At 41.5% G+C, this 57,671-nt stretch carries 47 protein-coding genes and 1 tRNA gene (1 of these 48 running past the window's edge); 28 read left to right on the forward strand and 20 right to left on the reverse strand.

What is annotated here, in order from left to right; all coding sequences use genetic code 11:
• Window positions 1-69: 69 nt before the first annotated feature.
• Window positions 70-372 (reverse strand): chorismate mutase, encoded by a 303-nt coding sequence (locus ACEN9X_RS18655; protein WP_413666552.1) that lies wholly within the window; start codon window positions 370-372, stop codon window positions 70-72.
• A 245-nt stretch (window positions 373-617) separates the two neighbouring features.
• On the opposite strand from ACEN9X_RS18655, the gene ACEN9X_RS18660 reads away from it, so the two are divergent.
• On the forward strand, window positions 618-1,661 hold the full coding sequence (locus ACEN9X_RS18660) for a quinone-dependent dihydroorotate dehydrogenase (protein WP_413666553.1): 1,044 nt from the start codon (window positions 618-620) through the stop codon (window positions 1,659-1,661).
• Window positions 1,662-2,017: 356 nt separating this feature from the next.
• Here ACEN9X_RS18660 and ACEN9X_RS18665 read toward each other — a convergent pair whose 3' ends face one another.
• The 4 genes from ACEN9X_RS18665 to ACEN9X_RS18680 all read right to left on the reverse strand — a co-directional run bounded on the left by ACEN9X_RS18665 (window position 2,018) and on the right by ACEN9X_RS18680 (window position 3,459).
• Entirely contained in the window at window positions 2,018-2,224 is a 207-nt protein-coding gene (locus ACEN9X_RS18665) for a hypothetical protein (RefSeq protein ID WP_413666554.1), read from the reverse strand.
• A gap of 163 nt (window positions 2,225-2,387) precedes the next feature.
• On the reverse strand, window positions 2,388-2,561 hold the full coding sequence (locus ACEN9X_RS18670) for a spore protein (protein ID WP_090527770.1): 174 nt from the start codon (window positions 2,559-2,561) through the stop codon (window positions 2,388-2,390).
• A 31-nt stretch (window positions 2,562-2,592) separates the two neighbouring features.
• Window positions 2,593-2,663: transfer RNA gene (locus ACEN9X_RS18675), tRNA-Cys, on the reverse strand.
• 46 nt (window positions 2,664-2,709) lie between these two features.
• Window positions 2,710-3,459, reverse strand: coding sequence for a TrmH family RNA methyltransferase (locus tag ACEN9X_RS18680; protein WP_413666555.1), 750 nt, complete (start codon window positions 3,457-3,459; stop codon window positions 2,710-2,712).
• Between ACEN9X_RS18680 and ACEN9X_RS18685 the strand changes: the two genes are divergently transcribed.
• Window positions 3,450-5,810, forward strand: coding sequence for a BamA/TamA family outer membrane protein (locus tag ACEN9X_RS18685; protein ID WP_413666556.1), 2,361 nt, complete (start codon window positions 3,450-3,452; stop codon window positions 5,808-5,810). The genes ACEN9X_RS18680 and ACEN9X_RS18685 overlap by 10 nt on opposite strands.
• Before the next feature lie 160 nt (window positions 5,811-5,970).
• On the opposite strand, the gene ACEN9X_RS18690 is transcribed toward ACEN9X_RS18685, so the two are convergent.
• A complete protein-coding gene (locus tag ACEN9X_RS18690; protein WP_413666557.1) occupies window positions 5,971-6,504 on the reverse strand; it encodes a hypothetical protein in 534 nt (177 codons plus the stop codon).
• A 66-nt stretch (window positions 6,505-6,570) separates the two neighbouring features.
• The gene (locus ACEN9X_RS18695) at window positions 6,571-7,068 is read right to left on the reverse strand and encodes a TspO/MBR family protein (protein ID WP_413666558.1); all 498 of its coding nucleotides are present in this window, start codon (window positions 7,066-7,068) and stop codon (window positions 6,571-6,573) included.
• 158 nt (window positions 7,069-7,226) lie between these two features.
• Between ACEN9X_RS18695 and ACEN9X_RS18700 the strand changes: the two genes are divergently transcribed.
• From ACEN9X_RS18700 to ACEN9X_RS18730, 7 genes are all read left to right on the forward strand, one after another.
• On the forward strand, window positions 7,227-7,586 hold the full coding sequence (locus ACEN9X_RS18700) for a hypothetical protein (protein WP_413666559.1): 360 nt from the start codon (window positions 7,227-7,229) through the stop codon (window positions 7,584-7,586).
• 123 nt (window positions 7,587-7,709) lie between these two features.
• A complete protein-coding gene (locus tag ACEN9X_RS18705) occupies window positions 7,710-8,480 on the forward strand; it encodes an SGNH/GDSL hydrolase family protein (RefSeq protein WP_413666560.1) in 771 nt (256 codons plus the stop codon).
• Window positions 8,481-8,674: 194 nt separating this feature from the next.
• Entirely contained in the window at window positions 8,675-10,597 is a 1,923-nt protein-coding gene (abc-f, locus tag ACEN9X_RS18710) for a ribosomal protection-like ABC-F family protein (RefSeq protein WP_413666561.1), read from the forward strand.
• 115 nt (window positions 10,598-10,712) lie between these two features.
• The gene (locus ACEN9X_RS18715) at window positions 10,713-11,153 is read left to right on the forward strand and encodes a hypothetical protein (RefSeq protein WP_413666562.1); all 441 of its coding nucleotides are present in this window, start codon (window positions 10,713-10,715) and stop codon (window positions 11,151-11,153) included.
• Entirely contained in the window at window positions 11,150-12,412 is a 1,263-nt protein-coding gene (locus tag ACEN9X_RS18720; protein WP_413666563.1) for a DUF5103 domain-containing protein, read from the forward strand. Before ACEN9X_RS18715 ends, ACEN9X_RS18720 begins: the two co-directional genes overlap by 4 nt.
• Window positions 12,413-12,527: 115 nt before the next feature.
• Window positions 12,528-13,079, forward strand: a complete 552-nt coding sequence (locus ACEN9X_RS18725) for an acyl-CoA thioesterase (RefSeq protein ID WP_413666564.1) — start codon at window positions 12,528-12,530, stop codon at window positions 13,077-13,079.
• A 55-nt stretch (window positions 13,080-13,134) separates the two neighbouring features.
• On the forward strand, window positions 13,135-13,335 hold the full coding sequence (locus tag ACEN9X_RS18730; protein ID WP_091211992.1) for a YqaE/Pmp3 family membrane protein: 201 nt from the start codon (window positions 13,135-13,137) through the stop codon (window positions 13,333-13,335).
• A 137-nt stretch (window positions 13,336-13,472) separates the two neighbouring features.
• On the opposite strand, the gene ACEN9X_RS18735 is transcribed toward ACEN9X_RS18730, so the two are convergent.
• The gene (locus ACEN9X_RS18735) at window positions 13,473-14,039 is read right to left on the reverse strand and encodes an RNA polymerase sigma factor (RefSeq protein ID WP_413666565.1); all 567 of its coding nucleotides are present in this window, start codon (window positions 14,037-14,039) and stop codon (window positions 13,473-13,475) included.
• Between the two features lie 634 nt (window positions 14,040-14,673).
• On the opposite strand from ACEN9X_RS18735, the gene ACEN9X_RS18740 reads away from it, so the two are divergent.
• The 10 genes from ACEN9X_RS18740 (at window position 14,674) to ACEN9X_RS18785 (ending at window position 36,715) form a co-directional block, all read left to right on the forward strand.
• On the forward strand, window positions 14,674-15,798 hold the full coding sequence (locus ACEN9X_RS18740; RefSeq protein ID WP_413666566.1) for a FecR family protein: 1,125 nt from the start codon (window positions 14,674-14,676) through the stop codon (window positions 15,796-15,798).
• 306 nt (window positions 15,799-16,104) lie between these two features.
• Window positions 16,105-19,509 carry a SusC/RagA family TonB-linked outer membrane protein gene (locus ACEN9X_RS18745; protein ID WP_413666567.1) on the forward strand — a complete coding sequence of 1,135 codons (3,405 nt, stop codon included), beginning with the start codon at window positions 16,105-16,107 and terminating at the stop codon, window positions 19,507-19,509.
• A gap of 19 nt (window positions 19,510-19,528) precedes the next feature.
• Window positions 19,529-21,364, forward strand: coding sequence for a RagB/SusD family nutrient uptake outer membrane protein (locus ACEN9X_RS18750; protein ID WP_413666568.1), 1,836 nt, complete (start codon window positions 19,529-19,531; stop codon window positions 21,362-21,364).
• 175 nt (window positions 21,365-21,539) lie between these two features.
• Window positions 21,540-24,098, forward strand: coding sequence for a hypothetical protein (locus ACEN9X_RS18755; RefSeq protein ID WP_413666569.1), 2,559 nt, complete (start codon window positions 21,540-21,542; stop codon window positions 24,096-24,098).
• 9 nt (window positions 24,099-24,107) lie between these two features.
• On the forward strand, window positions 24,108-26,444 hold the full coding sequence (locus tag ACEN9X_RS18760) for a hypothetical protein (RefSeq protein WP_413666570.1): 2,337 nt from the start codon (window positions 24,108-24,110) through the stop codon (window positions 26,442-26,444).
• 4 nt (window positions 26,445-26,448) lie between these two features.
• Window positions 26,449-27,375 carry a metallophosphoesterase family protein gene (locus tag ACEN9X_RS18765; RefSeq protein ID WP_413666571.1) on the forward strand — a complete coding sequence of 309 codons (927 nt, stop codon included), beginning with the start codon at window positions 26,449-26,451 and terminating at the stop codon, window positions 27,373-27,375.
• A 60-nt stretch (window positions 27,376-27,435) separates the two neighbouring features.
• Complete coding sequence (locus ACEN9X_RS18770; RefSeq protein WP_413666572.1) at window positions 27,436-29,637, forward strand: alpha-galactosidase; 2,202 nt, start codon at window positions 27,436-27,438, stop codon at window positions 29,635-29,637.
• Window positions 29,638-29,671: 34 nt separating this feature from the next.
• Window positions 29,672-32,239 carry a beta-galactosidase GalB gene (gene galB, locus ACEN9X_RS18775; protein WP_413666573.1) on the forward strand — a complete coding sequence of 856 codons (2,568 nt, stop codon included), beginning with the start codon at window positions 29,672-29,674 and terminating at the stop codon, window positions 32,237-32,239.
• 58 nt (window positions 32,240-32,297) lie between these two features.
• The gene (locus ACEN9X_RS18780) at window positions 32,298-34,436 is read left to right on the forward strand and encodes a family 20 glycosylhydrolase (protein WP_413666574.1); all 2,139 of its coding nucleotides are present in this window, start codon (window positions 32,298-32,300) and stop codon (window positions 34,434-34,436) included.
• Between the two features lie 545 nt (window positions 34,437-34,981).
• Complete coding sequence (locus ACEN9X_RS18785; protein ID WP_413666575.1) at window positions 34,982-36,715, forward strand: phospholipase D-like domain-containing protein; 1,734 nt, start codon at window positions 34,982-34,984, stop codon at window positions 36,713-36,715.
• 183 nt (window positions 36,716-36,898) lie between these two features.
• Here the strand turns inward: ACEN9X_RS18785 and ACEN9X_RS18790 are convergent, their stop codons facing one another.
• A complete protein-coding gene (locus ACEN9X_RS18790; protein WP_413666576.1) occupies window positions 36,899-38,380 on the reverse strand; it encodes a hypothetical protein in 1,482 nt (493 codons plus the stop codon).
• Between the two features lie 132 nt (window positions 38,381-38,512).
• Here ACEN9X_RS18790 and yiaA point away from each other — a divergent pair, with 132 nt between their 5' ends.
• Window positions 38,513-38,980, forward strand: a complete 468-nt coding sequence (yiaA, locus tag ACEN9X_RS18795) for an inner membrane protein YiaA (RefSeq protein ID WP_413666577.1) — start codon at window positions 38,513-38,515, stop codon at window positions 38,978-38,980.
• Window positions 38,981-39,059: 79 nt separating this feature from the next.
• Here the strand turns inward: yiaA and ACEN9X_RS18800 are convergent, their stop codons facing one another.
• From ACEN9X_RS18800 to ACEN9X_RS18810, 3 genes are all read right to left on the reverse strand, one after another.
• Entirely contained in the window at window positions 39,060-39,551 is a 492-nt protein-coding gene (locus tag ACEN9X_RS18800; RefSeq protein WP_413666578.1) for a DUF421 domain-containing protein, read from the reverse strand.
• 163 nt (window positions 39,552-39,714) lie between these two features.
• On the reverse strand, window positions 39,715-40,389 hold the full coding sequence (locus ACEN9X_RS18805) for an NAD(P)-dependent oxidoreductase (RefSeq protein WP_413666579.1): 675 nt from the start codon (window positions 40,387-40,389) through the stop codon (window positions 39,715-39,717).
• Window positions 40,390-40,400: 11 nt separating this feature from the next.
• Window positions 40,401-40,877: a hypothetical protein gene (locus ACEN9X_RS18810; RefSeq protein ID WP_413666580.1), complete on the reverse strand. Its 477-nt coding sequence runs from the start codon at window positions 40,875-40,877 to the stop codon at window positions 40,401-40,403.
• Window positions 40,878-41,009: 132 nt separating this feature from the next.
• Between ACEN9X_RS18810 and ACEN9X_RS18815 the strand changes: the two genes are divergently transcribed.
• Both ACEN9X_RS18815 and ACEN9X_RS18820 read left to right on the forward strand, forming a co-directional pair.
• On the forward strand, window positions 41,010-41,636 hold the full coding sequence (locus tag ACEN9X_RS18815; protein WP_413666581.1) for a MarR family winged helix-turn-helix transcriptional regulator: 627 nt from the start codon (window positions 41,010-41,012) through the stop codon (window positions 41,634-41,636).
• A 126-nt stretch (window positions 41,637-41,762) separates the two neighbouring features.
• On the forward strand, window positions 41,763-42,560 hold the full coding sequence (locus ACEN9X_RS18820) for a carboxypeptidase-like regulatory domain-containing protein (RefSeq protein ID WP_413666582.1): 798 nt from the start codon (window positions 41,763-41,765) through the stop codon (window positions 42,558-42,560).
• A 361-nt stretch (window positions 42,561-42,921) separates the two neighbouring features.
• Here the strand turns inward: ACEN9X_RS18820 and ACEN9X_RS18825 are convergent, their stop codons facing one another.
• On the reverse strand, window positions 42,922-43,149 hold the full coding sequence (locus ACEN9X_RS18825) for a hypothetical protein (RefSeq protein WP_413666583.1): 228 nt from the start codon (window positions 43,147-43,149) through the stop codon (window positions 42,922-42,924).
• Window positions 43,150-43,430: 281 nt separating this feature from the next.
• Between ACEN9X_RS18825 and ACEN9X_RS18830 the strand changes: the two genes are divergently transcribed.
• On the forward strand, window positions 43,431-45,575 hold the full coding sequence (locus tag ACEN9X_RS18830) for an alpha-L-fucosidase (protein ID WP_413666584.1): 2,145 nt from the start codon (window positions 43,431-43,433) through the stop codon (window positions 45,573-45,575).
• 60 nt (window positions 45,576-45,635) lie between these two features.
• On the opposite strand, the gene ACEN9X_RS18835 is transcribed toward ACEN9X_RS18830, so the two are convergent.
• Entirely contained in the window at window positions 45,636-46,586 is a 951-nt protein-coding gene (locus ACEN9X_RS18835) for a Smr/MutS family protein (protein WP_413666585.1), read from the reverse strand.
• Between the two features lie 156 nt (window positions 46,587-46,742).
• On the opposite strand from ACEN9X_RS18835, the gene ACEN9X_RS18840 reads away from it, so the two are divergent.
• Together ACEN9X_RS18840 and ACEN9X_RS18845 are read left to right on the forward strand one after the other, a co-directional pair.
• Window positions 46,743-47,249, forward strand: a complete 507-nt coding sequence (locus ACEN9X_RS18840; RefSeq protein WP_413666586.1) for a DUF892 family protein — start codon at window positions 46,743-46,745, stop codon at window positions 47,247-47,249.
• A gap of 277 nt (window positions 47,250-47,526) precedes the next feature.
• Window positions 47,527-49,392, forward strand: coding sequence for a M1 family metallopeptidase (locus ACEN9X_RS18845; RefSeq protein WP_413666587.1), 1,866 nt, complete (start codon window positions 47,527-47,529; stop codon window positions 49,390-49,392).
• Between the two features lie 71 nt (window positions 49,393-49,463).
• Here the strand turns inward: ACEN9X_RS18845 and ACEN9X_RS18850 are convergent, their stop codons facing one another.
• Window positions 49,464-49,850: a YtxH domain-containing protein gene (locus ACEN9X_RS18850; RefSeq protein WP_413666588.1), complete on the reverse strand. Its 387-nt coding sequence runs from the start codon at window positions 49,848-49,850 to the stop codon at window positions 49,464-49,466.
• Between the two features lie 187 nt (window positions 49,851-50,037).
• Complete coding sequence (locus tag ACEN9X_RS18855) at window positions 50,038-50,232, reverse strand: cold-shock protein (protein ID WP_090533335.1); 195 nt, start codon at window positions 50,230-50,232, stop codon at window positions 50,038-50,040.
• 432 nt (window positions 50,233-50,664) lie between these two features.
• On the opposite strand from ACEN9X_RS18855, the gene ACEN9X_RS18860 reads away from it, so the two are divergent.
• Both ACEN9X_RS18860 and ACEN9X_RS18865 read left to right on the forward strand, forming a co-directional pair.
• Window positions 50,665-51,315 (forward strand): HAD family hydrolase, encoded by a 651-nt coding sequence (locus ACEN9X_RS18860; RefSeq protein WP_413666589.1) that lies wholly within the window; start codon window positions 50,665-50,667, stop codon window positions 51,313-51,315.
• An 87-nt stretch (window positions 51,316-51,402) separates the two neighbouring features.
• A complete protein-coding gene (locus ACEN9X_RS18865) occupies window positions 51,403-52,167 on the forward strand; it encodes a hypothetical protein (protein WP_413666590.1) in 765 nt (254 codons plus the stop codon).
• Window position 52,168: 1 nt separating this feature from the next.
• Here ACEN9X_RS18865 and lysA read toward each other — a convergent pair whose 3' ends face one another.
• The 4 genes from lysA to ACEN9X_RS18885 all read right to left on the reverse strand — a co-directional run bounded on the left by lysA (window position 52,169) and on the right by ACEN9X_RS18885 (window position 56,966).
• On the reverse strand, window positions 52,169-53,335 hold the full coding sequence (gene lysA, locus ACEN9X_RS18870; protein ID WP_413666591.1) for a diaminopimelate decarboxylase: 1,167 nt from the start codon (window positions 53,333-53,335) through the stop codon (window positions 52,169-52,171).
• A gap of 123 nt (window positions 53,336-53,458) precedes the next feature.
• A complete protein-coding gene (locus ACEN9X_RS18875) occupies window positions 53,459-54,769 on the reverse strand; it encodes an aspartate kinase (RefSeq protein WP_413666592.1) in 1,311 nt (436 codons plus the stop codon).
• Window positions 54,770-55,056: 287 nt separating this feature from the next.
• Window positions 55,057-56,064 (reverse strand): hypothetical protein, encoded by a 1,008-nt coding sequence (locus ACEN9X_RS18880; RefSeq protein ID WP_413666593.1) that lies wholly within the window; start codon window positions 56,062-56,064, stop codon window positions 55,057-55,059.
• A gap of 11 nt (window positions 56,065-56,075) precedes the next feature.
• The gene (locus tag ACEN9X_RS18885; protein WP_413666594.1) at window positions 56,076-56,966 is read right to left on the reverse strand and encodes a hypothetical protein; all 891 of its coding nucleotides are present in this window, start codon (window positions 56,964-56,966) and stop codon (window positions 56,076-56,078) included.
• 264 nt (window positions 56,967-57,230) lie between these two features.
• On the opposite strand from ACEN9X_RS18885, the gene ACEN9X_RS18890 reads away from it, so the two are divergent.
• A protein-coding gene (locus ACEN9X_RS18890) for an RNA polymerase sigma factor (RefSeq protein ID WP_413666595.1) crosses the window boundary here: on the forward strand, window positions 57,231-57,671 show its 5' portion. The gene runs 111 nt beyond the window's last position; only the first 441 of its 552 coding nucleotides appear in the window; its start codon is at window positions 57,231-57,233; the stop codon falls past the right edge of the window.

A 57,671-nucleotide genomic window follows, 5' to 3' on the forward strand; every position in this document is an offset into this window, starting at 1 on the left:
ATTCTAAAGCTGCAAGTGAATTTGATGCGCTAAAATGCATTGAAAATTATAGTGTATTTTTTACACCGGCTATTGCTTTTGCGCCTTGATTTCTTCTTCAATACGCAGGCTTTCTTTATGTATGGCATTCATGAGTTCGGTAATGAATGTTGCTGATAGGCCTTCCTGTTTTCCGGCTTCGATTGTTTTTTCTAAAACCTGTTTAAAGCGATCGGCCTGGAGGGCGGGGATATTGTTTTTTGCTTTATAGATACCTATCTCTTTTACCACCCGTTCGCGTTCGCCAAGTAAGGCTATAAGCTTTTTATCGATAGAATCAATTTTGATCCGGTTGATTTGCAGTGTTGGGTCGCTGGCAGGAGTTTGGTTCATAGGTGTGGATTGCGCGTTAGCTGAGCTGTACCGTAACAAACACACTAAAAATAATATAAAAGCGCGGTTAAACAATTTCATAGGGTAATTTTTGAGGTGAATTTAGGGAATTAACCGGGTTGTTAATGGATTGTTTGAAGATTGGTATAGAGTTGCTTCACATATCACGGGATCAAAGCGATATACATTAGGCTGATAGCACCTGTATGTTGTCGACCATTACAAAAATGTACTAACTTCGCGGCATGTATCAGCTCGTAAAACCCATCCTGTTTAAGTTCGATCCCGAAAATGTGCATTATTTTGTTACCCGCAATCTGAAACGTTTTAACCGTTTTCCGGGCGGAGCGTCATTAAGTAAAGCCCTGTGGAACGTAGAAGGCTCAAAACTTGAGCGCGAAGTATTCGGGCTTAAATTCAGGAACCCGGTTGGCCTTGCTGCGGGTTTTGATAAAAACGCCGAGATGATGGGCGAAATGGCCAACCTTGGTTTTGGTTTTGTTGAAATTGGTACAGTTACACCACTGCCGCAGCCCGGTAATGATAAGCCGCGTATGTTTCGTCTGCCGGCAGATGGTGCCCTTATTAACCGTATGGGCTTTAACAATTTTGGTGTGGATATCGCTGCCGAGCGAATTGCCGCCTTCAGACGGGATCCTAAAAACGCCAATAGAGGTTTGATTATCGGTGGTAACATCGGTAAAAATAAGGTTACCCCTAATGAGGATGCCGTAAGTGATTATATCAAATGTTTTGACCGCCTGTTTGATGTAGTTGATTATTTTGTGGTGAACGTAAGCTCGCCCAATACGCCTGGTCTGCGCGCGCTGCAGGAAAAGGGGCCTTTAATGGAAATCCTGAACACCCTACAGCAACGCAATAATAAAAATGGTATCAGCAGACCCATTCTCTTAAAAATAGCACCTGATTTGACCGACTCGCAGCTGGATGATATTGTAGATATTGTACAGCAAACAGGTATAGCCGGGGTGATTGCCACCAATACCACTATCAGCAGGGAAAATTTATCATCGCCATTAAAAGAGGAAACCGGCGGACTGAGCGGCAAACCACTTACTAAACGTTCAACCGAAGTAATAGCTTATCTGCACAAAAAATCAAACGGTTCATTCCCAATTATTGGGGTAGGGGGCATTCATTCTGCCGAAGATGCCATTGAAAAGCTGAATGCAGGTGCATCATTGGTACAGCTTTATACTGGTTTTATTTATGAAGGGCCGGGATTGATTGGCAGGATCAATAAGAAACTTCTGAACCATGATTTTTAGGATTTAAAGATTGTCAGGATTTTTCTTTTCGCTCCCCGTTTCCGTGTCCTCACGGAAACGCCAATGTTTTGAACCATGATTTTTAGGATTTAAGGATTGCCCTGAAATAAACATTTTAACGTTACCTTCCCCCGTTTCCGTGTCCTCACGGAAACACCAGTGTTTGTCCGTGCCTATAAAGTATATCCCATCCCTGCATGCGTGCAACCGTGAGGACACGGTCGCCGGGAGGAGGATTTTTTTTCTAAATCAAAATCAAAAGAATTCTCTGATTATGGGGTTTTTAAAGGTCTGATAGATTTTTTTTAATGTCTGTCAATTTGTATGTGGGTTATGGGCTTAGGTATAGAAAATGATCAAGCTCTGCGAAATATTTTATTTGTAAATATCTTGATAAGGCAAAATAAGCCCGCCACGCTCATCACGCCGCCTAAACAAAACATAAACGATCCAAGGCCCGGACCAAAGATAGGTTCGGTATAAGCCAAACCGGCAATAACTGCGCCTACTAAATACAATCCAATGGCGAATAATGCTTTATATCTTGCTTTCCATTTTTTCATTATCGAATATATGGAATATTGCCCTCAATGTATATTCACAAACCTCGAATACAAATCGGTAAAAATATCAAGCTAATCCTCAAATCCTAAAAATCATGGTTCAAAAAAAAGTCCCGCCGGTGCCGGCAGGACTTTAAGTTTTTTCTTCCGAAGAAGGAGAGAATTATTTGCCTAATGCGATATCTAAAGCTGCATTGTTTTTAGCTATCTGGCTGTGTTTTGACTCAGCAGAACGGCTTCCGTATTCCAGGTTAGTAGCCAGTTTAAGGAACTGAACTTCCAAGCGTGAAAAAGTTTTATTTCTCCTGTCTTTTCTTTTTAAACGAGTAACGCCCATTGTCTTGTATTTTAAATATTTTTTAACCCTGAGGTCGGAAGCGGATTCGAACCGCTGTAAAAGGTTTTGCAGACCTCTGCCTAGCCACTCGGCCATCCGACCCTTTTTTAAGGACTGCAAAGATAGTAAATATTTTCAGCGAGCAAATTTATTTGAACGAATTTCTTTTAATTTCTGAACATAATATCGCCGTGGCTATAGCTACGTTTAACGATTCGGCGTGACCTATTCGCGGGATAGTTACTTTTTTATTTATTAATGCCTGTATTTCAGGGCGCAAGCCATTACCTTCGTTACCCATAGCCAATAGCCCTTCATTACTGAAATTGGTGCTGTATATATTTTCGCCATCAAGCATTGCACCAAATAAAGGGAGCTTTATTTGTGGGAGAGTGATCAATAAGTCACTGTAATGCACGTTTACCCTCGCTAATGAGCCCATAGTGGCCTGCACAACCTTGGGATTGTAAACATCAACGGTATCATCTGAGCAAATAATATCGGTGATGCCAAACCAGTCTGCCGTGCGGATAATAGTGCCCATGTTACCGGGATCCTGCACGCCATCAAGCACCAGCGAAAATTTGTTTTTTAACGAGTTGTAATTTAATGCGGGCCATTTTGGTATTTTAACCAAACCAATTACCTCCTGCGGGGTTTTCAAACTGCTGATCTTTTCAAGATCGGAAGATGAAATTTCCTGAAAATTTATTTTTCGGGATAAATTCAGCATTTTTGGAGCAATTTCGGCGGTATGGTATATAGTATCAACCTGGTATGCAGTATTTACAAATTCAATAACCGATTTGTAACCCTCAACCAAAAACAAGCCATGCTCTCTACGGAATTTTTTTTGTTGTAAGGACTTTAATAAACTGATCTGTGATTTTGAAAGCATATACTAAACCTGCTGTTTACCGCCTTACAATATTAAGTATTTTACTGATTATTATCGGTTCGGGCTGCAGTATTACCCGCGGTATCCGTAAAGACCAGGCGCTCGTGCGTAAAATTACTATTAAAGGTATTGACGAAGAATTTGCCGAAGCAGCTGTAAATTATGTAGATAAGGAACAGCAACCCAATAACTGGCTCAATTTGCAATTGTACTATACTTTTAGCAATAAGGGGAAAAAAAATATTGGCGAAGCGCCTGTTGTTGTAGATAGCAACCTGATTGAGTACTCCCGGGTACAAATGGAAAAATATATTCGTAGCCGTGGTTATCTTAAAGCGAAAGTTGCTGATAGCGTGATCATAAAAAAGCAAAAAGCCGAGTTGGTTTTTACAGCCAATGAAGGCCCCATGTTCCGCATTCGCAAGTTTACCGATAGTATTGCCGACAATAACGTTAAGGGGTTGTATAATGGTAACCGCAACAGGATTTCACACATACAACCGGGAGGCAGGTTTGATACCGATAGTTTGGCTTACGATCGGGATCAGCTTTACTTGCTGATGAAGCATAATGGCTATTACGATTTCTACAGGCAGTACATCAATTTTACCTACGACTCCACCTTTAACAGCAGTGTGGTTGATGTGAAAATGATTATCGATAACCCGGCTGGTAAAACACAGCATCCGGTTTATACCATCAACAATACATTAATTACGATATCTAACAGTCAGGGACGTACTAACGGTAAGGCCGACACTATACAGGTTGACTCGCAATTCAGGTTTGTTGATTACTCAAAAAGGTTTAAGCCCAGAGTTGTAACCGATTATGTTTTTCAGAAGAAGGGCGAAATTTATGATATTGATAAGCAAACACGAACTACAACACGCTTATCTGAGCTAAATGTATTCAGGAACGTACCTAACCCTGTTTACGAAAAATTGAAGGATAGCTCCAACAGGCTCAACACAAGGATAGATATTGTGCCCCTGAAACGCATGAGCGACCGTGTTGAGGGCGAGGTGCTTTTTAGTGGGGGGCGCTTTGGCTATAACGTGGGCAATACTTTTACCGACAGGAATTTGTTTAAACAGGCCGCCATATTACAGTTAAAGGTTAACTGGAGCATCCTTTTTGATAATGGTAACAGCGTTGGTAATGATCATAGCAGTATTCAAAACCAGGAATTCAGGGTAGGTGCACAGCTTACGTATCCGCGTCTTTTGCTACCATTTAAATTTCCTTTCCTTGGTAAATTCGCAGTTCCGCATACCACGTTTTCGTCAAATTACTCTTTGTTTTTTCAAAAGGACCTGGTTAAACGTGAAAGCTTTATCAACTCCCTCACCTACGATTTTTTTGATACACCCTATAAATCACATACCATTACGCCTATCAACATTGAGTTTTCGAGAGGTGTAATTGATCCGGCTGCTAAGGCTGCGCTGCTTGCCCAAAATAGGTACTCCTATGTTTACCTTATCGGGCGTACCGTTTTTACATCAGGCAGCCAATACACCTACCAGGTTAACGCTATAAAGCTTAACGGTTATGAAAACTTTACCTATTTCCGCGGCAGTTTAGATATTGGGGGGAATTTCCTTAACCTGGTGAGCAATCTCACAAACGCACCTAAAGATACGCTCGGGCAGCATAAGCTTTTCGGATATACTTTTGCACAGTATACCAAAGTTGAACTTGATACCCGCATTTACCGGAACTTTGGTGGCGAAAAACAATTTGTTTTCCGCATTAATCCTGGTATAGGTATTCCGTACGGTAACAGTAACCAACTTATTTTTGAAAAGAACTTTTATGCGGGTGGTGCTAATGATATCAGGGCCTGGCTGCCGCGCACATTAGGTCCGGGACAATTTAACCGGGGTACCTATTATGGTACTGATGTTAATACCCGCGCGCGTCTGAAATATCTCGATCAGTTTGGTGAGATCAAGTTTATAACCAACGCCGAATACCGGTACCTGTTGGCAAATAACTTTTTTGGCGCAAAGCTAAAAGGTGCACTTTTTGTTGATGCCGGCAACGTATGGCGTTTGCACGACGAGCCCGATAACCCCAACGGACAGTTTAAACTAAACAACTTTTTAAGTTCGACGGCGGTAGGCATTGGTACCGGGTTGAGGTTTGATTTAAGTTTCTTCGTGTTCAGGCTTGATGCTGCCTTTAAACTTAAAGACCCTCAATTCAGCGGATCTGACCAGTGGGTGTTGATTAACCATGCCGGCGAACTGTTCAATAAAGGCTCGTTTAAAAAAGCATATGAAGCAGCCAATGGCGAAGGTTACAATTTTATGCAGCTGAACTTTGGTATTGGGTTACCTTTTTAAGATTTTAGAGGTTAAAGGCGAAAGGTAGCTGAAACTTTTGCGTCATACATATATGCTTAGATGTAATTTTCGTTTTTTCGCCTTTATTTCATTTTACAGGCCTTTTAGTTTTAACGTTAGAAAACCTTTAACCTTTCGCCTTTTAGCTTTCACCTTCTTTCTAAAACATATTCTTCAAGCCGTCAATAATGCTTTCAAAAAAGGTGGGGATGCTTAAGCCGTTATGGTAGTTGAAATACAGGAAGATACAAAAGATAACTACGGCAATAATAATGAACCGCTTAAACATGTAAGCCAGCAATACCAGCAACAGTGGTATAGCTATCAACAGTACCCAGCTGATATGGAAAGGGCTTAATTTACTGTCATGCTTGTATATATAGTATAGTATGGCATGTGTGCCGCTATCATTCATGTGTTTAGCATACAGGAAGCTCGAGCGATCGAGTTTGTGGCGATAAAAGGCTGTACCTTTATCAAACTTAAGTTCTTCGGTAAAGCCGTTCATTACAAAGGTGAAAACACCGTTTACGTTTTCCTGTATTACACCTGCGGTATCGGTTGCAACTACGGCAACTTCATCAACTGCAAAGGGGTTTTCTTTAATTACAAAATGGTTTATAGCAGTTTTATCGGCAAATGCAAAGCTGTGTGCCGCTGCAATAAGGCAAAAAATAAGTAAAAGTTTTTTCATGGTTTGATACAAAGCTTCATTATCGATGCTGTAATTATCTGCAATAAAAATAGTGTTTTTTATGGGCTATCGGTTAAGGAAATAAATACTAGCATTAAGTACACCGGCAAAGCTTACCCATAATAAATAGGGTACAAGCAACCATGCAGCAGTACGGTTAAATTTACTAAACCAGTTAATGTTTACTACAATGCTGAACCACAGTAAAATGATCACAATCATGGCTCCGGCTACCTGATGCATGCCGAAGAAAACTATCGACCACGAAAAATTTAAAATAAGCTGAATGAAATATACCGAACGCGCAATGATATAAACGGGCTTACGGCTGCGGTGTTTCCATACAAGATAAGCGGCGGTTGCTATCATGATATAAATTACGGTCCATACCGGCGCAAATAACCAGGGTGGTGGATTAAATGACGGCTTTTTAAGTGTGCTGTACCAGCCGGCAATTTCGGGCCGGGTTACCAGTGAGGCAACAAAGCCAATAAATAATACAATGAGCAGGCTGACGAGGTAGGGCAAAAATTGAAAACGTTTGGTAGATGCGGCTATGGACATAATGTTATTTGAACCTTTAAAAGAAGCATAAGTTTTATTGCGAACGAATAATCATTAAAACTAAATAAAATGAACATTACTATTAGTTAAAGCAACCGTTTTGCAATAAATACACAACGCTTAGGTGGTATTAACAGTTAAATGTTAGTTTAGCCTATATGATAAAAGCCTACAGGTTGTATACCGGCGATGACGGTCACTCGCATATAGAAAAAGGAATGGTTGAATTAGGTCCGCTTAATGAAGCGTTGACCATCAGGTTTCAGGAATCGGAACCGCATGCATTTTATGATTATCATAATGCCCCAACTAATCAGTATGTAATAACCCTTACCGGTACCCTTGAATTTGAAACCTATCCCGGCGAAAAATTTATATTACACCCCGGCGAGATCCTGATAGCCCAGGATACAACCGGTACGGCCCACAAATGGCGCCTGATTGATAACGAGCCCTGGAAACGGGTTTATGTTACCTTTGATTCGGCAAAGCCGATAAATTTTGTGGCAGATCAATAAGAATTGCCGCGGCAATTGTGGATGCACGTAATATTCCTTTTACAAATGCTGATACAAAAGCCAACAAAATTTTAATAGTTACAGTAAATCAGTATTTTCGGCAAATACCTTTATAATCCACAAATGAAAGATACCGAACAAAACTATCGCCGCCATTTTTTGAAGACCGCTGCGGTAGGTACTATTGCCTCAATGGCGATCCCATCTATCGTTTCATCGGCGTTGGCTGCCGAAAAACCGGCAAAGAAATTAACTTTTAACCAGGGCGATGTAGTACTTTTTCAGGGCGATTCCATTACCGACTGGGGGCGCGACCATAGCAAAATAGAACCAAATACTACCAGTGCTTTAGGCTCTGGTTATGCGCTGCTTACAGCTTCGCAATTGCTGCTTAAACATGCTGATAAGGGTTTGAAAATCTACAATAAAGGTATTAGCGGTAACAAAGTATACCAGCTTGCCGAGCGCTGGGATACTGATTGCCTTGCCCTTAAACCAAACATACTGAGCATCCATATAGGGGTAAATGACTTTTGGCATACCCTTACGGGTGGTTATAAAGGCACGATAGAAACTTATATTGCCGATTACAGGGCACTGCTAACCCGCACCAAACAGGCCCTGCCCGATATTAAACTGGTGATCTGCGAACCCTTTGCTGAAAAGAATGTAAAAGCAGTTGATGACAAATGGTATCCAACATTTGATTCATTTGGTAAAGCAGCTAAAGATATCGCTGCCGAGTTCGACGCGGTATTTGTGCCTTATCAATCGGCATTTGACAAAGCCGAACAAACAGCACCTGCCACCTATTGGAACCTTGATGGCGTACACCCCAGTGTAGCCGGCGAAGCCCTCATGGCCCAAACATGGTTGAAAGCTGTGGGAGCGTAGTTTTAAGGTAAAAGGATAAAGGTGAAAGGCAAAAGGTAGCTACAGCTTTGCAAGTGGCTAGCCTGCATTTTTTTACCTTTCTCCTTTCACCTTCCCCAAAAGACCTTTTATCTTTCTGCTTTCACCTCGCCCTGAAAAACCTTTAACCTTTCGCCTTTAACCTTTCGCCTCAAAAACTGTATCTTTGCGCGTAAATGATTGCTATAAATAACCTTACGTTCGAGATTGGTGCGCGGGCCTTATATGATGAAGCCAACTGGCATATTAAACCCGGTGAAAAAATTGGTTTAATTGGTGCCAACGGTACTGGTAAAACCACCCTTTTAAAAATTATTGTAGGCGACTATAAACCTACCTCCGGGACTGTTTCAATGGCTAAGGACCTTACCATGGGTTACCTTAACCAGGATCTGCTTTCATACTCATCTGATAAAAACATTGTACATGTGGCCATGGAAGCCTTTGAGCGCCAGAACCAACTGCATGATGAGATCGAGAACCTGCTTAAAAAACTGGAAACGGATTATAGTGAAGAACTACTAAATAAACTAAGCGATAAGCAGCACGAGTTTGAACTGCTTGACGGTTATAATATCGAATATAAAGCCCACGAAATTTTGGCGGGTTTAGGTTTCAGTGATGACGATTGCAAGCGTAAATTAAGCACCTTTTCGGGTGGTTGGCGGATGCGTGTTATGCTTGCCAAGATCCTGCTGCAGGCACCTGATATCCTGCTGCTGGATGAGCCTACCAACCACTTGGATTTACCATCTATCCAATGGCTGGAAGACTACCTGAAGGCTTTTACCGGCGCTATCATTATCGTATCGCACGATAGGTGGTTCCTGGATAAGGTGATTAACCGTACCGTTGAATCCCGTAAGGGTAAACTGACTGTTTACGCCGGCAACTACTCTTTCTATCTCGAAGAGAAAGCCCTGCGTGAAGAAATTCAACGTGGTGAGTTTAAAAATCAGCAATCAAAAATTAAACAGGAAGAGCGTTTGATCGAGCGTTTCCGTGCCAAAGCTTCTAAGGCAAAAATGGCGCAATCCCGCATCAAAATGCTGGATAAAATGGAGCGTATTGATGACGTGGATGACGATAATCCATCAGTTAACTTCGCTTTCCGTTTCAGTAAGCAATCGGGCAGGCACGTGATCACGTTGGAGGATATTGTTAAGAAATATCCTGCTATCGATATTTTAAATGGGGGTGAGGCGGTAATAGAAAAAGGTGATAAAATTGCCCTCATCGGTGCCAACGGTAAAGGTAAATCAACGCTGTTACGTATCATTGCTTCGGCTGATAAAGATTATACAGGTAAGGTAACTACAGGTCATAACGTAACTACTACGTTTTTTGCCCAGCACCAGTTGGAGTCGTTGCACCTCGAAAACCAGATATTGCAGGAGTTGCAGGCATTCGCCCCAAAACATACTGATACCGAGCTGCGTACCATTTTAGGTTCGTTTTTGTTTACCGGCGATGATGTGTTCAAAAAGATCAAGGTACTATCGGGTGGTGAAAAATCGCGCGTAGCCCTTGCCAAAGCGCTTACTGCCGATGCCAACTTCCTGGTACTGGATGAGCCTACCAACCACCTGGATATGCAGTCGGTAAATATCCTGATCCAGGCGCTTGACCAGTACGAAGGTACTTTCATTGTGGTATCGCACGACAGGTATTTCCTTGATAATGTAGCCAACAAAATCTGGTTTATTGAAGATCAAAAGATCAAAATTTATCCGGGTACCTATGCCGAGTTTGATGAATGGTACGCCAAACGTAAACTGGAACCTAAAGCTGCTGCACCTGCACCTCAGCCCAAAAAGGAAGAGAAAAAGCATGAGCCGGTTAAACAACCACAAGGCGAAAACAAGCATCAGCAATTAAAGAAACTGAACCAGGACCTGGCTAAAATGGAGCAACAGATTGCCGACCTTGAAAAAGAGGTAAAGCAGTTTGAAACCCAACTGGCCGACGATAAGATATACAGTGATAACGCCAAACTGAAGCAAACCAATGCTGCTTACAGCGCCAAACAAACCGAGCTGAAACAAATGCAGGAAAAATGGGAAGCATTGGCAGAGCAGATATTGGAGCTGGAATCGTAATACCCCTCCCAACCCTCCCCTGAAGGGAGAGGGCTTAAAAGGATTATAGCACTAAAGCCGTTATTGCATTGCAATAGCGGCTTTTTTATATTCGTTTATAAAACCTAATTAGTAAATGATCAAACAATATCGGGGGCTTGCCATAGCCGTGTTAATCTCCAGTTCTCTTATTTTGATTGGCGCAGGCCATGGTGTTGGGCCAATGATAGTGTTTCAGGTAATGTTACCTTTTGTAAATGAAGGTGGATACAAGTTGTCGTTCAGCCTGTCAAATAGCTATGAGAATTCAATTGCATCATCAGCGCTGATTCTTTTTATTGGGCAGCTTTTGCTTTTTATAGCAACACATAAAGAACATATAATTACCCGGCTTATCGCGCTTTTTATTATGTGGACAGCGCTGTTTTTTCTCACTCATGATATTTTCAATGGAGATAGCCTTGCTGAGTTTACTTTTGGATCAGCAAGTCCCTTCCTGATTTTATCAATTGCATTGTTTAGTTTTGATGTTAAACAGTATTGGCAACGGGATAAAATAGATATAGAACACGAATGAAATTGACAAAGATATTTTTAAGCATGGTAATCTTTACCATGCTTATTCAAGCAACCTTCGCCCAATCTCCCTATAACAACAACGTTTACTCGCCGGCTATAAAAAGCGTTGAGTTTTATAACACTGCCAAGCAGGGTTCTTTCCCGGTAATTAATTTAGGGACTGATGAAAAGGTACTCTTAACCTTTGATGACCTGCGCGGGGGCAGTCGTAATTATTATTATACCATTGAGCATTGCGATGCTAACTGGAACTCATCAAACCTTTCATCTGCCGAATATCTGCAAAGCTTTACCGACGACAGGCTGTACAACTACAGCTATTCAACCGGTACCATGCAAAAATATACCCATTACGAAATCTCGTTACCCAACAATAACATCGCCCCCAAAATATCGGGTAACTATGTGCTGAAGGTTTATGAAGATGGCGATCAAAACAAAATGGTGCTTACCCACCGCTTGTATGTGCTGGGCAAACGCGTATCAATAGCTGCCGATCTGGTAGCTTCGGCCAATAATGCTACACGGCAAACCAATCAGAAAATCAATTTTACGGTTGATTATTCGGGCCTTGTTGTGCAGAACCCGGCTTATGCCTTACGTACGTTTATTATGCAAAACGCCCGCACCGAAACAGCGGTGCTTAACGGGCAGCCAACCTATATCCGTGGTTCGCAGTTAATTTATAATGATGTAAGCATTAACGACTTTCCCGGGCGCAACGAGTTCAGGCTGTTTGATATGCGTACACTTAAGCTCAACTCGCAAAGGGTAGCCAAAATTTATAAAGATTCAACCAACGTGGTAGTATTGCTTGGCGACCCGGTGCGCGACCAGCCCAACTACATTTTTCAATACGATAACGACGGCAAATTTTACATTCTGAATAACGACGGCACCACGCCGGCCACAGATGCCGATTACGCGCACGTATTTTTCACCTTATCAACCAATAAAAACCCTAACGACGGAGCGCCGTATGTGGTAGGCCAGTTTAATAATTACCGGCTTGATGATAGCAATAAGCTTCACCCGCTTGATAACGGCAGGTACACCGTAAATATGCTGCTAAAGCAAGGTGTGTACGATTATGAATATGTTTGGGTAGATGCCAAAACAGGCCAGGCCGACGACATCCCATTTGAGGGAAGCCACTTTGAAACCGAAAACGAATACCAGATGCTAACCTACTACCGCCCGCCTGCAGCCAGATGGGATGAGCTGGTAGGTTTCAGGGAGTTGGTGACGAAAAGGTAGACCTCTCCTAAATCCTCTCCAAGGGAGAGGACTTTAAAAACTTTGCAAATAAAAGTCTCCCCCCTTGGGGGAGATTTAGAGGGGGTGCTTATCTTTGCCTCAAAACACTATCTATATGACCGGAAAATCGCCGCAGGAATCATACACCATCATGAACGAACTGGTATTACCCAATGATACCAATACCTTAAACAACCTGATGGGCGGCAGACTGCTGCATTGGATGGATATTGCTGCCGCAATTTCGGCGCAGAAACATTGCAACAGGATAGTGGTTACGGCATCGGTAGATAATGTATCGTTCCAGTCGCCGATAAAGCTTGGCGATGTGATCAGTATTGAAGCCAAGGTTACCCGGGCGTTTACAACCTCTGTTGAGGTAAGGATGGACGTGTGGGCACAAAACATCCCATCGGGCACCAAAGTAAAAAGCAATGAGGCATACTACACTTTTGTGGCTTTAGATAAAGACGGGCAAAAAACTGCAGTGCCCGAGCTGATCCCCGAAACGGATAAGGAGCGAGCCCTGTTTGAAGGGGCGCTTCGTCGCCGCCAGTTGAGGCTGATATTGGGGGGCAAAATGAACCCTAATGATGCTACCGAACTCAAAGCCCTGTTTTTTGGCGATCAGCTGCCACCTAATCTTGGTGAAGAAATAAAACAGTAACAAATTTAAGGGCGGATGGTCTAAATAGTAGTTAAACATTAAAACTACTACAACCATGCGATACTTTTTGTGCTTTTTACTGCCACCCGCTGCCATCCTAACCACCGGCAGGATAGGTGCATTTATACTGAATATATTTTTAACCCTGTTTTTCTGGATTCCGGGTGTAATACATGCCATACTGGTAACCAGCGATTATTATGATGCCAAACGTCACCGCCAGCTTATGCGGGCAACAAGGCGCGCAAGGTGGTAGACCGCTGATTTTTTGATTATGTTGATTTCGCTGATTCCCCGCTATCTGCCGTGGGTTTAGCGTAACTTATAGTCATGAAGTGATCTTCGCCCGGGTCATTACTAGGAAAGAGGCAACCCTTCAATTTTGCAGACAATTTACAGTAGCGTTAGCAAATGTGACGCTAGTTTTGCCCTCAATATTTTTAAGGAGTTATTTACCTGCTTTCTAACGGTTAATGGGCTTATCTCCAATATTTCGGCAATTTCGTTATGAGACAGGTTAGAATCCCTGCTTAATTCAAATACCTGTTTCATTTTTGGAGGTAAAGAGCTTACCTCTGCCTTAACCAGGGCAATAAGTTCTTTATTTCTTAAATTTTCGTCTGTGGTAGATTTGCAGGTTTCTTCAAAACTAATTAATGAGGCGATGTAATTAGATTTAACCTTCTCGTGCTTAAAAACATTCAAAACCTTGTTTCGGACAGCGGTGCATAAATAAGCCTCTAAGTTGCCTTTAATCTCAATTGATCTCCTTTGGTTCCATAAATGGATAAAAAGTTCCTGTAAGATATCTTTAGCGGTATCCCTGTCCGGTAATCTTTTATAGGCATGTTGATATAACAATCCGTAATAGCGGGAGTGGATTGCCGTAAACGCCGAGATGTCATCTTGTCTTAACAGCGTTATCAAATCGTCGTCACTATGTTTACCGTACAAAGCCATTAAGGTTTTATTGATTCTTAATTTATGAGTGATATTTATTGGTATCTCAACAGGTGAGGCCCGGGACAAACGGATCGCCTGAAACTGGGCGTTCGTTCATCTATGCTATCGTATAATTGTTGTTACAAATTAATAGGACTGGAGTGATTTTAAATGTTAAAGCTCTACGCAATCGTTTGCGTTAATTCAGGATAATCTGCTTTAACAAAGAGGTTTCGGCCCTCAATACAAGCACCATATCGCTCTAATTCGCTGATTAAGAACGCTATTTTTAACTGATTGGTAAAGATTTTACTATCGGGGTAATTAATACAGGCTTTCAATAACAACACTCCGCCGATATAGAACTCAAAAAATATATTTATGAGCCTTGCTGTGATAAACAAACGTTTGCGTTGAACTTACTTGTGATAAATTCTTATATCAAAATGCATTGACGATCTCAATCCGCCGACTTGGAATAGCTGGATGTAAGACCAGTTTTCAATGAGCTTTCTTATTGTAATATCAGGTGATATCTTTCCTCGCTCTATCATCTGGTAAATTATTTTTACTTTTTTTATTTTTCATCTACTCCCTCCCCCTGGTTGTAGTTGTATATGGGGTAATAAGGATGATATATCCTTTAACGATTATGCAACCACAAGACATCGAAGATTTAATAGAACGGTACAACAGCGGTATGACTACTCCGGCAGAGAACGCTTTGGTTGAAAGCTGGTATTTAAAATATAAGCACGGCGATCCTTATTTGTCGCAGGAGCAACTGGAAGAAGATCAGAAGGAGAGCCTTGATAAATTGTTGAATGAGATACAGGGAGGGGCAAAAAGGATACAATTATCGCGTTGGGCAATAGCAGCTTCGATACTTTTTTTTATAGCTGTGGGAGGATATTTTTTCAGCATTAACAATAATTACCACCGGCAAATAGCAGTAGCTAAGCCTCAGAAACAGGATGTGGCCCCGGGTGGAAACAAAGCCATATTAACTTTAGGAGACGGGAGTACTATTGTGCTGAATAGCGCAAAGATTGGAAAGCTTGCCCGCCAGGGAAATATCATTATAAAGAAAGCTGCCGATGGACAAATTAGTTACAATGATGTAAGTAGCAGCCACACTTCAAAAAATGAAGTATACAATACGGCCGCTACTCCACAAGGGGGGCAGTACCAATTTATTTTGGCCGATGGTACTAAAGTGTGGTTAAACGCATCGTCATCAATCAAATACCCGGTAGTTTTTAATGGTAATGAGCGCAGGGTAGAACTTACCGGCGAGGCTTATTTTGAAGTTGCACACAATGCCAAAAAGCCGTTCAAAGTTATTTCAAACGGGCAAACAGTGGAGGTATTAGGAACCCATTTCAACATCAATGCTTACAATGATGAGCAGGCTGTTAAAACTACCCTGCTCCAAGGCAGCGTAAAAGTATCAGCCGGGAAAGTGAGTAATATTATAAAACCAGGTCAACAGGCAAGGTTTGATCATGGCTTGATCGATGTTATGAATGTAGATCCGGACGAGGTGGTGGCCTGGAAAAATGGCTTTTTCTTTTTTGAAGACAATAATATCCAGGAAGTAATGCGGCAGCTTTCGCGTTGGTACGGTGTTGAAATAAAATATGAAGGACAATTACCCTCACGGAGGTTTTCGGGCGAAATTTCCAGGAACGTCAATCTATCGCAGATACTGGATATTCTGAGCTTTAAGCAAATACATTACAAAATAGATGGAAAAAAAATTATTGTAATGAATTAACACCTGTAATTAACCAATTATTAACCTAAAAATACGAGAACCATATGGAAAGATAAATACACACCCGGCCTTCAAAATTTAGGCCCATTCCCCATAAGGTTAACTAAAAAAAACGCATCCCGAGGGCAATCGGAATGCGGATAAATATTGAGTTAACCCTTCCCGCAAAACGGGAATATGTTTAGTGTCTCTAACTATCTGTTAACCCAACTCAACAAAAGTATGAAATTAAATGCTTTTTTAATGGCCATGCATTGTCCGTGGCCGCGCAAAATGTTATTAGTTATGAAATTGACTACCTTGATCATGTTAGTTGCCCTTCTTGAATGTAGCGCAAAAGTGTATAGTCAAAAAATTAACCTGGATGAAACAAATTCCTCACTAAAAAAAGTACTTAATCAGATAAATAAACAAACAGGATACGTGTTTTTTTATGATTCAAAAGATGTACAGAATAAAAGTGTAACCATTCATCTGAAAGATGCCTCAATTGACGAGGCTTTAAAGGAGTGTCTTAAAAATCAGCCATTAACTTATAAAAAGGTTAATAACAACATTGTTCTTCAGCAAATTGAAAAGGCTGTTGATAATGTGGTTACCAGCTTAAATGTAAGTCCGGTTAAGATAAGCGGGCAGGTATTTGATACCAAAAATATGCCCCTGGCCGGTGTTACCATTGCAGTAAAGGGAAGTCAAGTCATCGCTATATCTGACGCTAATGGTAAATTCAACATTGAGGTTCCGGATGGAAACGCAACACTTGTTTTTTCATTTGTTGGCTATGTGAAAAAAGAATTGCAGGTTACTCCCGGTACGCCTATGCAGGTAAAGATGGAAGCCGACGTAAGTGGGCTTAGCGAAATAGTTGTGGTTGCCTATGGTACGCAGAAAAAGGAAAACCTGACAGGTGCAATAGGTGTAATTAAATCATCTGCACTTGAAAACCGCCCTACATCTTCTCCAGCCAATTTGTTGCAAGGCTTATCTCCGGGTGTTACCGTTACTACACAAGGCAGCTATCCCGGTGCAAGCGCTAATATTAAAATCAGGGAATCTTCCACCTGGCAGGGCGGAACAGATCCGCTATACGTGATAGATGGTTTTGTAAGGGATGCAACAACATTTTCCACCATTAATCCGGCTGATATCGATAATATCAGTATCCTGAAAGATGCGGCGTCAACCGCTATTTATGGTATCAGAGGTGGTAACGGTGTTGTTTTGGTTACAACCAAACATGGCGTAGCCAATAAGACATTTATATCCTACAATGCATCATATACGATGAATAACCGTGAAATTACGCCACGGAGAATGAATGCTTTTGATGCTTATACTTTTGCCAATGAGGCATTTGCCCAAAAAGGTTTGCCGGCAACAGATCCAAGCTACTACACGCCCGATGAATTAGATTACTTCAAAACCCATTCGTACGATTGGTTAAAAGATACCTGGCGTAATCCATGGAATACTTCGCATAACTTAGCGGTAAGTGGTGGTTCGCAAGCAGCCAGGTACTACATCTCGGCAGGGTATTTCCAGCAGGAAGGAGCAACTTCAAATTCCTTCCGCAAATATAATCTAACAGCAAAAGTAGATGGGCAAATTTCCGAACGATGGAGCTATAATTTAAATATCCAAAGTGAATGGAATAACGGAAGCCGTCCGTTTTGGGCCTATGATTATGGGGATTTCAATCTTTCAAACATGTACAACAGGTTGTTAATGGTAAATCCTGGTCGGCCGTCTTTTATTAATGGCCTTCCTGTTGGTAATTTCGACAATACAAATACCGCTAACCTGGCAAATGGAAATGGTGGCTACACCAAACCCTCTGGTAACAATATTACCCCGGTTTTTCAACTGAAATATGATATCCCCGGCATAACCGGATTGTCGGCAAAGGGTACTTTCGCTTACAATACCACTAATAATTACACCAAAGCATGGCGCAATGCCCCTTATATCTATTACTTCCAAACCGGTGGCGACCATAACCACATCGTTACCGATAAATTGGATTTAACACGATCTGGAGGGTACCAGATATTAGATCAGGCCCAGATTTCGGGAATAGGTGCACCTACCGAATTGGAAGAATCGTATTCGCAGTCATCTAATTACCAGCTGGATTTGATGTTGAATTATGAACGCTCTTTTGGCCTTCATAATATCAGCGCATTTGTCGGGTATGAACAATCGGCATATCGTGGCCATTATTCAAACATTTGGGACGATAATTATAATAACCCTAACTATCAGCAAATTAACGGTGGATCAACCAATAGCACCGACTGGTACATCAGGGGCGATCAGAACCAGCCTACCAGCTTTGCCTCTTATTTCGGCAGGGTCGACTACAATTATGCCTCAAAATATTTGCTTGGCTTTACCATGAGGGCCGATGGTTCTTATATTTTCCCGTCAAATAAACGCTGGGGATATTTCCCGGCTGTTTCAGCAGGCTGGAATATCGCCAATGAAAATTTCTTTGCCAATTATACTAAAGTCCTTGATGTCTTGAAGCTGCGTTTCTCTTACGGTATAACCGGTACAGATAATACCGCTCCATGGCAATGGCAACAAACCTACAACTTTAACGCAAACTCAGGTATATATATAGGGTCAGGACTTCCGCCTTCAACAACGCTGGGTTCAACTATCAACCCCAATATTACATGGGAGAAAAATCATAACTACAATTTGGGTTTAGATTTTGGCATGCCCAAAAGAATTCTTACCGGAACTGTAGATGTATGGTACAAAAAAACCACTGATATCCTTGGTGCACGTGTGGCATCAGTTCCCAGCACGGTTGGAGCCAGCTTACCGGCAGTTAATTATGGAATAGCATCGGCACGAGGTATTGAATTGTCCCTTAGCCACGAACGGCACATCAATGATTTTTTCTATCGTGTGTCTGGCAACTGGTCATATTCTGCCAACAAATATCTGAAGGTTGACCAGGCTGCATCAGTACGTGGTTATCAGAATTTGATAGGCCAACCCATTAACGGTGTTATATGGGGATATGTATCCGAAGGAATTATCAGAACACAGCAGGACGTAGATAATATTTTAAAGGCAAACGGCCCTAATTTTACCATATTTGGCAGCAAGCCACAGCCCGGAATGTTGATGTACAAGGACATCAGGGGGCCGCTGGGTACCGATTCGCCCGATGGAAAAATTGATGGGAATGACCAGCAAATCATTTCAAAAAACGGGATACCGCGTGTTAATTATGGCTTCAACTTCACGTTTGGCTGGAAAGGGCTTAACCTCACCACAGTATTTGCAGGCCTCGGACGCTATGATATTATGCCTACCGATGTGTACTACAGACGGCCTTTGCCTGGCAATGATAATTTAACCATCTGGAAAAATGCATGGACTCCGCAAACAGCATCTACTGCCACTATGCCAAGCCCTATTATGACTGATTGGCAAGGCACAAGCAATAGCGAGGTGTCATCTACATTCTGGTTAAAGAACGGCGCTTTCCTGCGGTTAAAGTCCTTAATTGTTGATTACAGTTTACCGGCAAGCTTGCTGGCAAAAATAAAAGTTAAAGCTGTGAAAATCTATTTCAGCGGCGAAAACCTGTATCAATGGAACCATGTAACCGACTGGGATCCTGAACTGGGCGGCGATTTCAGAATGTACCCGGTATTAAGAGGGTTTACTTGCGGACTGAACGTAACACTTTAAAACATTAAACTATCAGATCATGAAACTTAAATTCAATATACTATTCGTTTTATTGGGGATGATTGCTTTAACAATATCCTGCAAAAAAGTATTTGATGTTGATCATCCGGGAGGCCCTATTACGCCGGAGCAGGAATGGGGCAGTCCTGATTTTGTAAAAGGGTATGTAACCAATTTCTATAATATTTTGCCTTCCTGGAACAGGAATGAAGAACTGGCCGGCGAGGCTTTTTCCAGTGGCAGTGGCTCAAATAGCCTTAATTCTTTTCTTAAAGGAACCTATACAAGCCAAAGCGGTTATCCTGACAGGGTTTGGGATTGGGGAAGGGTAAGGTCAATTAATAACTTTTTTGCCAATATTGACAAAAGTAAATCTGTTTTATCTGACGCTGATTATAAAAGCCTGAAAGGCCAGGCATATTTCTTCCGCGCCTATTTATACTACAGGATGGTAAAAGTATTAGGCGGAGTGCCTATTATTACCACGGTTCAGGATCCGACAGCCGATATCAATACTTTGCTGGTAAAAAGAAATTCATCACTTGAGTGTTTTGACTTCATTGGCAAACAGTTAGATAGCGCCGTTAATTTATTGCCGGCTACCTGGGGCTCCAATGATATTGGCCGGGTTACCAAAGGTGCGGCTATGGCAGTAAAAGGCGAAGCCCTGTTGTTAAAAGCAAGCCCCTTGTTTTGCAAAACACCTAATGCCACTTATTGGAGTGATGCCTATAATGCCTTGCTGGCTGCTAAAACCGAGTTAGATGCTGATGGCTATGGCTTATATACCGATAATAGTACAAAACCAAATGAAAATATGTGGTATGATAAGGCCGGGGCTGCAAAAGAAATGATTTTGAGTGTACGCTACCATTATCCCGAAAAAACAAATGGCTTTCAGCAAGGCCAGAGGCCATTAACTGAAACCTCGGGGTTAGCGGGCGTTTGCGACCCAACCTGGGAAATGGTTCAGGCTTATCCTATGAAAAATGGCCTCCCAATCACAGACCCGGCTTCAGGGTATGATCCTACAGAGTTTTGGAAAGACAGGGATCCGCGTTTTTATCAGGCTATTGTCTATAATGGGGCAAGATATGATTTTGCGGATATAACGCCCCGCGTTCAATGGATATTCAATGCGATTGGTGGTGATGACGGATATAAAACTTATAATCTTACCGGCTTTTATTGTCGTAAAGGGATAGACACTACGTTGGGTTCAAGCGTGTGGAACCGCCAGGCTTTTGATTGGCCTATCATCAGATATGCCGAGGTTTTACTTAACCTTGCCGAGGCTGCTAATGAAGTACAGCATCCGGCTGAAGCGAGAACCTATATTATTCAGATCCGCCAAAGGGCTCATATAGCGGCAGGAGCCGGAAATTATGGATTGGCCGCCTCGGTTGGCTCCGATTATCAGGCGACGCTGAATGCTGTTATGACCGAACGGGCGATAGAGTTTGCTTTTGAAGGAAAACGGTTCTGGGATTTAAGGCGCAGGCGGATGTTTAGTGTGCTGAATAACATGGGTACGCTGCACGCCTACGGGCCGTACTTTAACAGCGCGGCCGCATCCTCTCAATATGGTATTGATATTACACAAAGCAACAGCGGGATAGCTTCACAGCTTTCTAACCTGATCGTAAATTCACCTGCTTCGTTTGATCGTAATGCTTTTCTTAAGGCTATTACCAATTACAAATATGAGCCGATAGATCCAAGTGCCACCAGTCAAATCAATATACCTGATGCCTATTATTTCGGCCCTATTGATCCGCAATATATTTTACAAAACAAAAATCTGCAGCAAAATACAGGCTGGGATGGCGGAACCTTTAATCCGGTGATACAATAGGTGCCGAATGTGTTTTATTTTTTAAGTGTACTTCTGGTAATGAGACTACCTGAGGTTTAGTTGAAGGGGCGTCCCTGTATGGTGGTACAGGGCGCCCTCTTTTAATCATTGATCAGAAAGCGGTGCTTAGAAATTGGAAATGCTTTTTAGTTGATTATATATGAGCTTTTATAATATGATAAATAAGTTGAACACACGTTTTTTATTTCTTTTGGTGTTCGGTATGCTGCTGATAATTCACCGGCAATCGAACGCGCAAACCATAACTTTAAATACAAAGTTTGTTACGCTTAGTATAAACAAACGCGGGTTCATTTCCAGTATTAAAGACAAATCATCCCATAAAGAATATTGCCCTGCCGGTAAACTTTCTGCATTACTTAGTTTGTACAAAGGCGAAAACTATATCCTGCCGGTATCTGCCGCATTTAATACGCTCAATAGGCGGATTACGCTTCACTATCCGAATGGCTCAGTAGCAACGGTACAAACTGATGAAAAAGGCGAATATGTACGATTGAGATTGTTATCGCTTAAGCCTCGGAACGGGGTTGACAATATTGTTTGGGGCCCTTATAAATTAACCATCTCTAAAACAATAGGCGATATTCTGGGCGTAGTAAGAGATGATGATTTTGCATTCGGTATTCTTGGTTTAAATGACAATACCACCAGCGGCCCGCCAACAGGGGGCGACATGTCTTTTATGCACTATTTTATACATTCGCCAGATCCCGTAAAATATCCTTTACCGCCGAATCTTAAGGAAGGCCAAACTTTTACAATTGGCGGAGATGGAGTAAATGATGTAGCTTTTTATTCACATCCGGAAGAGTATTATCGGATGAATTACGGAAACGGGGCAAAGCTTGAGCCCGCTTTTGGTTCTACTGTTTGTATGCACTCGAGAGACCGGAGAAAAGAACAAATGATACGTTTTCCGGTGTTACCTGATAATCTGGATGGAAAGGCTAATTCGGCCAGGTACCAGCTGGTGCCGCCGGTTGATGCTGATTTCATCGGATCGTCGGTTGCTTTGCTTGCATGCCCCGACTCTATCGGGCTCCGCACTATCGAGCAAATAGTTTTAAAGGAAGGTCTGCCGCATCCGGAAATTGATGGTCAATGGATCAAAGACCCTAAAGCATACCGCCCCGATATTGCGTGGTACGGCGCTCATGACAGCCTGATCACCTATGCACATCAATTAGCCATCAAAGGCGTACAGGATGAAGGATGGGGCGAATATTATCCCAACCCACAAAATCGCTGGACTAACAGAAAAATAAGTTTCAATAACGCAGCTCCCATGGGCATTCCGGAGTATGGCGCATTGATGAAAAAAAATGGGATCAGGTATGGATTGCATACCCTGTGCGAGTTTTTGCAGCCGGACAATAACAGCGATGTGGCTCCCGTACCGAGCGATAGCCTGGCCATTATGCAGCGCACTTCTATAACTAAAGATCTTACCGATCAGGACACTGTTATAACTGTGTCCGACAGGGCCTATTTCAACGAGTACGGCGGATGGGAAGGCAACCATACCAATGTGCTGAAAATAGGGAAGGAACTGATAGAATATAATGGCATTACACAAAGTAAACCTTACACCTTTTTACATTTAAAAAGAGGGCTTTACGGAACGAAAAGAGGAGCTTATAAAAAAGGTGCCACAATAGTAAAGCTACAGCCTAATTGCTATCGTGGTTTTGTTCCTGATATGAATTTGCAAAAAGTATATGCGGCTTATTACGGCAAATGGCTCACAGAAGGCGGCATGGATTATATTGATTTTGATGGCCTTGAGAGTTGTATATACCAGGGACAGGGACAATACTCCTTTAAGCAGTTTTTCAGGAATTTATTTGATACCTACTCGAAAAATGGAGGTAAATACCTGCGCGTGATGGGGAGCGCTGTATATGAAGGGAACTGGCATTATATGAGTGTTTGTAATGTTGGCGGCGGCAACAATATGTTTAACCCGGTATTGAACCAGTGGGGGATAGAGGGTAAAGATATGCGATATGTTTTTGAGAGCAGTTACTTACCCGCAACATTCGGAATAGTTGATTTGCATAGCGATTGGAGTTTATACGATGCAGAGAACCTGGAAGCCAAATCAATTGGATGGAATGCGACCTATATGCTTGGTTTGAGCCAGCATACTGTTGAAAATTGCCCGGAAAAGAATAATATTTTCAAGGCATACCGCGCCTGGGAAAATGCGAGGGCATTGAATATTTTCACAAAAGCAGTGAAGGAGCAGTTGAAAGATTTAAACTATAAATTTCACCTGGTGCAAAACGGCGAAAAGTCTTTCGTTTTATACCCTGTACGTGAAATCCGTTTTCCTGATCAGCAATATACTGTCGAAAAAAATACCTGCCGGGTAAATAATGAATTTGATGCGCAACCGCTGGATTGTGCGATACGGGTATCATCTACCGAAAAAGACGGGTATGCTGATGGCATCAGGATCACTTTTCAGGATGGTGCAGAACTTTCGATCGACAAAAAAATTACCAATGGTGAATTTATTATCCTGAAGGATAATACTTGCTATGTAGCAGATAAGAACAGAAAGAAGATCGCCGAAATTCCCACTCAGGGCAATTTTACACTTTCGCACGGGCCATCATCAATCCAGGTTAGCGCCCTGCATAATAGCAATCAAAAAGTAAATATGGAACTCCTTGTTTCATCTGTAGGACCGGGTATAGCACTTTGATCATTGAACATGAACTTTAACAAAAAAAAATGTCTTTCTGCATTCATTATTTGTACATGTTTATTGGGCATTGCCCATGCGCAGGGAGATAAAAAGCCTATAATTCCGGATTTTTTAAAAGCGGTGCAAGGAAATATGCGTGTAAGCGCCATCCAATACGAGGGTACCAAAGCATTGAATAAATTTGAGTTCGGGAACAACAGCCTCACAACTGACAGTGCACAATGGTTACTTAACTTAACCGCAAAACAGGCAAACCCCGGGGTGCTTGATATCACCGCAGATATTACACTAAAAGAAGGACATGCCGCTGCCACTGCGTTAGAGGTGTCTTTTGACTTCAATAGCTGGAGCAGGAAAAATTATGTTATGGTGCCTGCAAGTATGTATAATGGGAACAGGTATCCTGCTATTGGCAACGGGTACAATCCACCCTATACCAGGGATATGTACTATAACCCCAAAGTACCGTTAACAATTTCAAACAATCCCAGGTTATCGGCAGAACCCAATAAAGCATCACTGGTGCAGTTACAAACCGGCAATGCTGCAACTCCGGCAATGTGCTTTTTTTCACCCTCACTGAAGAAGGGCTTTATCCTGTTGACTACCCAGCAGACCAGGTTGGGCAATAGCGGTCTTACCATTGCAGAAAATGCAAAACAAGATAGTTGCAGCTTTCGTATTTCGGCGCCTGCAGTGCGCAGATTAGCGCCCGGGTTTGGGGATTTTCATGAAAGTGGTGATAAAGCACGCGACTGGAAACCCGGCGACCGTGTAAAAATAACGATGAGGGTATATGTATTTGATGCCTGCAATATCCCCGATTTACTCAGGAAGTTCATACTGGTACGTAAGGATGTAACAGGCACAAATCATCCTCGCAATGTATTACCTATGAGTGAATTACTCGCTGTAAGTTCGGCAATATGCAGCGGTAATTTTATACATGTTCCTGCAGGCAGTTACTACAAGCCCGAAAATAATGACGATTTTCAATTGGGTTGGGTGAGCGGTATGATGAATACTTATCCTATGCTGGCGCTTAATAATTCAAAAGAACGTGATCGGGTGGCAGAGGAGATAGATTTTGTGGTGAATAAACTTCAGGGAAAAAGCGGTTTTTTTTATGGTGGAATAGAAGCAAATGGCCGCATCCTTTTTGAAAAAATGCACCCTGATTTTCCGGAGGGCCAGGCTATGGTACGCAAAAACAGCGATGCTTTACTGTGGCTGATGAAGCATTTGTTGTTGCTCAAAGCGCAGGGTTTTGGAAATGTAATTAAGCCTGAATGGGAATCGGCAGCGAAAAAACTGGCCGAAGCTTTTACTAATACCTGGAAAAAATACGGCGAATTTGGGCAGTACATCGTACCGGAAACAGGCCGGATAGCGGTGTTCAATTCTACGGCAGGAGCAATTGCACCCGCGGGATTGGCTATCGCTGCAAATTACTTTAACCATCCGGAGTGGCTTAAAATTGCCAGGGAAGCTGCAAATTATTATTACCAACGGGATGTGGTAAACCAGGGCCTCACCGGTGGCGACTGTGGTGATATTAGTATGGATGCTAATTCAGAATCGGCATTTGGTTTTTTAGAATCACTGATGGCCTTATACAACGCTACCGGCGATAAAAGTTGGCTAAAGAAGGCTGAGGTAGAAGCGGCGCTTTGTTCAACCTGGGTATTATCCTATGATCCTGTTTTTCCCCCGGGCAGTCAGATTGCAAAGTTGAACAGCCATATGGCAGGGGCAGTTTGGGCCAGCATTCAAAATAAACATTCGGCTCCGGGTATTTGTGAAGCCTCGGGTGATTACCTGTTCAAATTATACCGTGCGACGGGTAACAAATTATATGCAGATTTAATAAGGGAAATTCAACATGCACACGCCGAAGCGGTAAATATGCCCGGCCATTATACTACAAACAATCTCATCGGATCGAGCATGGAACGAATTCAACCCAGCGACGCCGAGGGTAAAGGCAGCGTAGGCAATTTCATAAACACCCGGAACTCGTGGACGGAAACAAATGGTATGTTGATGGCCATTGAACTGCCCGGAATTTATCTGCAGACAGATAAAGGGAAACTCCTGGTTTTTGATCACGTGGACGCATCAATTTTGAAGAAAGATAAGAAAGCGACCACACTGCTGGTTAGTAACACTACCAGGTATGATGCCAACGTAGCCATTTTTGCAGAAAGCAGTACCCAGGCTCAGAAGCCGCTGCCGTATACCGCCTTTTTAAACTGGCCTAAGGTGATGGTAAAGGCAGGACAAAAATTACAGTTACAAATCACAGCCGGTAACAAAATTTTGGCTGTTAAAACACTTAACTAAAAATATGACAAACACTGTCGACTCAAAAAAGAGACGGGACCTGGTAAAGGGGATAGGGCTGCTTGCAATATCATTGCCATTAGGAGTAAAACGCGAATCGAACGCTTTGGCCGTGCCGCACGGAAAAAAGCGGGTACTACGCGTAGCGCATATAACCGATGTACATATCCGGCCGGAACACGATGCCCCGGCGCGTTTCGGGCGTTGCATTGAAGAAATAAAGAAACATAAAGTCGATTTTTTTCTAAACGGAGGTGATTCCATATTCGCTGCTGACTACAATAATATTACCCGTGAGCGGGTAAACGAACAGTGGGCGATATGGAAAAACGTTCGTGAAAGATTTAAGGAGTATGAGGTATGCAGTTGTTTGGGTAATCATGATATGTGGTGGGCATGCCCGGACAAATCCGACAGAATGTATGGCAAACCGTTTGTAATAGCTCAGCTTGAAATGCCAGGCCGCTTTTACAGTTTTGAAAAACATGGATGGCATTTTATCATTCTCGACAGCAATAATGACAATGCAGGTTCATTAGATGCCGAACAGCGGAAATGGCTGGAGAACGATCTGGCATCACTACGGCGCGGTACGCCCGTTTTGTGTATGAGCCATTACCCGATTTTGGGCGTAAGCACCATAATGGAAGGCGGTAACCACACCGACGCGAGGTATATCACCGACTTATTTAATAAACACCGCGACAAACCTGTCACTTGCATAAGTGGCCATATACATTTACGTGATGAGGCTGAGTATGATGGTGTTCGGTACTATTGTAACGGCGCACTAAGTGGATTTTGGTGGGAAGACGGCGATAATAATTCGGCTGGTAAATATTACTACCGTGAAACCCCGCCTGGCTATGCCATATTGGATTTGTTTGAGGATGGAAGTATAACTAATCACTATTATCCGCATTCATTCTGATTAGGCATGCTATCCGGATATTATGACTTTAAAAAAATTGAACAAATTGAAAAGAAATAAATGAAAAGAAAGCTGTTTTTTTCGACGATTGCTTTTTGGGGCATCATCAACATCGCAAGCTCACAGGAAACGAATAGTAAATTACCCGCCTGGAAGGAAAATGGCAGGCCGTCCCTTTCTCAGGACTGGCTGATAAACCCTGTTCAGCAAAAAGCTGATGTTTATGCTGATGGCAAAAACATTATTCTGAGTAATGGTTTGGAAAAAAGGACCTTCCGCATTCAGCAAAATGTGGCTTGTATTGATTATAGCAATATGAGTAACGGCCAGCAATTGCTAAGGGCTGTAAAGCCCGAAGCGAAGTTAACTGTTGATGGCAGGGAATATAATATCGGAGGCCTTTACGGACAAAAGGAAAATGCCTATCTGCTGCCCGAATGGGTTAGCGGATTCAAAGGCAATGAAAATGATTTTCAGTTTCAATCCTTTTCGGTAACAGATATTCCTCCTTACATCCGTTGGAAACCGCGAGGATGGGCGCTGAATACTGTTCCCGGCTCTGGTAAAATGCTGTCATTTACCTATAAATCGAATGTTGACGATTTAAAAGATCTGCTTGTTACTGTACATTATGAACTGTATAATAACATTCCTCTTATTGTGAAATGGCTTTCGGTTCAAAACAAAGGAAATAAAACTATAAAGTTAAACAGGGTAGTAAATGAAGTACTTGCAACGGTAGAGGAAGAAAGTGCCGTAGTTGGTTCTCCGGCGCAAATGGAAAAACAGCACGGCCTTTATTTGGAGACTAATTATGCCTTTAATAATTCTATGCGATATGACATCAGTGACCAAACTACCCATTGGAAAGCTGATAGTAATTATACATCACAGGTAAATTATGATTATCAAACCCCTTGTTTATTAGAGGTATACCCGGAAAAAGCTACTGGTATAGAATTGGGAAAGGGGCAGGTCTTTAACTCCGTTCGCACTTATGAATTACTAATGGATAGTTATGACCGCGAAAGACGGGGATTGGCTATCAGGAAAATGTACAGTACTATAGCTCCATGGACAACCGAAAATCCCATCTTCATGCACCTGGTAAGCCGCAATGATGAAGATGTAAAAAAGGCTATAGATCAATGTGCGGCGACAGGATATGAAGCCCTGATCCTCAGCTTTGGAAGCCATTGCAATATGGAGGATAGTTCGGCCACCAATATACAACGCTGGAAAGTACTATCTGATTACGCGCACAGCAAACATATCCTGATTGGGGGGTATTCTTTATTTAGTTCAAGGCGGATCAGTGATGAAGATGATGTGATTGATCCGGTAACAAAAAAGCCGAATGCGGCGGCTTTCTTTGGTCATGCCCCCTGTCTGGGCAGTAAATGGGGACTGGCCTATCTGGATAAATTAAAATACTTTATTAGTAAAACCGGGTTCGACATTTTTGAAAATGACGGCCCTTATCCCGGCGATGTTTGTGCTTCGACTACGCATCCTGGCCATAAAAACCTGGATGATAGCCAATGGCAGCAAATGGAGTTGCAAAAAGGTTTATACCATTGGTGCAATGAGCATGGTGTTTATGTAAACGCTCCCGACTGGTATTTTCTGGATGGCACCAATAAAATTGCCTTAGGCTACAGGGAAGTTAATTTTTCTTTGCCGCGCGATCAACAAATGATCCTGAACCGTCAGAATATTTTTGACGGTACCTGGGAAAAGACCCCCGCCATGGGCTGGGGATTTGTACCGCTTACCCGGTATCAGGGTGGTGGCCCCGAAGCCGTGCTGGAACCGCTTGCTGATCATTTGAAAGATTATGAACAATTGATGATGCAATACTACGGGGCGGGAGTTCAGGCCTGTTACCGCGGACCAAGATTGTACGATACCGAAACTACCCGGAAGATGGTGGTAAGTGTCATTGATTGGTATAAAAAGTATCGCAGTATCCTTAACTCCGAGATTATCCATCTTCGCCGGGCCGATGGCAGGGATTGGGATGGTTTGCTGCATGTGAATCCGAAACTGGGTACAAAAGGAATGCTCATGCTTTACAATCCACTTAAAGTTGGCATCACAAGAACCATCAAGGTACCCTTGTATTACACCGGTTTAACAAGCTCAGCACTACTCAGGGAGAAAGGAGGGGCGGCCAAAAAGTATGCTGTTGACAGGAAATATGAGATAGAGCTAACCTTCAATATTGCACCCGAAAGTTATACATGGTTTACTATTGAGTAAAATGGGCCGGACAATATCATACTTTGATTTTAAAATGAAATTTTTTTTCTTAATTGGGATATTAGGGTTGTTGGCCAGCATTAATCGGCCGGAAGCCGGCTTTGGACAAATCAAAGCAGCAAAACACTCGTCGGGCATTAATACCAATACTATAGTAACTATGGGGTCGTCAGATACCCGCTCTTTCGATAGTAACTGGCTTTTTTCAAGATTTGGATTACAGCCGGAAGGAACAACAATACCGGAACCTCCGGGATTGGAGCAGGTAACTGTAAAAGACGCGTCCTGGCAAAAACTTGATCTGCCGCATGATTGGGCAATCCAGGGGCCGTTTCGTATGGAACTTGCCGGAGAAACGGGCAAATTACCCTGGAAAGGCATTGGTTGGTACCGCAAGCATTTCAGTATTCCGGAGGCTGATCGTGGAAAAAGGGTATTTGTAGATTTTGATGGTGCAATGGCTTACGCCAGAGTCTGGCTTAACGGTCACTATCTTGGTACATGGCCTTATGGCTACAATTCATTCCGCATGGATTTAACACCCTATTTGAAATTTGGCGGGGAAAATGTTTTGGCGGTTAACCTGAATACTGAAAAATGGGATTCCCGATGGTATCCCGGTGCTGGTATTTACAGGCACGTATGGTTGGTGAAAACAAATCCGGTACACGTTGCGCATTGGGGAACCTATATTACCACGCCCGAAGTTAGTAAAGATGCAGCCACGGTAAAAATGGCTATTTCTGTAGATAACCAGGGGGTAACGCCGGTGAATGCGGTTATAAGTACCAATGTTTACGAACTTGATTCCGCCAATAGGCGTGGCGCAAAAGTAGTTTCCGCAAGCAGATCGGCAATAAAAATAGAAGCCGCAGTAAGCGTTACTGCCAATTTGCAGGCGCTTGTATCCCATCCTAAGCTATGGGATATAGCTTCACCAAACCGGTATATCGCACAAACATCGGTTATTGTAAATGGTAAAGTGGTGGATTGTTATAACACCCCTTTCGGTATTCGCACGCTACAGTTTACTGCAGATAAAGGGTTTCTGCTTAATGGCAAAAGAGTAGCTATACAAGGCACGTGCAATCATCACGACCTCGGCGCGCTTGGAGCTGCTTTTAATCTCAGCGCGTTAAAGCGGCAGTTTAAAATACTTAAAGAGATGGGATGCAATGCCTTGCGCACCTCCCATAATCCACCTGCTCCCGAATTGCTCGAGTTAGCAGATCAAATGGGTTTCCTGGTTTGGGATGAGGCCTTCGATTGCTGGAAGCATGGAAAAAAGAAGCTGGATTATAATAAACTTTATGACGAGTGGAACGAAAAAGACCTGAAAGCGATGGTCCATCGTGATCGCAACCATCCTTCGGTATTTATTTGGTCTATTGGTAATGAGGTAATGGATCAGCGGGATGTGGATATGACGAAGCATCTTGCGGGTGTGGTACGTGCGGAAGATCCAACGCGTCCGATTTCTAATGGCTATAACGATCCCGACGGTGGCCGGGGATCCGGGGCTGTTGTTGCGTTAGACGTTATGGGAGTCAATTACTTTTTTAGTCAGCAAGCTAAATGGGATGCAGATCCACGTTATAAAGACAAACCTACTATTGGGAGTGAAACATCCTCCTGCGTGTCTTCAAGAGGGGAGTATTTTGGGGAGAAGGAGTATCAGGACTGGCAGGTTTCCTCATATGATATAGCTAAACCAGGATGGGGTTGCAGCCCGGATGAGCAATTTAGAACAAATGCTAAATTTCCTAACCTTTTGGGCGAGTTTGTATGGACAGGCTTTGATTACCTCGGCGAACCAACACCGTATGGTTCTGATGAAACAAACCTGTTAAACTTCAGGAACGATCCTTCAAAAAAGGCCGAACTGGAGAAAAAGCTGGAAGAAATGCGACTGCATAATCCGCCTTCGCGCAGCAGTTATTTCGGCATTGTTGACCTGGCGGGCTTTCCTAAAGACAGATTTTATCTTTACCAATCGCACTGGAGACCGGAACTTCCTATGGCGCACATTCTGCCACATTGGAACTGGCCGGAAAAGATTGGCGGGCATATTACGGTGCATGTTTATACATCTGGTGATGAGGCCGAATTGTTCGTTAATGGCAAAAGCATGGGGCGCAAAAAAAAGAGGCCCGGGCTGGATTATCGTTTGGTTTGGGATAGCATAAAATATGAGCCCGGAACTGTTAAGGTGATTGCCTACAAAAACGGTAATCAATGGGCTACGGATATGGTTAAAACCACCGGCGAAGCGGCAAAATTATCCCTATCTGCCGACAGAACTGTTATTGGGCTGGATAATGATCTTGCTTATTTTACGGTTAGGGTAGAGGATAAAGAAGGGCTAACCGTACCGGGGGCACATCCTTTAGTGAAATTCAAAGTAGAAGGGCCGGGCGAAATTGTTGCTACAGATAACGGCGATGCCACCAGCTTTGTATCTTTTAAAAGCCATGAGCGCCCGGCATTCAATGGATTAGCGCTGGTTATTGTCCGCGCAAAAAAAGGAATGAAAGGGAAATTCACGGTGAAGGCCGGTAGCGACGGATTAGAGGGGGCAGCTGTAAGCGTTATAGCAAAATGAACTAATAACCCTTCAGCTATCTTAATTGTTATTTAAAGCCATATCAAAATTTATTTGAATGACCTCAGCAAAAAAATTAATCACATATATCGCCTTTTTTGTTTTAATACAATCGGGCCTGCACGCCCAGGTGAATAACATTGCGCCGAATATTATACCGGCGGTTCATCAATGGCAAGCAGGTAACGGTAGTTTTATTATCAATGCTGCCACGGTGTTTAAATTTAAGCCATCTTTATCAACACAAAAAAACGTTGCAATATTCCTTAAAGACCTGGCTGCGTTGCAAGATAAGGAGCAACAATCCGGGTTACGGGCAGAAAGATCGAAGAATGATATCATTATAAAAATCAAACCAAAGCGTCACTTAACTCAACTCCAAAGGGAATCTTATCACCTGGAAATAAAACCGGACAAGGTTACTATAAAGGCAATGGACGAGGTTGGTGTTTTTTATGCTACCAGGACCTTGCTGCAGTTAATTGAACAGAGTGCCGATAAGCAAAGTATCCCTTGTTATACAATTTCAGATACCCCTGCTTATCCTTTTAGGGGATTTATGCTGGATGTTGGGCGCAAATTTTTCCCGATATCGCAGCTGAAAGATTACATATGCCGCATGAGTTGGTATAAAATGAATCAATTGCAACTGCATTTAAACGATCAGGCTTTTCACGGCCAGCATTATGCGGCTTTCAGGGTCCAAAGTAAAACATATCCTCAGCTAACAGCAACAGATGGATTTTACACACAACAGGAAATCAAAGATTTGATTCAATACGCAGCAGACCGTGGTATAAATATTATCCCGGAAATTGATGCGCCCGCCCACGCCATGAGTATTTTGGATATTGCCCCCGAGCTAAAAAATGAGAAGTTGCAGGATGGGCAATTGGATGTATTAAATCCCAAAACCACCGCCATGATGGAAAAGATCTACGATGAATTTGTGCCGCTATTTCCATCGCCCTATTTCCATATCGGAACTGACGAATACAGATTTAAAAAGGCCACTACAACGGAAGACCGTAAGGCTTTTGCGGCAGGTTTTTGCAACTATATCAATCATTTCAACAGATACATAGGTGCTAAAGGGAAAAAAGTGATGATATGGTCCGGATACAACGAAATGCCGGGATTTACTCCTATTGATAGCAATATAGTGATTGATATGTGGTTGGGCAATAATGCCAAAGAGGAGATTAAAGCCGGGCACCAGGTGGTACAATCAACTGACGGATGGCTGTATATTGTTCCGGGGACAAATTACTATGGCGTAGATAACAAGTTTTTATATGAAAAATGGGCACCTAATGATTTCGGGCCAAACCAGCAGCTAAGCCCGGGCGAGCCTGATTTGTTAGGGGCGAAGCTGCATGTATGGAATGACCTTGGGCCGATGGGTTTTACCTACCATGAAACGGCAGAAGAGGTTGCGGTTGCTTTGCCCGTAATGGCCGAAAAACTATGGGGTAATAAAATGTCACCTACTTTTGATGAATTTATAAAGAGAGTTGATAGCTTGAAAAACGTACCACAAGTAAATGATACAAGGCTACTGGAAGCTCCTAAAAACAGTGATCCAATCATTAATGTTGACTTTAAAGAACATAGTTTACCCGATGCTATTAATAAACAGTTAATAAAACCTTTAAACGGTTATGAATCAAAATCTGTATTAGCGCTTGATCAACATGATTTTGTTCGGCTAAACCTACAAGCCGACGAGTTAGAACAACCCTGGACACTGAGCTTCTGGGTTAAAAAAACAGATACCCGCGATACAACAGCTACGGTGCTGTTCGAATCGCCGTATGGAACAGTTTTTCTGAACCTTAAGGATAAAAAATCAGGTAAGACCGGTTTAGGTATTGCCCGGACTGTTGGCTATAAAGAGTACGCAGGTGAGGGTGAAGATTTTTATCGTCAGATATTTAATAGCATTGTCCCTGTAAATAAATGGACGCAGATAACGTTGACTGGTGGGCATAACACCTGTACCTTATATATCAATGGCAAAGAAACAGAGTCAGTCGAAAAGCAATTCATTTGCCCGCTAAAGACAATAGGAAGCAGCAACGTCCATCTTTCAGCTTCAGCGTTTTTAACCAATATAAAAGTATTCGGCCGGATATTGAAAAAAGATGAAATAATGGCATTGTATTTAAATTCGGAGCCTTTGAACCAATTAAATTGAAAAGCAAATAAAGTATTTACCTGCATACCCGAAGATCTGAAGAAGTTGCTTACCACAGCCGGGGGGCTATTTGGTCAGGTTTTCTCCTCTGCAAGAAAAACAGGCGAAGCACGAAATTTATTATTGAAAAAAAATATATGCTATTGAATATCAATAGTATTCTTTTTAACTTTCAATACTTAATCTTATCTCGCTATGCTAAGAACAGATCGTCCGGAGCGCCTTGCTTTTTATGAAAGTAGAGCTTATTTGTTAGCGAAAGAGCAGTTGAAAAAGGACAGGCTAAGCAGTACCCAACAACGGGTGTATTTTAATTTGAAAGTTATTAGTTTTCTGATTATTAGATTTTTGACGATTAGTAGTGATAGGTGTACTTATTGCGGAATACCTGTTTCCAACCCCGGCGGCCTCTGTTCGGACAAGGTGTTAATGATATCCGCGTCAAGCGTAACTCACTTTGGTATTACCCCGGTGGGCATACTGAATCGGTGGCAAGCCCAACACTATGCTGGAAGCAATAATAAAACCACTTAAACTTTAATCATATGTCAACTTTACCTGATTTTGAGGTTTGCGGCAACAGCACTACCGCACTCTTTACACTTAAGTTATTCCGCGGCGAAAGAATGGCCCTACTTGGCATGAACTGGAAAAAAGACAAACCGGATCCTGACTTTGTTGGGTTTGCTATTGAATACAAGGAGCCCGGCGGCAATAAATTCTATCCGGTCAACAACCGGTTGAGTTTTCTGCAAAATGATGGGAATGTCAATCCAAATACGCTTTCGAGCCGTTTGTCGCCTATTCAGAAATTCCGCTGGGTTCATTTTCCCTATCATCCGGATTTAAAAGGGCCATACACCTATCGTGTGACACCGGTATTTATGGACGCAACAGGGCACATGAGTTACGGCGAGTTCCAGGAAGCTGCTATAGAGTTAAGTGGCGAAACTTATCCCGGGGTTTTGAATATCGCGTTCACTCGCGGCTTTATCTCGTCCCAGGCTTTCGTTGACCGTTTTCAGAAAGGCGATGAGGCACAACCTTTGTTACCGGCAACCGGCGCAAATGGGCTTGATTTTAAATCGAAAAATCCGCAGGAACAAGTGGCGCTTGCCTGGATGGGGTTTGAAGCCCGCGAAATTATCATGACTTTGTTGGAAGATGCTTTCAATGACCCGCAGGCTGAAGTTAGAGTAACCGCTTATGATTTAAACCTGCCCGATCTGGTAGATGCCCTGGTTAAACTGGCAAAAAAAATAAACGATAAACTGCAAATTATAATTGATGACTCCAAAGATCATGGGGATGACGATTCCTCCGAAACACAGGCAGCCAAAACCTTAAGCGATGCCGGGGCTAAAGTACAACGTCAGAAGGTTGGTAATTTACAGCATAACAAAACTATAGCAGTTCGCGGCGCACAGGTGAATACCGCTATCGGGGGCTCTACTAATTTTTCCTGGCGTGGCTTTTTCGTTCAGAATAATAATGCAGTAGCGGTACATGGTGCAGAGCAGGTGCAATTGTTTTTTGATGCCTTTGATAATTTATGGAATAACAAAAACGATAAAAGTGGTTTTGCAGCTACTGCTTCTGCCGAATGGGCAGAACTCAACTTAAATGGGGTAAATGCTAAACTTACCTTTTCGCCGCATGGAGAAAACAAACAAAAAGTTAGCAACAAATGTCTTGCTGAGATAGCTAATAATATCAGTGCAACACAATCCAGCCTGCTTTTTTCACTGGCTTTCTTATATCAAACAAAGGGCTTGATTAAAAATGCAGTAAAGGCGATTACCGATACACCCGGCCGGTTTGTTTATGGAATATCTGACAAAAAAGTTGGCGGGCTCGATCTTAAAGTACCCGGTGGCAATGAACCGGTGGCTTATCCCGCTGCTTTACTGTCTGATGTACCCGAGCCTTTTAAAAGTGAATCAGCAGGCGGCTCGGGTATTCATATGCACCATAAGTTCGTTGTGATTGATTTTGACCTGCCTACGGCACGCGTGTACACTGGTTCTTATAACTTTTCAGTCGCTGCAGATGAAGACAATGGTGAAAACCTCTGGTGTTTCGATGACCGCCGTATTGCTGTAGCCTATATGATCCAGGCGATCGCCATGTTTGATCATTACGAGTGGCGTGATGCTTATGCTAAAGTACCGGGCGGAAAACTTTATCTCAAAACGCCACCAGCTGCCGGCGGAGCTGCCTGGTTTGATGAAGATTTTTCTGATCCACAGAAAATAAAAGACAGGGTGCTGTTTTCTTAATAGAACAATAACATGGTTTTTCGAACTGAATTCAACTATGATCGCTTAAAAAGAAGCACGTCACAAAGCGTGCTTCTTTTATACCCCGGAAATTTTATAAATAGATACCAGTAACCGGCGGTATTCCGAGAGATTAGCTTACCGCCATTCAATTATAGTGTATATTATTTGATAGTAGTTATCTTATAAAAGCGTTAAAACTACTTTATAAGCTGTTTTTTTCTCCCAGCGCGCTATTAACCAGGCAATAAAGCTCAACGTGAAGATATCGTTATTTTCCGCCTGGTTTAGCAACGTTGAAACTGCCTTTCTGTAGTTTGTTTCAAAAGCCACATCTGGTTTTAGCAGATATTTTTCAACCAGTCTCAAAAATAATAACACGCGCTCTTCCGAAGTTTTCAACAAATACTTTTTATATCGCCGTCTGAAGCTGTTTAGCCGGGACATGGCAAGCTCGATGTTGGAAAACTGTGCCTGGACCAAAATTTCCATTAAATTCTTTCGAATAGTCCATAACATGCCCATTTTTTTCTCGTACCAGGCATCGGTACGCGTCAGTAATGCCAACTGTTTTAAACTTTCCCGGTTATCGCACAAGGCTAAAAACATGGTTAGGCATATTCGTAAATCCTCGATATCTTCGGTTTTAGATGTATACTTTGTATTGGAGAGCGAATTTTGCAACAGCAGGATCGCATCGGCAGCAAAGCCTGTAAAAAACAAGTTGAGCGCAGAGAGTAATTGATGGCGTAGATAAAACAACGAGTAATAACGACCATCTGTTTTCATTAAATCCATCATTTCGTGGAGATAGGATGTACTTTTTGCAAAGCTCTTTCGCCGCAGATGAAAGTTGGCCAAAAAATACAAGATAGAGATATGGTAAAAAAGATAAGATTGTGTTTTATGCGTCTGGTTTTCTATAAATTGATTTGTTCGGTTAACATAGCGCTCTATCAATTCGTAATTTTGCTGTATCGCCGCATATTCGTTCGCTATGAAAAGAATTTGGTAAATGGACTTATAGGTCATGATGTCCTGTACAGAAATTTTGTATTTCCGGATAGTTGTTATCATCAGAGACGTCAAATTAACCACCTTTCCTTTCAGGTGTATCTCCTGTAGTTCCAGTCTTAAAAAGGCGTACGCCATGTTAAGCTTTGCCTCTCGTTGCATTTGCGACTGGTTATATAAGAAGCGTGAGGTCAAGGCTTCGAAATCTTCAGCTTCCGGCAAATGGGAATACTGCAGCTTCAACAACAATAACTCATTTAATAAATTAAACTGTTCCAAATGTTCGGCCAGTCGCTCAGCCTTATCCAAACATTTGAACGCTATCTTAGGCACATCATTTTCTAACAAAAAGCGTCCCACTACAACCAGGCGCAGCGCGTCGTAAGTGTCGGAGTGATTGCTTTCGAAGGTTTTCTGCGATAGGAATAGCAGCAAATTATCCTGTAGCCTTTTACGCAGAGCATGGTAAGCATCTTTGTTTTTTTCCGGTTTGTAGAGCTTATTTATGCCATCTATATCGTCAGTTTCTATTAATTCAAGTAATCGCAGGTTTTTAACATCCAGCCTTTTGTTTTTTTGCTGTAAAAATTGCCTGAAAAGCTTTTTGTCTGTACTATCGAGTAGGTTGATCAACTCTGAAAGTGAGTCCATATAGTTGTGTTGACGAATATAAAGATATGATATTAAAAAATTATATCGTCAGTAATTTTCATAATCTGGTTTTTATAAGCCCGCTTTCCGGCCGACATTTGCTTTCATATTAATCAATAAAACAAAACGAATATGGAACCGCTACAAAACAGAACAGAAGAAAATTCATCCCTGCTAAAACATGGAGACAAGATTAGAAACCCGTTTAAACCTACTGCCGCATTTATAGGTGCATCCTGGTTTGCCTTATTGACCGGGATGGTGGGATATTGCATCGGCTTATGGAACGCGAGCATGGCATTAAATGAAAAAGGCTATTATTTCACCATTTTATTATTTGGCTTATTCGCAGTAATTTCTGTTCAAAAAAGCGTTAGGGACAGAGTTGAAGGACTTGCTGTAACAGACCTTTACTACGGTCTGAGTTGGTTTGCCACTATCGCAGCAATGATATTATTGACGATTGGCTTGTGGAATGCAGACCTGGCCCGAAGCGAGAAAGGTTTTTACGCCATGGCGTTCTGCTTAAGCATGTTTTCGGCTATAGCCGTACAAAAAAATACCCGCGATGCAAAAATGATAGAGGATAAAGAGCTGTAACGTAGCGGTTGCCAACCCGCAGTGTCTTGCCTGACAAGCCTGCGGGTTTATTCAGATATAAGCTGCTTTGCTAATCGCCTTATTCTTCTTTTTTAACCGTCGTTATTTCTCCGTTACGTTCAATATATACTTTTAAAATCGTGCTCAAATCCTCCGTAAGTGCCGATTTGCGGACACCCTGCATCAAATCTTCATGATTTAGCTGAGCACGCTTCATATTTTGCTCTATGAACCGCCCCTTTTCATACAGCAGGATTTTTTCGCCCTGTATCAGTTTGGCAAATATGTTATGGCTTGTAATAAGCCAGGCAACCCCGCGATGAAGAGCCACAATTACAAAACATGTGATGATGACTGGTATAAATGGCGAAGCCCCAACAATGGCACGGCTTAATACGGCTCCTAATGTTATTGTGATGATATTATCTAACGGGCCACGTACGCCAAAACTCCGGCGTCCCGAAATGCGGATCAGCAATAATGCTATCAGGAACACCGCTGCACCCCGGCTGCTCATCTGGAAGGCATTCAGATCTTTGCCTTCGCCAAATATTTTAACCAAAACATCCATCTTATAATAATTTATAATTGGCTGATTTTGTTTTTATTCCGTCATTGTAGTACACTTATAACAAATCCGTTTTTTTACAAAATTCCCCATGAATGATTTGGAATGATTTAATAAGTGTTTCTTTTGTTTGTATTACATAATATCTTCTTCAAGATATCATGGTTTAATAGCCTATTTCAACAATGGTGTTATAGGTTGCCTGATTGCTAATGTTATTAATGATAAAGTGCGCAACATCGGCTCTCGATATTTTCAGGCAATTTTTAAGAAACGTGTCGATGGCTATCCGGTATTTACCGCTAACGGTTTGGTTTGTAAGTTGCGGAGGGCGGACGATAGTCCAGTAGATATTATTGCTTTGTTTTACCAATATCTCCATTTTACGCAAATCGGCATACATGTACTTTAGTAGTTTTTGAACAACATATTTTTCAATTAGCCTGACATAAAATGGTAGCACAGGACTTATCTCAATAGCGCTTGCCGATATAAGGAACAGCCGTTTTATACCTTTTTGGTCCATCACTTTTAAAACATTTGCATTGCCTTCCGAATACAAAGTTGTTGGTTTATCGGCGCCGAAGCCACCGGCTACACCTATTGCCGAAATTATTGCATCCTGATTTTCAAAATGATCTTCAAAAGTGCCGGGGCGCATAACGTCTCCGCTTACTTTTTTAAGGTTTGGGTGTTCGATTGTCAGTTTTGCCGGGTTACGCAATATTGCCGTAACTAGATGGCCTGCCTGCAATGCTTGTTCAACGCATTGTAGGCCAATACCGCCGTTTGCGCCGATAATCACTAATTTATAAACAGGGAAATTTTGCTGGTTTTTCATTTTTTTTGCAATTAATTAAATTTAAAAACGCTTAAAAAAACTATACTGAAAAACAGCGCCAGCTGTATTGCAAAAAAGATATTGAGGTTTGTCTTAATTTGGTTTATCTGTTCTGTCAGGTAAGCTCCGTTTTTTTTGACGATGGTTCGTAGCTTTTCGCCCTGTCTTCTGCCAAAAAGAATTCCGTTCAGCATCAGTATTAAAACAATCCCTATTTTTATTCTAAACCATAATTGTTCACCAAATACGCCATGGGTTAGAGCCATCATACCAATGCCTGTTGTAACCAGTAAGGCAGCACCTATCCCAATCAACCTTGATGATCCGGATGTGCCGGCAAGTACGCCTTTTGATTTTGCTAAGTCTTCATCGAAATACTTCCAAAAAATTTTAAAAATAGTAAAGTCAATTATGGTAGTGCCCGCCATAATGGTTAGTCCTGTTAGGTGTAGTACTACTAAAGCCGGTAAAAAAGTTGATGCATTCATTTTATTGATAATTAAATTTTATTGCTTGTTATACCATATGGTACTAAATTAATACAATAATATACCAAAAGGTAGTAAATAGCAAATATTTGTAGTGAGTTTTTTAAATTTGATACCAAAAGGAAGTAACGCGTGAATAAAACAGTTGAATTGGTTAAGCTTTGGGGCGATTATGAGATGCGAAATCCAGATTGTAGTTTGGATGATTTTTTTCGGCATCAGGTAACTGTAATGGCAATAGATGAAAAAAAGGCTGTGCCCGATTGGCAGCTAAGGCCCGGGATAAATGGAAGGCTCATGATTTTGATAAGGCGAATAGCTAAATATCATATGGTTTATTCAAACAAAGCGCTTGAGGGTACGGGGCTCGACCAGATAGAGGAGTTTGGTATATTGGTTACTATTTTTAACCAGGTTAATCCAATAAAATCTGAGGCTATTTACAATAATATAATCGAGCTATCAAGCGGTACTAATATGCTTAACAGGCTAAAAAAACGCGAACTGATAACCGAATATGACGATATTGATGATAAACGTATTAAGCGTTTAAAGTTAACAGCTCTTGGAGAAGATACTCTGGGGAAAGCCAAAGTACGTGTACTTGAAGTAGCGCGAATGATGGCCAGCGCATTGAGTGAAGATGATAAGCAACTCTGCTTTCAACTGCTTAATCCGGTTAGTGAAAAGTTTGACGGCACCTTTCAAAAATTTAAGAACAAAGGTTTTGATGAGATTTTTGAGGCTATGATGAAATAGGTAGTTGGTTTTTGCGGAAAAATGAAGCCGGTGATGCTGCAAGTGTTAATGTTTGTTAAAAGCATGCGGGTTGATAATTTATACGTATATTTAGTTAACCTACTTTACCTGTTAACTGAACCCGTCATGAAAACATTGAAACTTACCTTTACAGTGATATTGACGCTCCTGTCAATAAACCTGTTTGCTCAGCGTGTTAAGGGAATTGTGATTGACAAAACTACCTACCTGCCCGTAGCAAATGCTTTTATCAGCACACCTGCATCAAAAAATATAAGTAACGCCGAAGGAAAGTTTGTACTGGCCAATGTAAAGCCCGGCGATACTTTGAGGATCAATAGTATAGGTTACAAACCATTTAGGCTCGTTATCAGTTTTTTAAAATTCGATACTTTAAGGTGTTACATTACGCCTGATGCAACCGTTTTAAGCGAGGTGAAAATCAGGGCGAAACGTAATGCCAAAGCCGATTCATTGAGGAACAGGAGGGAGTTTGCCTCTGCATTCGCGTATCGCGGTTCAACTATAAAGGATGCGTTTATAACACGTCCGGCTGATCTTGATTTTGGTAAACCCAGCAATCACATCAACGCAGATAAAAGTACTGCAACTATTTTAAGTATTAACCTGCTTTCGGTGATTGACATGCTGGGTAAAAACAAGGCCCCGCAATCAAAGCTGCAAAAGATTTTGCTGAAGGATGAAGAAGATGAGTATGTCGACAGGTTTTTCTCGCCCGAAAAAGTGAGTTCCTTAACTAATCTTAAAGGCGATTCGCTGCAGAATTTTATAAACCAGTATCACCCCGATATAAAGAAAGTGAAGAAGATGAGCGATTACGATATGATTAGCTACATCAAAAAAAGTTATAGCGACTACCTCAAATCAGGGAGTAAACAAATGGTGCCGTTATTTGGAAGATAAAATAACGGCACTTTTGTTTACTTATCTGTGTTTTACCCGTAATTAACCCAACGTACGGTTTAAATGCTGTCTTTATCTTTCAATTACAAGGTACTTTTTGTTGCAGCTATAACAAAAATATCTTTTAACCGGCAACCAAAATGTCAATATTTTTAAAATGCGTGGCCTGCGGATCCTTTGACCAGTGTTGGTTTGGCATGTTGGGCAAAATGTGCGGCTATGCCTCTTTCTTGAAAGTTCATTTTCAGTATCTACAATATGCATAACTTGAATACAATTAAACCCATTGTATCCTCATAGCAGGCTTTTATTGATTAATACCCAAAACTTTAAAAAACGTACTCTTTTTTCGGAATAGTTTTTATGAGGCTTTGCTATTATATGGATTGCTCGTAAGCACCGGCGACTTTTTGTTAAACCTATTCCATTCATCAATATTTACCAGGCCGGGAGCAGTTGCATAATGCTTTTTACTTGTAGGGCACGTAACTATAAAACCCTTACGGTTTTGTGCAATTACCGGACGTGCACCGCATTCTTTGCAAGGCTCACAATGGATGTTTGGTTGAATTTGTATAGGTTCTGCCATTACTTTTTTTAAAGGTTAAATAAACTCCAGCCATAAGGCCAGAGGATTTTAATTATGAATTAGGGTTTTGCCTGCGTCGTTACAAAGATGCAAATAATATTTTTATTAAAAAAACAGCAATTTTTGAGGTGTACTTCACAATTATACTGTGTGTTTATTGATAAAAGTGTAAAATAATAGTGAAATTGTGTGAAGATGTGTGTAATCTTGTTTACACTTGGCGGCTTTGGGTTTTGTTTATTAACAACTTTTTTACACTTTGAACTACCGAAATTTTTGCCATGAAAAAAAATGTTTGCTTTCTGTTATTATTAATTTGTACTCAGTTTGCATTTGCACAGCCACCCTCATCTTCAATAAAGCAATGGCAGGATCAAAAGTTTTCTATGTTTATCCATTTCGGGGGTATTTATTCGGTTTTGGGGGGTGTTTGGGATGGCAAACCTGTTACCCGCGGTTTAAGTGAGCAAATTCAGGCTCATGCAGGTATTTACAGCGATACATACGCTAACCTCGCTAAAAACTTTAATCCGGTAAACTGGAATGCCGATAGTATTGCCTTGCTGGCTAAGGCAGCAGGTATGCGCTCTGTTGTGCTTACTTCAAAACATCATGATGGGTTTTGCATGTTTAAAACAGCAACTACTGATTTTAACGTAGTTGATGCTACGCCTTTTAAGCGTGATGTGGTAAAAGAAATGGCCGAAGCTTGTAAAAGGCATGGTTTGAGATTTGGTTTATACTTTTCGCTGATAGACTGGCATTATCCGCAGGCATCGCCTATATCAAGCCATAACTCAGATTATGTAACGCCCGAGCATCATGAGTATAACAAAAAACAGGTAACCGAATTATTATCAAACTATGGAACCATATCCGAGCTTTGGTTTGATATGGGATCACAGAGTCCTGAGCAAAGTAAAGAACTTTATCAACTGGTTCATCGCCTGCAGCCCGATTGTATGGTGAGCAGCCGTTTGGGTAATGATCAGGGTGATTTTGCTGTTATGGGCGATAATCAATATCCCGATTATTCCATTGGGGTACCATGGCAGTCGCCGGCTTCATTTTTTGACGAAACATGGGGCTACCGGTCATGGCAGAAACGCGGCAGTGAGGACGAAAAATATAAGGAAAAACTGGAGAGTCTTATCCGTGTGATTAGCAGGGGAGGGAATTACCTGCTCAATATCGGCCCAAAAGGTGATGGTTCGGTAGTAGGTTTTGAGAAAGATGTTTTATTGAAAATAGGAGCCTGGCTTCACAGAAATGCCGAAGCTGTTTATGGTACCACTGCCGATCCGTTTTTTACAGCATTTAACTGGGGTAATATCACCAGTAAGCCAGATAAACTTTACCTTTTTGTTACCTCGGTACCGGCTGATGGTATTATTACTTTACCTGGCCTTGAAGGTAAGATCAAGGGAGTATCTGTTTTAGGTGAACAACAATCACTTCAATTTAAACAGATGGCCGATGCTGCTGTGATCACATTACCGGCAAATTTTGATAATGAAAAGCAAATTAAAGTTATAACAGTTGATATTGCCGAAGGTTATAAAGTACAACCCGTTCATATTATCAGGAGCAGCTACGGGCATATGGAACTGGATGAACATAATGCTTATAATTATTACAGTTCATCGGGTATTGATTATAACAGTAACTATCAAAGCACGGTAAAGCAAGCCTGGACAATTAAGCCTACCGCAACAGGAAAATATCGTCCCTCAATCAAGTATACCGACGAGGAGAAAGGTAATGTGATTGATCTTGCAGTTAACGATGTTACTACAACAATTAAGCTTGATAACGACAGGCTGATGAAGTACAAGGTTGATACCGCTAAAATTAAATGGGGGCCTCTATATATCACCGGGCCGTATTCAGCTGGTTTGGGCGGCTTAAATGGTATTGCCGACAAAATTGACGTTGCCAAGCCATATACTAACGACCCCGATAAACCATGGCAGCGCATGGATAGTTACAAAAACTGGCAGCTTATTGAGTTGCCTGCCAGAATGGATAATGCCTATTATATTCTGCAAAACATCAGGGTGGAAAAAGGTTTGATTTATGCGCAGGTTAAAATCACAAGCGGAGACGGTATTGTTGTTGTGTTCAATGGCACACAAATGATCATCAATAATAATCCGGACAATGCCGGATCTGTAGACCATATTATTGGCCTTGATTTAATGCCCGGCAATAACCAGTTACTAATAAAAGTGTTCAACAATTTTAAAAAGAATATTCCTTTTGCTATCAGCCACAGTATCCCGCAAAACATCTACATAAAAGATCTTGACCCTGTAATGTTCGAGGCAAATAAGCTTTACCCGGTGAGTTTAAAGCTGCATGATCCTGCGTCGCCGCATCAAACTTTAAAGCTGCCTAATCTTGAGATTTGGTTTGCGAAAAAATAAGGAACTAAAAAGCAGACTTACGAAGTTCTCAAAACTTCGTAAGTCTTAGGCAAGAAGCCGTTATTTCAACAATACCTTGGTAGCACCGTAACCAAATTTCTCTTTACGGGCATCCATAAAAGTTTGTACTTTTTTATGTCTGCCTAACTGTTTGTGCAGTTCATTGCGTAGCGTACCATTGCCGGCGCCATGTATAAAAGTAATATCGGGTAGTTGATGCACTATGGCTGCATCCAGTGCTTTGTGGAAATGTGCCAACTGAATTTCCATGATCTCAGAACTGCTTAAAAATTGGTAGTCGTCACGCAGTTTTTCTATATGCAGATCAACCTCACTAACCGGTTTTTCGACAACTATTTTTTCGATTGGAGTTTCAAAAAAGCTTTCCTTTAGCTTTTGAGCATCAATAACCAGTTCGGGCTCATCAAGCCTGATCAGCCAGCCGGCCTGGTTAAGTAAGGGGATGTTCTTCTTAGTGGTCGAGAAATCTTTGGCTTTAAATTTTTCATGTATAGCTAAAGGTGCAGGAGGTTCAATATTTTGTTTGGTACTGAATAAAACACTGAAAATAAATTTAGGCCACACCTGCAGATCGGCCAGTTGCGCAGAGTAGATGTTTTCGGTTGATTTTGGTGCTATCACACCTGCAAATTCACCTTTAAATACCTGCTGTTTATCAGTTGTTAAAGTAGCTAATAGCTGAAATGATGTTTCATTAATTAAATGAAAATGCACTACAGAGTTTGCACGGGCATCGGTTACTACGCCAATGTAAACGCCTTTTTGCGCAAATTCAGCAGTTGCTATTGGTTTTTCATCAGTAGTATTTGTGTTTTTTGTTGTTCCTGCAGGCTGATAACCATGTACATAAGTTACTTTACTGGCCAGTACGGGAATCTCAAAGTCATCATCGCCGGTAACGCCTATCATTTGCTCGTCGATGATGCGGGTTACAAAACCTTCCATTTTTTCATCAACAAACCGAACAAAATCGCCTAATTTATATTTCATAATATTATGTTATTACTGTACAAAGTTAATTTATCCGGGCACATCCAGTCTGATAATAAAACTTACTTATTTTAAGGTAAGTTTGATAAGCAATTGTGTGATTAATAGCTTTTAAGAAATGTATCAACCATAATTATATACTTTGAACTTCATACCATGAGCAACAATACCCCTAAAACATTGGATAACGATTTGTTAAAACAGGTATTTGTCCACAACCTCAACCGCATCTATTTTGGTAAATGTTACCTTGATAAACATCTTGAGCATTTGAAGGGCCTGGCTTCGTTTACAGCATTACAGCAGGCGATACAGGAGTTTTGGGACGATATCAAAAAGCAGATACAACGGATGAATAAGGTGTATACCCTGATTAATGAAATCCCGTCAGATAAGAATTGCAACCCTATAAAGTCCATTGTTAAGGATGAGTTTTGCCTGGATGAAGGGCAAACTATACCGGTATTACTGGATATGGATATTATGATGTATCTGCAGCTACTTGAGCATATTAATATAACATCGTGCCATATGCTAATAATGGTGGCCAAACAGCTTAATTATACCGAAGCTCAACAATTACTTACTGAATGTAAAGACGAATCAATTGACAACGACGAACTGTTTACACTTATCAGTAAAGAATATATAGTTGCGAATTAAGCGTATATAAAAAAGAAAGCCATCCGCATAGCGCAGATGGCTTAAATGTTAGTTATTTAATACCCCTATTAAAATAACTGATAACAAAGTAAAAAAAAATATATCCGATAGCACAAAATATTTATTCATAAATATTCTTTGTGACAGCTTTGTTACAAAAAGCGACTGATGTAACGATTTATCAATCACTTTTTTATTTTAAATTGTAGGATTAATGCTTCCCGCATATCGTTATTTAGTCCAATTGATTTAACTTGGCAACTGAAATTTAAGACGTATGACCAAAACCATTATTTTATCTGCTTTATCCTGTATTGCTTTTGTACAGGTTAAGGCTCAAAGCCTGTATATGCCCCGCGATATACAAAAAGCATTTAAAAACGAAACCCGCTCGGCCGATGGCCGCCCCGGCAAAAAGTACTGGCAAAATTATGGCCGCTATAACATCAGCATTACGGCCATACCTCAAAACCGCACCGTAAAAGGCACTGAGCAAATCACCTATATTAACAATAGCCCGGATACCTTAAAAAGGCTTAACATGAAGCTGATCCTGAACGTTCACAAACCGGGTGCCGCCCGTTTTGGTGATGCTGCAGCCGATTATTTAACGCCTGGTATTCAGTTTGATAATTTTTCGGTTAATGGGGACGCAAAGAAGGTTCCTTCTGCCTCAACAAATCAGTTTGTAAGCCTTAGCAAACCGCTTTTACCGCATGATTCTGTTAAATTGGATATCGGCTGGCATTTTGAAATTTCCAAAGAAAGCGGCCGCGAAGGCATGATTGATTCTACTACCTGTTACCTGGCTTATTTTTATCCGCGGGTATCGGTATATGACGATTACAACGGCTGGGATAGGCTTCCCTTCCTGGATGCACAAGAGTTTTACAACGATTTTAATGACTATACACTGCACGTTACTGCTCCCAAAAACTACGTAGTTTGGGCTACAGGCACACTGCAAAACCCTAACGAGGTATTACAGCCCGAATATGCTAAACGTTTGCAGGCCTCATTTACCAGCGACTCAACTATTCATGTGGCGTCTGCAGCTGAAATGGCCGCTCATAAGGTAACGGCTCAAAAAGACATGAATACCTGGACATGGACCGCCAACGACATCAGCGATATGGCTGTAGGCATTAGTGATCATTATGTATGGGATGCCGCCAGCGTTGTGGTTGATGACGCAACAAATCGCCGCGCAAGCATGCAGGCCGCTTTTTTAGATAGCTCGGAAGATTTCCATCATGCTGTACAGGCAGGCCGTAACTCATTGGGCTGGCTTTCACATAACTGGCCGGGTGTACCATATCCGTTCCCTAAAATGACTTCGTTTCAAGGCTTTGCCGATATGGAGTACCCTATGATGGTTAACGACAGCCACACTAATGATGTTCGTTTTTCGCAATTTGTGCAGGACCACGAAATTGCGCATACCTATTTCCCCTTTTATATGGGTATCAACGAAAGCCGTTATGCCTTTATGGACGAGGGCTGGGCAACAACTTTTGAATTGCTGATAGGCACATCAGAAGTGGGCAAGGAAAAAGCCGAAACTTTATACAAAACCTTTCGCGTTGACAGGTGGATCCATGATGCCGTAACTGCCGAAGACCTGCCGGTTATCACCCCATCAAGCGAGCTAAGGGGCGGATACGGTAATAACTCGTATGGCAAGCCATCATTAAGTTATTTTGCACTGAAAGATATGCTGGGCGACGTATTGTTTAAAAAAGCGTTACACGGCTATATGGACCGCTGGCATGGCAAGCACCCGATACCATGGGATTATTTTAACTCGATGAGCGATATCACCGGTAAAAACCTCGATTGGTTTTTCAACAACTGGTTTTTCACCAATTACTATATTGATTTATCGCTAAAAAGCGTAACCAAATCGGCAGGCGGTTATACTGCTGCTATTAAGAATGTTGGCGGCTTTGTAGTTCCGTTTGATGTAAAGGTTACTTATGCAGATGGTTCGACTGAAAGCATTCATCAAACACCGGCAGTTTGGGAAAAAAATCAAAAGCAAATTTCGGTAGATATCAAAACTACTAAAACCATTAAATCCGTAACCTTAAATGGCGGCATATTTATGGACGCCGATGGAAGCAACAACACCTGGAATAAATAATAAAAATGTTTATAAATAATAAAACCCGGCTATATTGGCCGGGTTTTATTATTTTATGATAGTACTAAATATTATGCGTTTTGTACAGAATTGTTCCAGTCATTAGCTGTTGCTTTAACTTTATCTTTTGCGTTTTCGGCAGCATCGCCGGCTTTGCCTGCAATTTCATCGGCTTTTGATTTAGCTGCGTCAACAGCTTTATCTTTGGCATCCCAAAGATCGCTTACAGTGCCGCTAAACTTGGTTTTAGCTTTATCAATTACATTATTGCTGTAATCTTTAATCTCTCCGGCTGTGGTTTGTGCTTTGGTTTTGGCTGTATCAACCAAATCATTTATATAGTCGGCAATATCGCCCCTTAATTCAGTGCCTTTTTCGGGAGCTAACAATAAACCCAAAGCTGCACCTGCTGCTGCACCTACCAATAGTGCTGCTATAATTTTTGCTTGATCTTTCATGTTCTTTGTTTGTTTTATGTGTAGTCGATTTATGATATTACAGGATAAACAACAACAATGCCAGTTTTTATTTGAAGATAATACCTAAATATTAAGTTTATATACCTGGCAGATTAACAAAAAGCAAAACAATAAAAAAGGCACTCAAAAAATTGAGTGCCTGATAGGCTTAATGATTATATTATAATTATATAACTTTTACATTTACCGCGTTAAGACCTTTACGGCCGTTTTCAACTTCGTATTCAACGGTGTCGTTTTCACGAACTTCGTCAATAAGGCCTGTTGAATGAACAAAAATATCCGGACCGCCATTGCTTGGCACTATAAATCCGAAACCTTTTGTTTCGTTGAAAAATTTTACTGTTCCTTGATTTTGCATTATTTTATTTATTAATGCGGCCAAGGTATGGATAATTTACCGTAATAAAGCAATACCATAACCCTAATTTAGATGTAAACTAAATAGGCCGGGAGACAGCCCGCCGAATAAATGATTAAACATCAGGAATCTAAAATCAGATTTCAACTCATGTAAATGCTTGTTTAATGGCTGAAAACTATGGTTTTAGATGCAAAAACATTCAGTTTCGAGTCAGCGAACTTCGCCGGAGGAATATCACAACAAAATAGCTTCAAAAAGTTTGTCCGATAATTCAGCCACATCCAACATCCCCCTTATGTATCAAAAATTATCCGTCGGTGTATTTAAAGAATATAAGATGCCATTGGAGTTTAGTTTTTAAAAAGGTTAAGTTTGCGACACAACCGCGACTGTGATTTGTTTCCTCTTAATAAAAATAGTACAACGCAAATGAAGGCCTTTATATTTGACCTTAACGGCACCATGATCAATGATATGCCCTTTCATACCAAAGCATGGCAATATCTCTTAAATACCGACCTTGGCGGTAACTTTACCTGGGACGAAGTAAAACCCCAGATGTATGGCAAAAACCAGGAAGTACTGGTACGCATGTTTGGCCCCGATCGTTTTACCACCGAAGAAATGGACAGGCTTTCGTACCTTAAAGAACAGCGCTACCAGGACGAATTTTTGCCTCACCTGGCACTTTTACCCGGTTTACATGATTTTTTGGAGAAGGCTTATCAAACCGGTATCCTCATGGCTATTGGCTCGGCAGCAATCCCTTTTAATATTGATTTTGTACTGGATAACCTTAACATCAGGCATTATTTTAAAGCAATAGTAAGTGCCGATGATGTGGTGTTAAGCAAGCCTCATCCCGAAACCTTTTTAAAAGCGGCGGAATTGCTGGGTACATTGCCCACAGACTGCATTGTATTTGAAGATGTACCCAAAGGTGCCGAAGCAGCTGCCAATGCAGGTATGAAAGCGGTAGTACTTACTACAACCCACCAACAGGAGGAGTTTGAAGCATTGCAGAATGTGATTCATTTTGCTGAGGACTTTACCGATAATTTTATTAATGGCCTGGTGTAATAATCAGTAGGGTTTGTTATTTTATCACTTGTTTTAACGTATTATTGTTCAGAATCCTGTTTATAAACCTGATCCGGACTTTTTACGATGAAACTTAAATTCAGCCTGCTTTTATTTGTTGCCGGTATGATCATCAGCTCGTGCAGTGATCATATTTATGCGCCGGCCATGCACCATAGCGATATTGCTTATCTGCCAAAACCGGTATCTGCCGATGTTGTTAAATCGGCAAATTACATTTCAGGTGCATTGGTGGTTGATGAAAGCCCTAATTACTCGGACGAGTTGGTTAGTGCGCAATTGAATTTAAGCCGTGGGCACGTGTTTGACCACTTTAACCTTGCCTACGGCGCTTTTGGTACGTTAGGAAACTATCATAACAGCGAGCTGCAGCCACAGGACCCCAACTATTTTAAAAATAAGTTTTTCGGCGTGGCAGGAGGGAGGCTGTCAGGCAACTTTTTTGTAAGCGGTAGCCATATCGATTTTCGTTTTATTGGTTTTGAAGCAGCTTACAGCCATGAGTTTGGCGATTATCTTAATTTCAGGAAGGCCGTTACCAATAAGCCGGGCTTTTATACTGATCCGCGCGCCGATCTGTTTACATTAGGTGGTACAACCGAAATTATATTTCATACCAATAAAGTTGCCAATCAGTTTGGTTTCCGGCTTTTCTGGGGCGGCACATTCGGCAACGATAATGTGTACCGAAATAAAAACAGCGATTACGACTACAGGGTTTATAATCCTGGTTTTGTAACCGCTGCTTATTTTATGCAGATTAAAAATTTTATAGGTATTGTTGAAGCCGGTAGCTACGTGCAGCTAAGACTTGGCTACAGGTTTAAATAGCTTATTCAGAATAAACGCTGCCAACTCTGTCGCGCAGGTTATAGCCAGATGCCATTACCTCGCCATAAGCACCCGCTGTACGCACTGCTATCAGATCACCACGGAATGATTCGGGCAGGGTTACATCCTTCTGGAAACAATCTGTGCTTTCGCAGATAGGGCCAACTACATCATATTTCAGACCATGGTCTATGGTCCATGGTCCATGGTCTTTTCTGCTTAAGTTTTCTATCTGGTGATAAGCCTGGTAAAGCATTGGGCGTATCAGTTCGGTCATGCCGGCATCAAGGATCAGGAAATTCTTTTTCTGCCCGTTTTTAACATACAACACGCGTGATATCAATGAGGCGCTTTGCGCAACCAGTGCACGGCCAAGCTCAAAATGTACTTCCTGCCCCGGCTTAACATTCAGGAAGTTTTTAAATACCTGGAAGTAAGCTTCAAAATCGGCAATGTTATTATCGGGGTTGTAGTAATCAACACCTAAACCGCCGCCTGTATTGAGTACTTTGATGGGGAAACCGCGGTCTTCAAACCAGTCCTGCATTTCATTGATACGGGTGCAAAGGTTTTTATAAACCTCAAGGTCGGTAATTTGCGAACCAATGTGGAAGTGGATGCCTAAAAACTGCAGGTTATCACATTTGCGCAGTGCAGCAGCAACATCAGGCAATTGCCATGTATTGATCCCGAACTTGTTTTCATCAAGCCCGGTGGTGATAAAATGGTGCGTATGGGCATCAACATTTGGATTGATGCGGATAGCCACGCCTGCTTTTTTGTTTTTCGCTTTGGCAAGGCCATCGATAATAAAAAGCTCCTGAATAGATTCTACATTGAAGCAAAAGATATCGGCGTCAAGTGCCAGGTTTATTTCCCTGTCTGATTTGCCTACGCCGGCAAATACTACTTTACTTTTATCAAAGCCATGGTCAATGGCCGCCTTTACCTCGCCACCGCTCACGCAATCGGCGCCAAAGCCATACGTTTGAATGGTATCGATAACCTTTGGATTAAAATTGGCCTTCATGGCATAATGCACATGGAAGCCATGCTTTGCAGAAGCATCTCGGCAGGCACTCAGGGTGTTTTTAAGCACCTCCAGATCGTAGTAATAAAACGGAGTTTCTAAACCGTTAAATTTATCTATAGTTTTACTTGTAAACATTGTAGTATATCATCAAATCATGCTGAACTATGCGCCTTGCAAATTGCTTCGTTCTCCGCAATGACGTTTAAATTTAAAATCTCAAATAAATTAATTCCGAAATCGAAAATCCCAGATCCGAAATTAAAACAACCTGTTATGTAAGCTCCTTAAAGTTTCAACCTTGTCTTCGGTTTTTACCAGTAACGACAGGTTGTGATCGCTGCCACCGTATGAGATCATCCTTAAAGGGATATGTTTAACAGCTTCCAGCACGCGCGCGGCATAACCGTGTTTTTCGGCTCCAAAATCACCTACTACACAAATAATAGTTTGGTTTACATCAATTTCTACCGAACCGTAAGCGTTTAGTTCTTTGGTGATATCGCCCAGGTAGGTGGTGTCATCAATAGTAACAGACACACCAACTTCTGATGTGGTGATCATATCGATAGATGTTTTATAGCGCTCAAACACTTCAAACACCTTACGTAAAAAACCGTGTGCCAAAAGCATCCTGCTAGATTGGATTTTGATAGCCGTAATGGCATCTTTAGCAGCGATAGATTTGATCTTATCCTTTTCGCTTGTATTGGTGATCAGCGTGCCTTGCGCTTTAGGATCCATGGTATTTAATAAGCGAACCGGGATCTTATATTTCTGGGCAGGGAACACACTTTGCGGGTGCAGGATCTTCGCACCAAAATAGGCAAGCTCAGCAGCTTCGTCAAATGACAGCTGCGCAATAGGCTGTGTGCCTTTTACAATGCGCGGATCATTATTATGCATGCCATCGATATCCGTCCAAATCTGTACTTCCTCGCTGCGGATACCGGCGCCAATTAATGATGCGGTATAATCACTGCCGCCGCGGCGCAGGTTATCTATCTCGCCATAAGCGTTACGGCAAATATAACCCTGGGTAATAAACAGGTTTACTTCGGGGTGTTTATCAAGTAACGGAAGCAGGTTTTCGGTAATGTGGTCAACAATAGGTTCGTTGTCCTCATCTGTCTTCATAAAGTCCAAAGCAGGCAGCAGTACCGATGGTACGCCTATCTCCTTCAAATAAACATGATAAAGGGTAGTTGAAAGCAACTCGCCCTGTGCTACAATGATTTTATCTTCAATATGAGTGAACAGGTCATTAGCAAGGTTACTCAGTAATGAAAAATGGTAGTCGATAACCTCTTTCCCCTGGGCTAAAAACTCAGGCTTCGCAAACAATTCCTTAATAAAAATTTCGTACTTATCCTTCAGGATAGTAATCAGCTGCACCGCCTTCTTCTTATCGCCGGCGAGGTATGCTTGTCCAATTTCTACAAGGCTGTTTGTTGTGCCTGATACTGCCGATAGCACCACCACCTGGCGCTCGGCCGGGTTAATGATATCAAGCAGCGCTTTCATCCGGGCGGGGCTACCTACTGATGTCCCACCAAACTTTAAAACTTTCATTTTTTATGTTGCTGTTAACCGTATATGAATTGATGTTTGAGCTATCATTTTACTGATATTCAAGCACCAATATTTGAGGCGCTAAAAATAGTGTTTTAAAACGCTTATCTGTAATTTAATTTGAAGGGGCTTGTCCAAGTGGTTTTTAAGTAAATGGAGGGCTCTAAAATTATTGAAAGAAAACTTTTTGCTACGCTTACCCTAATAAACAAAAAAAGAGGATGCCTTTAGTGTTTAAGACATCCTCTTTTTGCAAATTGCAGAAAACTTTAATTGTTCAGTAATATTTAAAACGGTTGAGTTATAACCGTTGGTTTCCAGCCGGTATTTACACTCACCTGGAATGAAGCATTTTGAGGAGTAGTGATTCCCCCAAACATGTTATCGATGGTATAAATCGCCTGTTGATTCCGATATAAAAATATTGATCCCAATGAGCGGGTAACAATAGTGCTATTATTACTATCGTAACAGTTAATTTCCGAAGAAATGTAATTCCCGGGATTAAAATAGGATGTGTCACTACCTGTATTTACATATAAAGAAAAATTCTTTTTCCCGATCAAAGAATCAGGAATTGATACTGAAGCAGTGGCTGCCTGGTCTCCAGTACCATAGCCAGTGAAATAGCCTATGGCTAAATTAAGTGAAGCAATTGAGGGACGACTACTGAGCTTTATACTTTTAACGGAAGCTGGTATTGCATCCTTGAATACAACCTTTACCTGGCAAATAATACGGTATAAACTAATACTTTGGTTAATATCATCTGACACATCCAAATTTCCCAGGTAATTAAAACTATCAGGCCATGATTTTGAATAATGTGTTGTGCCATTGGTGATATCGTGTACTTCGACCTCTATATTAGTGCCTGAATACGGAGTTGCGTCAGAGTAGATCACATTAACATCATCTTTACAGCCGAACATATACAGTCTGTAATTATCCGGAGCCAATGCTGTTTTTACTGAGCCAAAGCCAACATCGCTTTTAGTTTGCGCAGCTTTATACTTAGTGTAGCCGTGGCTGTCAACAATATAAATATACAGTTTATCAATAATGCCCGCCAACGATGCGGAATCAGAGGCGGCTGTGGCTAACGAATGCATTTTGTTAGTGGTTGCATTAGTTATTTGTTGAGTAAAATTGCTTCCACTTACACCCAAAGTTACATTGTATGTTTTTTTATTTGATGTTTCAACCGGTTGTAATTGTTTATGATCTTTTTTGCAAGACCAGACAAATATGCTGCAGGCAACCAGGAGTGCTATGATAAAATAATATTTTTTCATTTCAAAATAGGTTAAAGGTTTACATTAATGGTATCCCAGCCCGGTTCTATGCTAATATGAAAATCACCCTGATTATTGATTGCTTTGTCGAATACCGTACCGGATAATATCGTTTTGGCGTTAGCCATAAACCTGACATTCTTTATAGTGATAGTGTGGCCTATATAGCGACCATTTTCGATAATATTTAAGGTAATTGTATGCAAAACCTGGGGAACGAATACCGCCATCCGTATTTTTACGTTGTGAGTGCCTTTTTGCGCGTTGGTAAAAAGGTAACTATGTAGGTATCCATAATCGGGACTGGAATTAATAGTGGCGTATGTAGTGTCCTTTAGTAAAAGGACCCCCGCAGGTACAAAGTCAGTAATAGAGATACCAGATATAACATTAGGTATGGCATCCTCTATGTTTAACTCCAGTAAGGAACTTATGCGGTTCATTGTCACATTGCCATTAACATTACTGCCATTTACTACCACCGTATCGGCCTTATAAAACATATCCAGGCGAGAATCTCTGTAAATAATGTTATCACTTAAACGAACTGACGCTCCGTAAATCGTGCTGTTGCCCAAAAAATAAGCATAAAAAGTACCGTTTGGTACCTGGGTGGTAAAGGTGCCAAAATTTGCAGAAGCAGAATCCTGGTTTACCTGTTTTTTTAAATTCCCCTGGCTATCGTAAAGCAAATAGGTTAAATACTTAACGTTTTTAGTCAATGCGGTGTCGGTGGAATTCACCGCTAACTTCGACTGCATTGTAGTCAACTTTGGCTTCGTGCTAAAATTCAGCGTGTAAAGCTTGTCGTCTGTTTGCGTCGGGGATTTGTGATCTTTTTTGCATGAAAAAAGTGTAAGTACACCTAATGCAAGCAGTGTTGTAGGTATAACAATTTTCATAATAATAGGTTTTGTATAAAGGTATACTATTTAATTTTTATTTAAATAATATTTTTAAAAAAAATAACACAAACAATTTGTTTATGAGTAAGTTAGCTATGATTTCACTTCTAAACACCTTAAGGGTTAGTTAATTTTTTTCTGAATTTACAGTGATATAATATCGTGAATCCTTCGTTGTTTGCCGGCGGCCCTGTTAATTTTTTTCTAAATTTACGGTGATATAATGTCCGTTTTACGCACTTACTATTAAACACATTGATCATGGTAAATGAGATAGTTTTTGATGAGCCGGTTATACAAAGAGAAAAACTTATCACCGGGCTTTATAAAAGCACCTTTCCTGTTGTGGCGAAATATGTAAGCAAAATGGGTGGCTCCTTTGATGATGCAAAGGACGTTTTTCAGGATGCTCTTGTTATTTTTTACGAAAAGGCAGTTGCCAATGAGTTGTTATTGGTTAGCAGCGAAAAAGCGTATCTGCTGGGCATTGCCAAACACATTTGGTTTAAAAAGTTCAGAGATAATCTTTTTAATCAAAATTTTGATTGTTTTGCCGAAGGCTTTGATGTCGCAGAGCAAATTAACGAACAGCCATCCGCCAATAAACTGATGCGTTACCTGGAAACTACCGGTAAAAAATGTATGGAACTACTAAGTGCTTTTTATTTCCATAAGCTGCCAATGAAAGACGTAGCAAGCTTG

Origin of the sequence: Mucilaginibacter sp. Mucisp86 (genome assembly GCF_047324315.1) — a bacterium.
Lineage (GTDB): Bacteria > Bacteroidota > Bacteroidia > Sphingobacteriales > Sphingobacteriaceae > Mucilaginibacter.

Coding starts and splice junctions, on each gene's coding strand:
- ACEN9X_RS18655 (WP_413666552.1), bottom strand. CDS start 372: ATGAACCAAACTCCTGCCAGCGACCCAACACTGCAAATCAACCGGATC.
- ACEN9X_RS18660 (WP_413666553.1), top strand. CDS start 618: ATGTATCAGCTCGTAAAACCCATCCTGTTTAAGTTCGATCCCGAAAAT.
- ACEN9X_RS18665 (WP_413666554.1), bottom strand. CDS start 2,224: ATGAAAAAATGGAAAGCAAGATATAAAGCATTATTCGCCATTGGATTG.
- ACEN9X_RS18670 (WP_090527770.1), bottom strand. CDS start 2,561: ATGGGCGTTACTCGTTTAAAAAGAAAAGACAGGAGAAATAAAACTTTT.
- ACEN9X_RS18680 (WP_413666555.1), bottom strand. CDS start 3,459: ATGCTTTCAAAATCACAGATCAGTTTATTAAAGTCCTTACAACAAAAA.
- ACEN9X_RS18690 (WP_413666557.1), bottom strand. CDS start 6,504: ATGAAAAAACTTTTACTTATTTTTTGCCTTATTGCAGCGGCACACAGC.
- ACEN9X_RS18695 (WP_413666558.1), bottom strand. CDS start 7,068: ATGTCCATAGCCGCATCTACCAAACGTTTTCAATTTTTGCCCTACCTC.
- ACEN9X_RS18700 (WP_413666559.1), top strand. CDS start 7,227: ATGATAAAAGCCTACAGGTTGTATACCGGCGATGACGGTCACTCGCAT.
- ACEN9X_RS18705 (WP_413666560.1), top strand. CDS start 7,710: ATGAAAGATACCGAACAAAACTATCGCCGCCATTTTTTGAAGACCGCT.
- abc-f (WP_413666561.1), top strand. CDS start 8,675: ATGATTGCTATAAATAACCTTACGTTCGAGATTGGTGCGCGGGCCTTA.
- ACEN9X_RS18715 (WP_413666562.1), top strand. CDS start 10,713: ATGATCAAACAATATCGGGGGCTTGCCATAGCCGTGTTAATCTCCAGT.
- ACEN9X_RS18720 (WP_413666563.1), top strand. CDS start 11,150: ATGAAATTGACAAAGATATTTTTAAGCATGGTAATCTTTACCATGCTT.
- ACEN9X_RS18725 (WP_413666564.1), top strand. CDS start 12,528: ATGACCGGAAAATCGCCGCAGGAATCATACACCATCATGAACGAACTG.
- ACEN9X_RS18730 (WP_091211992.1), top strand. CDS start 13,135: ATGCGATACTTTTTGTGCTTTTTACTGCCACCCGCTGCCATCCTAACC.
- ACEN9X_RS18735 (WP_413666565.1), bottom strand. CDS start 14,039: ATGGCTTTGTACGGTAAACATAGTGACGACGATTTGATAACGCTGTTA.
- ACEN9X_RS18740 (WP_413666566.1), top strand. CDS start 14,674: ATGCAACCACAAGACATCGAAGATTTAATAGAACGGTACAACAGCGGT.
- ACEN9X_RS18745 (WP_413666567.1), top strand. CDS start 16,105: ATGTTAGTTGCCCTTCTTGAATGTAGCGCAAAAGTGTATAGTCAAAAA.
- ACEN9X_RS18750 (WP_413666568.1), top strand. CDS start 19,529: ATGAAACTTAAATTCAATATACTATTCGTTTTATTGGGGATGATTGCT.
- ACEN9X_RS18755 (WP_413666569.1), top strand. CDS start 21,540: ATGATAAATAAGTTGAACACACGTTTTTTATTTCTTTTGGTGTTCGGT.
- ACEN9X_RS18760 (WP_413666570.1), top strand. CDS start 24,108: ATGAACTTTAACAAAAAAAAATGTCTTTCTGCATTCATTATTTGTACA.
- ACEN9X_RS18765 (WP_413666571.1), top strand. CDS start 26,449: ATGACAAACACTGTCGACTCAAAAAAGAGACGGGACCTGGTAAAGGGG.
- ACEN9X_RS18770 (WP_413666572.1), top strand. CDS start 27,436: ATGAAAAGAAAGCTGTTTTTTTCGACGATTGCTTTTTGGGGCATCATC.
- galB (WP_413666573.1), top strand. CDS start 29,672: ATGAAATTTTTTTTCTTAATTGGGATATTAGGGTTGTTGGCCAGCATT.
- ACEN9X_RS18780 (WP_413666574.1), top strand. CDS start 32,298: ATGACCTCAGCAAAAAAATTAATCACATATATCGCCTTTTTTGTTTTA.
- ACEN9X_RS18785 (WP_413666575.1), top strand. CDS start 34,982: ATGTCAACTTTACCTGATTTTGAGGTTTGCGGCAACAGCACTACCGCA.
- ACEN9X_RS18790 (WP_413666576.1), bottom strand. CDS start 38,380: ATGGACTCACTTTCAGAGTTGATCAACCTACTCGATAGTACAGACAAA.
- yiaA (WP_413666577.1), top strand. CDS start 38,513: ATGGAACCGCTACAAAACAGAACAGAAGAAAATTCATCCCTGCTAAAA.
- ACEN9X_RS18800 (WP_413666578.1), bottom strand. CDS start 39,551: ATGGATGTTTTGGTTAAAATATTTGGCGAAGGCAAAGATCTGAATGCC.
- ACEN9X_RS18805 (WP_413666579.1), bottom strand. CDS start 40,389: ATGAAAAACCAGCAAAATTTCCCTGTTTATAAATTAGTGATTATCGGC.
- ACEN9X_RS18810 (WP_413666580.1), bottom strand. CDS start 40,877: ATGAATGCATCAACTTTTTTACCGGCTTTAGTAGTACTACACCTAACA.
- ACEN9X_RS18820 (WP_413666582.1), top strand. CDS start 41,763: ATGAAAACATTGAAACTTACCTTTACAGTGATATTGACGCTCCTGTCA.
- ACEN9X_RS18825 (WP_413666583.1), bottom strand. CDS start 43,149: ATGGCAGAACCTATACAAATTCAACCAAACATCCATTGTGAGCCTTGC.
- ACEN9X_RS18830 (WP_413666584.1), top strand. CDS start 43,431: ATGAAAAAAAATGTTTGCTTTCTGTTATTATTAATTTGTACTCAGTTT.
- ACEN9X_RS18835 (WP_413666585.1), bottom strand. CDS start 46,586: ATGAAATATAAATTAGGCGATTTTGTTCGGTTTGTTGATGAAAAAATG.
- ACEN9X_RS18840 (WP_413666586.1), top strand. CDS start 46,743: ATGAGCAACAATACCCCTAAAACATTGGATAACGATTTGTTAAAACAG.
- ACEN9X_RS18845 (WP_413666587.1), top strand. CDS start 47,527: ATGACCAAAACCATTATTTTATCTGCTTTATCCTGTATTGCTTTTGTA.
- ACEN9X_RS18850 (WP_413666588.1), bottom strand. CDS start 49,850: ATGAAAGATCAAGCAAAAATTATAGCAGCACTATTGGTAGGTGCAGCA.
- ACEN9X_RS18855 (WP_090533335.1), bottom strand. CDS start 50,232: ATGCAAAATCAAGGAACAGTAAAATTTTTCAACGAAACAAAAGGTTTC.
- ACEN9X_RS18860 (WP_413666589.1), top strand. CDS start 50,665: ATGAAGGCCTTTATATTTGACCTTAACGGCACCATGATCAATGATATG.
- ACEN9X_RS18865 (WP_413666590.1), top strand. CDS start 51,403: ATGAAACTTAAATTCAGCCTGCTTTTATTTGTTGCCGGTATGATCATC.
- lysA (WP_413666591.1), bottom strand. CDS start 53,335: ATGTTTACAAGTAAAACTATAGATAAATTTAACGGTTTAGAAACTCCG.
- ACEN9X_RS18875 (WP_413666592.1), bottom strand. CDS start 54,769: ATGAAAGTTTTAAAGTTTGGTGGGACATCAGTAGGTAGCCCCGCCCGG.
- ACEN9X_RS18880 (WP_413666593.1), bottom strand. CDS start 56,064: ATGAAAAAATATTATTTTATCATAGCACTCCTGGTTGCCTGCAGCATA.
- ACEN9X_RS18885 (WP_413666594.1), bottom strand. CDS start 56,966: ATGAAAATTGTTATACCTACAACACTGCTTGCATTAGGTGTACTTACA.